General features: G+C 70.6%; 40 protein-coding genes. 14 read left to right on the top strand and 26 right to left on the bottom strand.

Annotated elements, in window-relative coordinates:
* Positions 1-124: 124 nt before the first annotated feature.
* Positions 125-883: an LOG family protein gene (locus ABD236_RS10555; RefSeq protein ID WP_344072809.1), complete on the bottom strand. Its 759-nt coding sequence runs from the start codon at positions 881-883 to the stop codon at positions 125-127.
* Positions 884-961: 78 nt separating this feature from the next.
* Complete coding sequence (gene dapE / locus ABD236_RS10550) at positions 962-2041, bottom strand: succinyl-diaminopimelate desuccinylase (protein WP_344072807.1); 1080 nt, start codon at positions 2039-2041, stop codon at positions 962-964.
* Between the two features lie 87 nt (positions 2042-2128).
* Between dapE and ABD236_RS10545 the strand changes: the two genes are divergently transcribed.
* Together ABD236_RS10545 and ABD236_RS10540 are read left to right on the top strand one after the other, a co-directional pair.
* Positions 2129-3115 carry a VldE C-terminal domain-containing protein gene (locus tag ABD236_RS10545; RefSeq protein ID WP_425543851.1) on the top strand — a complete coding sequence of 329 codons (987 nt, stop codon included), beginning with the start codon at positions 2129-2131 and terminating at the stop codon, positions 3113-3115.
* A 289-nt stretch (positions 3116-3404) separates the two neighbouring features.
* A complete protein-coding gene (locus ABD236_RS10540) occupies positions 3405-3854 on the top strand; it encodes an ATP-binding protein (RefSeq protein WP_344072802.1) in 450 nt (149 codons plus the stop codon).
* Between the two features lie 137 nt (positions 3855-3991).
* On the opposite strand, the gene ABD236_RS10535 is transcribed toward ABD236_RS10540, so the two are convergent.
* Positions 3992-5089, bottom strand: a complete 1098-nt coding sequence (locus ABD236_RS10535; protein ID WP_344072800.1) for a bifunctional succinyldiaminopimelate transaminase/glutamate-prephenate aminotransferase — start codon at positions 5087-5089, stop codon at positions 3992-3994.
* Between the two features lie 103 nt (positions 5090-5192).
* Positions 5193-5528, bottom strand: a complete 336-nt coding sequence (fdxA, locus tag ABD236_RS10530; RefSeq protein ID WP_067163693.1) for a ferredoxin — start codon at positions 5526-5528, stop codon at positions 5193-5195.
* Between the two features lie 141 nt (positions 5529-5669).
* Between fdxA and ABD236_RS10525 the strand changes: the two genes are divergently transcribed.
* Entirely contained in the window at positions 5670-6668 is a 999-nt protein-coding gene (locus tag ABD236_RS10525; protein WP_344072796.1) for a GNAT family N-acetyltransferase, read from the top strand.
* A gap of 42 nt (positions 6669-6710) precedes the next feature.
* Complete coding sequence (locus ABD236_RS10520; RefSeq protein WP_344072793.1) at positions 6711-7550, top strand: transglutaminase-like domain-containing protein; 840 nt, start codon at positions 6711-6713, stop codon at positions 7548-7550.
* A gap of 13 nt (positions 7551-7563) precedes the next feature.
* On the opposite strand, the gene ABD236_RS10515 is transcribed toward ABD236_RS10520, so the two are convergent.
* From ABD236_RS10515 to ABD236_RS10480, 8 genes are all read right to left on the bottom strand, one after another.
* Complete coding sequence (locus tag ABD236_RS10515; protein ID WP_344072791.1) at positions 7564-8169, bottom strand: response regulator; 606 nt, start codon at positions 8167-8169, stop codon at positions 7564-7566.
* Between the two features lie 190 nt (positions 8170-8359).
* A complete protein-coding gene (locus ABD236_RS10510; RefSeq protein ID WP_425543852.1) occupies positions 8360-9517 on the bottom strand; it encodes a sensor histidine kinase in 1158 nt (385 codons plus the stop codon).
* A gap of 5 nt (positions 9518-9522) precedes the next feature.
* Complete coding sequence (locus ABD236_RS10505) at positions 9523-10281, bottom strand: ABC transporter permease (protein ID WP_344072789.1); 759 nt, start codon at positions 10279-10281, stop codon at positions 9523-9525.
* On the bottom strand, positions 10275-11201 hold the full coding sequence (locus ABD236_RS10500) for an ABC transporter ATP-binding protein (RefSeq protein ID WP_344072787.1): 927 nt from the start codon (positions 11199-11201) through the stop codon (positions 10275-10277). The genes ABD236_RS10505 and ABD236_RS10500 overlap by 7 nt, the downstream gene beginning before the upstream one ends.
* Positions 11202-11383: 182 nt before the next feature.
* Positions 11384-13540: a peptidoglycan binding domain-containing protein gene (locus ABD236_RS10495; protein WP_344072784.1), complete on the bottom strand. Its 2157-nt coding sequence runs from the start codon at positions 13538-13540 to the stop codon at positions 11384-11386.
* A 165-nt stretch (positions 13541-13705) separates the two neighbouring features.
* Positions 13706-14128, bottom strand: a complete 423-nt coding sequence (locus ABD236_RS10490) for a DUF6113 family protein (RefSeq protein WP_344072782.1) — start codon at positions 14126-14128, stop codon at positions 13706-13708.
* Positions 14128-15015 carry an N-acetyl-1-D-myo-inositol-2-amino-2-deoxy-alpha-D-glucopyranoside deacetylase gene (gene mshB, locus ABD236_RS10485; protein ID WP_344072780.1) on the bottom strand — a complete coding sequence of 296 codons (888 nt, stop codon included), beginning with the start codon at positions 15013-15015 and terminating at the stop codon, positions 14128-14130. Before mshB ends, ABD236_RS10490 begins: the two co-directional genes overlap by 1 nt.
* A 76-nt stretch (positions 15016-15091) precedes the next feature.
* A complete protein-coding gene (locus ABD236_RS10480; RefSeq protein ID WP_101389912.1) occupies positions 15092-15286 on the bottom strand; it encodes an SH2 domain-containing protein in 195 nt (64 codons plus the stop codon).
* 202 nt (positions 15287-15488) lie between these two features.
* On the opposite strand from ABD236_RS10480, the gene ABD236_RS10475 reads away from it, so the two are divergent.
* Positions 15489-17618: a S9 family peptidase gene (locus ABD236_RS10475; protein WP_344072777.1), complete on the top strand. Its 2130-nt coding sequence runs from the start codon at positions 15489-15491 to the stop codon at positions 17616-17618.
* 26 nt (positions 17619-17644) lie between these two features.
* On the opposite strand, the gene ABD236_RS10470 is transcribed toward ABD236_RS10475, so the two are convergent.
* On the bottom strand, positions 17645-18715 hold the full coding sequence (locus tag ABD236_RS10470; RefSeq protein ID WP_344072775.1) for a hypothetical protein: 1071 nt from the start codon (positions 18713-18715) through the stop codon (positions 17645-17647).
* A gap of 445 nt (positions 18716-19160) precedes the next feature.
* Between ABD236_RS10470 and ABD236_RS10465 the strand changes: the two genes are divergently transcribed.
* From ABD236_RS10465 to ABD236_RS10445, 5 genes are all read left to right on the top strand, one after another.
* A complete protein-coding gene (locus ABD236_RS10465) occupies positions 19161-20189 on the top strand; it encodes an ABC transporter permease (RefSeq protein ID WP_344072773.1) in 1029 nt (342 codons plus the stop codon).
* A 29-nt stretch (positions 20190-20218) separates the two neighbouring features.
* Positions 20219-22000, top strand: a complete 1782-nt coding sequence (locus ABD236_RS10460) for an ABC transporter substrate-binding protein (RefSeq protein ID WP_344072771.1) — start codon at positions 20219-20221, stop codon at positions 21998-22000.
* 64 nt (positions 22001-22064) lie between these two features.
* Positions 22065-23042, top strand: coding sequence for an ABC transporter permease (locus ABD236_RS10455; RefSeq protein WP_344072769.1), 978 nt, complete (start codon positions 22065-22067; stop codon positions 23040-23042).
* 64 nt (positions 23043-23106) lie between these two features.
* The gene (locus ABD236_RS10450) at positions 23107-24174 is read left to right on the top strand and encodes an ABC transporter ATP-binding protein (RefSeq protein WP_344072767.1); all 1068 of its coding nucleotides are present in this window, start codon (positions 23107-23109) and stop codon (positions 24172-24174) included.
* A gap of 26 nt (positions 24175-24200) precedes the next feature.
* Entirely contained in the window at positions 24201-25331 is a 1131-nt protein-coding gene (locus ABD236_RS10445; protein ID WP_344072765.1) for an ABC transporter ATP-binding protein, read from the top strand.
* A 297-nt stretch (positions 25332-25628) separates the two neighbouring features.
* Here the strand turns inward: ABD236_RS10445 and ABD236_RS10440 are convergent, their stop codons facing one another.
* From ABD236_RS10440 to ABD236_RS10380, 13 genes are all read right to left on the bottom strand, one after another.
* Positions 25629-26657 (bottom strand): ABC transporter ATP-binding protein, encoded by a 1029-nt coding sequence (locus ABD236_RS10440; protein ID WP_344072763.1) that lies wholly within the window; start codon positions 26655-26657, stop codon positions 25629-25631.
* Positions 26650-27624 carry an ABC transporter ATP-binding protein gene (locus ABD236_RS10435; protein ID WP_344072761.1) on the bottom strand — a complete coding sequence of 325 codons (975 nt, stop codon included), beginning with the start codon at positions 27622-27624 and terminating at the stop codon, positions 26650-26652. The genes ABD236_RS10440 and ABD236_RS10435 overlap by 8 nt, the downstream gene beginning before the upstream one ends.
* Positions 27625-27637: 13 nt before the next feature.
* A complete protein-coding gene (locus ABD236_RS10430) occupies positions 27638-28657 on the bottom strand; it encodes an ABC transporter permease (RefSeq protein WP_344072759.1) in 1020 nt (339 codons plus the stop codon).
* Positions 28650-29573 carry an ABC transporter permease gene (locus ABD236_RS10425; protein ID WP_344072757.1) on the bottom strand — a complete coding sequence of 308 codons (924 nt, stop codon included), beginning with the start codon at positions 29571-29573 and terminating at the stop codon, positions 28650-28652. Before ABD236_RS10425 ends, ABD236_RS10430 begins: the two co-directional genes overlap by 8 nt.
* 72 nt (positions 29574-29645) lie before the next feature.
* Positions 29646-31274 carry a peptide ABC transporter substrate-binding protein gene (locus ABD236_RS10420; protein WP_344072755.1) on the bottom strand — a complete coding sequence of 543 codons (1629 nt, stop codon included), beginning with the start codon at positions 31272-31274 and terminating at the stop codon, positions 29646-29648.
* Positions 31275-31370: 96 nt separating this feature from the next.
* A complete protein-coding gene (locus tag ABD236_RS10415; RefSeq protein ID WP_344072753.1) occupies positions 31371-32294 on the bottom strand; it encodes a GNAT family N-acetyltransferase in 924 nt (307 codons plus the stop codon).
* 130 nt (positions 32295-32424) lie between these two features.
* Positions 32425-33573, bottom strand: a complete 1149-nt coding sequence (locus tag ABD236_RS10410) for an ABC transporter ATP-binding protein (protein ID WP_344072751.1) — start codon at positions 33571-33573, stop codon at positions 32425-32427.
* Positions 33566-34621 carry an ABC transporter ATP-binding protein gene (locus ABD236_RS10405; RefSeq protein ID WP_344072749.1) on the bottom strand — a complete coding sequence of 352 codons (1056 nt, stop codon included), beginning with the start codon at positions 34619-34621 and terminating at the stop codon, positions 33566-33568. Before ABD236_RS10405 ends, ABD236_RS10410 begins: the two co-directional genes overlap by 8 nt.
* Before the next feature lie 14 nt (positions 34622-34635).
* Entirely contained in the window at positions 34636-35577 is a 942-nt protein-coding gene (locus tag ABD236_RS10400; protein ID WP_344072747.1) for an ABC transporter permease, read from the bottom strand.
* Complete coding sequence (locus ABD236_RS10395) at positions 35570-36496, bottom strand: ABC transporter permease (RefSeq protein ID WP_344072745.1); 927 nt, start codon at positions 36494-36496, stop codon at positions 35570-35572. The genes ABD236_RS10400 and ABD236_RS10395 overlap by 8 nt, the downstream gene beginning before the upstream one ends.
* A 153-nt stretch (positions 36497-36649) precedes the next feature.
* Entirely contained in the window at positions 36650-38272 is a 1623-nt protein-coding gene (locus tag ABD236_RS10390; protein WP_344072742.1) for a peptide ABC transporter substrate-binding protein, read from the bottom strand.
* 456 nt (positions 38273-38728) lie between these two features.
* Positions 38729-40636, bottom strand: coding sequence for a translational GTPase TypA (typA, locus tag ABD236_RS10385; RefSeq protein ID WP_344072740.1), 1908 nt, complete (start codon positions 40634-40636; stop codon positions 38729-38731).
* Positions 40637-40943: 307 nt separating this feature from the next.
* Positions 40944-43433, bottom strand: coding sequence for an ABC transporter family substrate-binding protein (locus ABD236_RS10380; RefSeq protein ID WP_344072738.1), 2490 nt, complete (start codon positions 43431-43433; stop codon positions 40944-40946).
* A gap of 311 nt (positions 43434-43744) precedes the next feature.
* On the opposite strand from ABD236_RS10380, the gene ABD236_RS10375 reads away from it, so the two are divergent.
* The 4 genes from ABD236_RS10375 to ABD236_RS10360 are packed head-to-tail and all read left to right on the top strand — an operon-like array spanning position 43745 to position 47576.
* Complete coding sequence (locus ABD236_RS10375; protein WP_344072736.1) at positions 43745-44032, top strand: hypothetical protein; 288 nt, start codon at positions 43745-43747, stop codon at positions 44030-44032.
* Between the two features lie 21 nt (positions 44033-44053).
* Entirely contained in the window at positions 44054-44872 is an 819-nt protein-coding gene (locus tag ABD236_RS10370; protein ID WP_344072734.1) for a hypothetical protein, read from the top strand.
* A complete protein-coding gene (locus tag ABD236_RS10365; RefSeq protein WP_344072732.1) occupies positions 44872-46806 on the top strand; it encodes a fumarate reductase/succinate dehydrogenase flavoprotein subunit in 1935 nt (644 codons plus the stop codon). The genes ABD236_RS10370 and ABD236_RS10365 overlap by 1 nt, the downstream gene beginning before the upstream one ends.
* Positions 46803-47576: a succinate dehydrogenase/fumarate reductase iron-sulfur subunit gene (locus ABD236_RS10360; RefSeq protein WP_344072730.1), complete on the top strand. Its 774-nt coding sequence runs from the start codon at positions 46803-46805 to the stop codon at positions 47574-47576. The genes ABD236_RS10365 and ABD236_RS10360 overlap by 4 nt, the downstream gene beginning before the upstream one ends.
* The last annotated feature ends 55 nt before the right edge of the window (positions 47577-47631 follow it).

The following is a 47631-nucleotide window of genomic DNA, read 5'->3' as shown; positions in this document are numbered from 1 at the left end:
TTAGGGGCGCGGGGAACTGCGCGACCAGCCCACCACCGGCCCGCACCCGAAGAACCGAGCCGTCCGGCAAAGGACTTTCGGGAAGGGGCGGGGCGGGGGACGTTCCGGCTGCGGGCCGGCGGGCCTAACGGCCCACCTCCTTCGTCACCAAGGCCACCGCCTCCTCCACGCTGTCCGTGACGTGGAACAGCAGCAGGTCGCTCTCCGAGGCCTTGCCGCCCGCCACCACCGTGTCGCGGAGCCAGTCCACCAGGCCCGCCCAGTACGCCGAGCCGAACAGGACGATCGGGAAGCGGGTCACCTTGCCGGTCTGGACGAGGGTGAGGGCCTCGAAGAGTTCGTCCAGCGTGCCCAGCCCGCCGGGCAGGACGACGAAGCCCTGCGCGTACTTCACGAACATCGTCTTGCGGACGAAGAAGTAGCGGAAGTTGACGCCGATGTCGACGTGCGGGTTGAGCCCCTGCTCGAAGGGGAGCTCGATGCCGAGGCCGACCGACACGCCCCGCGCCTCCCGCGCACCCCGGTTGGCCGCCTCCATCGCCCCCGGCCCGCCGCCGGTGATCACCGCGAAGCCCGCCTCGACCAGCGCCTGGCCGATGCGCACCCCCGCCTCGTACTCCGTCGAGCCCACCGGCGTACGGGCGGAGCCGAAGACGCTGATGGCGCTGGGCAGTTCCGCGAGCGCGCCGAAGCCCTCCACGAACTCGGACTGGATGCGCATCACCCGCCAGGGGTCGGTGTGCACCCACTCCGAGTCGCCCTCGGTGTCCAGGAGCCGCTGGTCGGTGGTGCCGGGCTTGACCTGGTCGCGGCGGCGCAGCACCGGCCCGAGCCGCTGCTCCAGCCGCTGTTCGCCCGGAAACTCTCCCTCGGGATAGGCCATTGCGTGCTCCCTTCCGCTGACTGGGTCATATGACGCGTCCGGTAAGGGTAGGACGACTTACGTTACGAATGACGAAATTCAGGCAGTCAGCCAGGCGTGAAGTCGCCGCTCGCAGTGGGTGATCCGGTCGACCGCCACGTGCTCGTCCCGCTTGTGCGCGTACAGGGCGTCGCCCGGGCCGTAGTTGACGGCGGGCACGCCGAGGGCGCCGAAACGAGAGACGTCGGTCCAGCCGAACTTGGGCTGCGGGGTGCCGCCGACCGCCGCCATGAAGGCCGCGGCGGCCGGGTGCGAGAGCCCGGGCAGGGCGGCGCCCGAGTGGTCGTCGACGGTGAACTCGGTGATGCCGCAGTCCGCGAACACCTCCCGGACGTGGGCCAGCGCCTCCTCGGCGGTGCGGTCCGGGGCGTAGCGGTAGTTGACGGTGACCGCGCACGCGTCGGGGATGACGTTGTTGGCGACACCGCCCTCGATCCGTACCGCGTTCAGGCCCTCGTGGTACTCAAGCCCGTCGATCACCGGCCGGCGCGGCTCGTACGCGGCGAGCCTGGCCAGGATCGGGGCGGCGGCGTGGATGGCGTTGGACCCCATCCAGCTGCGCGCGGAGTGGGCCCGCTCGCCGGCGGTGTGCAGGATGACCCGCAGGGTGCCCTGGCAGCCGCCCTCGACCTGGGCGTCGGAGGGCTCCAGGAGGACCGCGAAGTCGCCCTCGATCCAGTCGGGGTGTGCGTCGGCCACCTGGCCGAGACCGTTGAGGTGGGCGGCGACCTCCTCGTTGTCGTAGAAGACGAAGGTGAGGTCGCGGTTGGGCTCGGGGACGGTCGCCGCGATGCGCAGCTGGACGGCCACGCCGGCCTTCATGTCCGAGGTGCCGCAGCCCCACAGCACGCCGTTCTCGTCGAGGCGGGAGGGCACGTTGCCGGCGATCGGGACGGTGTCGATGTGCCCGGCGAGGACGACGCGCTCGGCACGGCCGAGGTGGGTGCGGGCGACGACGTTGTTGCCGTGGCGGTCCACGGTGAGGTGCGGCAGCGTCCGCAGCGCCGCCTCGATCGCGTCCGCGAGCGGCTTCTCCGTTCCGCTCTCGGACGGGAAGTCGACGAGCCAGGCGGTGAGCGCGGGGCCGTCCAGGGTCAGGTCGAGTGCGGTGTCTGCCATGGCCCCGACCCTAGCGCGCAGGCCCCCAGCAGGGCCGGGGTGTCCACCGGGGCACAGCCGGGGGCAGCTGCCCTGCCCTCCAGTACGGTGGTCCCCGTGTCCCAGCCCGTCACCCCCAACCGACCCGTCAGGCGCGGCCGCCTCTTCCGTTTCGTGGCCGCGGCCGTCGTGCTGCTCGCCGTCGCCGGATACCTGGTGGTGCAGTACGTGAGCGGGGGGCCCGGGGCGCCGAGATGCACGGTGGGGTCCGGGGACGACACCTACCGGCTCAGCCCGGAGCAGGCCGAGAACGCGGCGACGATCTCCGCGGTCGGCACCTCGCGCGGGATGCCGGAGCGGGCGGTGACGATCGCGCTGGCCACCGCGCTCCAGGAGTCGGGCCTGCGCAACATCACGCACGGCGACCGCGACTCGGTCGGCCTCTTCCAGCAGCGGCCCTCACAGGGCTGGGGCACCATCCAGCAGATCATGGACCCGGTCTACTCGGCCGGGAAGTTCTACCAGCGCCTGGCCGAGGTGCCGGGCTACTCGCGGCTGCCGCTGACCGTGGCCGCGCAGCGGGTCCAGCGCAGCGGTTTCCCGCAGGCCTACGCCAAGCACGAGCCGGACGCGGCGCTGCTCACCGCCGCCCTCACCGGCCGCTCTCCCGCCTCGCTGACCTGCACGATCGCCAAGGACGCCCGCCCGGGCGACCCGGCCCGGGTGCGCGCCGAGCTGGCCCGCGCGTTCGGCGCGGGCACCGCCCCGGACAAGAGCGAGGGCCAGGAGGTCACCGTGCCCGTGCGCACCCCCGCGCGGGCCGGCGCCGAGGCCCGGGCCGGCGCCGAGCAGCGCGGCTGGGAGCTGGCCCACTGGGCGGTCGCGCACGCCGCCGCGTTCCGGGTGGAGCAGGTCTCGTACGCCGGGCGCACCTGGCGGGTGGACGGCTCCCGCAAGGGCTGGCACACGGACGACACGGAGGCGGCCGCGAGCGGCGCCACCAGCGCGGACGCGGCCCGCGACACCGACGGGAGCGGGGCCGGCGCACAGGGTTCCGGCGCGCTCGGACAGGTCCGGATCCGGCTCGCCGGATAGCGCGCGACAACCGTTCGGAAGGCCACTCGTGCGGGGCACAGATGGCTTTCGCGTACACCGTTTCGTACACCCACCCCCGCGTCTGCCGGAAGAATCGTCAATTCCCTTGGGAACAAAGGGATCCAGCGGCGTTCAGCGTATTGTCGCCACGGCTCTTTTGCCCGTTTTTATCCGAACCCGATAATGCGACGCATTGCGAACTCTTTACCTGGGCCCTCCGCAACCTCCGCCGCACCCCGAGGAGTTGTCACAGCGTCCGAACGCCGTTCCTCCCGTCTCAAGGAGCATCATGTCCCTCCCCCTGACCCGTCGGATCGCCCGTGCCGCACTGCTCATCGCGGCGGGTGCAGTTCCTGTGGTCGGCGCGGCCGGCGCGGCGAGCGCCGCGGCCCTTCCGGAGACCCCGAACCTGGGCGGCGTCACCGCCCTCGACGGCGCGAACCTCGGCAACACTGTCGACGGCGCCGCGCAGAAGGCCACCGGCCTGGCGGGCGACGCCGGCAGCAAGGCCGTCAAGCAGGCGGTCCCGGCCGCGGGCAAGACCGTCGGCAAGGCGGGGAAGACGGCGACCCCGGCGGCCCAGAAGACGGCGGGCGACGCCGCGGGCAACGCGGGCGACCTCCTCGGCTCCACCGCCAAGTCGGCCAGCCTGGACGGCCTCCCGGTCGGCGGCCAGCTGCCCACCGGCCAGCTGCCCGCCACCGACCAGCTGCCGCTCAAGGGCCTGCCCGTCGGCTGAGCCGCGCGGCCGCCCGGCGCGGCACACGGCCGAAGGGGCCCCGGGATCCTGTCCCCGGGGCCCCTTCTCGCGCCTGCGCTCCCGTGTCCGTGCGCCGCTGGGGGCCGCTGCGGGCCCCGCGGACGTACGGCAGGTGGTTACTGGCCCAGCCGCTTGACGGCCGCCTCGACGCGCTCGTCCGTCGCCGTGAAGGCCACCCGCACGAACCGCTCGCCCGCCGTGCCGTAGAAGTCGCCGGGCGCCACCAGGATGCCCAGCTCGGCGAGGTGGGCCACGGTCTCCCAGCAGCCCTCGTCGCGGGTCGCCCACAGATAGAGGCTGGCCTCGCTGTGCTCGATCCGGAAGCCGTGCTTGACCAGCGCCTCGCGCAGGGCGGCCCGGCGGGCCGCGTAGCGCGCCCGCTGCTCCTGGACGTGGACGTCGTCGCCGAGCGCCGCCACCGTGGCCGCCTGGACGGGCGCGGCCGTCATCATCCCGCCGTGCTTGCGGATCTGGAGCAGCTCGCCCAGGACCGCCTCGTCGCCCGCGAGGAACGCGGCGCGGTAGCCCGCCAGGTTGGACCGCTTGGAGAGCGAGTGGACGGCCACGACGCCCTCGAGAGCACCGCCGCAGACGTCCGGGTGCAGCACCGAGACCGGCTCGGCCTCCCAGCCCAGCTCCAGGTAGCACTCGTCGGAGAAGACGAGGACGCCGTGCTCGCGCGCCCAGGCGACGATCCGGACCAGCTCGTCCTTGGCGAGGACCCGGCCGGTCGGGTTGGAGGGCGAGTTCAGCCAGAGCAGCTTGAGACCGGTGGGGTCGAGCTCCGTGGGGTCGTCGTAGACGACGGGGGTCGCGCCGCAGAGCCGGGCGCCCACCTCGTACGTCGGGTAGGCGAGCCGCGGGTAGGCGACCTTGTCGCCCGGGCCGAGGCCCAGCTGGGTCGGCAGCCAGGCCACCAGCTCCTTGGACCCGACGACCGGCAGGACGTTGCGGTGGCCGACGCCGACCGCGCCGAGCCGGCGCCCGACCCAGCCGGTGAGCGCGTCGCGCAGCTCCGTGGTGCCCCACACCGTCGGATAGCCGGGCGAGTCCGCGGCCGCGATCAGCGCTTTGCGGATCAGCTCCGGGACCGGGTCGACCGGGGTGCCCACGGACAGGTCCACGATCCCGTCCGGGTGGGCCGCGGCCGTCGCCTTGTACGGCTCCAGCTTGTCCCAGGGGAAGACGGGCAGGCGTGCGGAGACTGCGCCCACGGAGGTGCTCACTTTCTCGTACCGGTTTCCGTAACGATGAAACGCCTCGGTCCCGTAGGGCGGTGGGCGCCGTACGGGACCGGAGGGACACACGGGGTCGGTGTCAGTGCTCGCTGTCGGCGTTGATGTCGGCGGGCAGCGCGGCGATGAAGGGGTGGTCGCGCTCGATCAGACCGAGCTTGGAGGCGCCACCGGGCGAACCGAGCTCGTCGAAGAACTCGACGTTCGCCTTGTAGTAGTCCTTCCACTCCTCCGGGGTGTCGTCCTCGTAGAAGATGGCCTCGACCGGGCAGACCGGCTCACAGGCACCGCAGTCGACACATTCGTCCGGGTGGATGTAGAGGGACCGCTTGCCCTCATAGATGCAGTCGACCGGGCACTCTTCGATGCATGCCTTGTCCTTAAGGTCGACACAAGGCTCCGCAATGACGTAGGTCACGCTGTCGTTCCTCCTCGATAGGGCGCGGCGGGCCGGTCTGCGGCTCCGTCCACGTGGCGCGCGGGAGCGCGGCGTCGTCGATGCCCACACCTAGTATCTCCGTTCCGGGGCGCGATCCGAACAGGAGGGGCGAAGAGAGCTGTGGAGTTCACCACCGGCGGACGGCTGGTCGTCAGAATCACGCCTGAAGATCAGGGCAAACGCGTATCAGTCAGACACCTGGCAGTGTCCGGGGAGCGGGGCGAGAAGTTCACCGACACGGTCGGCGTTCTCACATCATGGGATGCCGGAGTGCTGTCGATCGTACGGCGGAGCGGGGAGACGGTCCGGGTCCCGGAACGCGAGATGGTCGCGGGCAAGGTGATCCCTGCCGAGCCCGCACGGCGGCGCGGCCCGGCCGCCACCTTCCGGCAGTTGGCGCTGGTCAGCGCACGTGCCTGGCAGCCGGTGGAGAGCGAGGAGCTGGGCGGCTGGACGCTGCGGGCGGCCGGTGGATTCACCCGCCGGGCCAATTCGGTGCTGCCGCTGGGCGACCCCGGGATGCCGCTGGAGGAGGCACTGGCGTACGCGAAGGCCTGGTACACGGCCCGCGGTCTTCCCACGTACGTACAGACGTCCACCGGCGCCGAGGGCACCCAGGAGAGCCTGTGTGTCGATCTTGAAAAGTTTGGGTGGGTTCGCGAGGTAAGCGCCCAACTGCGGATCGCCGCACTTGCCCCGATCGGGGACCTGGACGCGGACGTCTCACGGGTTGAGCTGTCGCGTTCCGTCGGCTCCGGCTGGCTCGGCCGCTACCAGCGCACGGGCACGCCCGGACCCCATGTGCGCACGGTACTGGAGAGCGGCCCCTCCACCTGGTTCGCGACGGTGGCCGGCGAGGAGGGCGCGCCGCCCGCGGCGATCGGCCGGTGCGTGGTCGACGGCCGCTGGGCCGGGTTCATGGCGGTCGAGGTGGACCCGGGCCGGCGCCGCCGGGGGCTCGCCACCGCCGTCATGACCGCGCTGGCCCGCCAGGCCCTCGCGGAGGGGGCGTCGGCGGCATGGCTCCAGGTGGAGGCGGACAATGAAGGGGCCCGGGCCCTCTACGACGCCCAGGGCTTCGCCACCCACCACACCTACCACCACTTCCGGCAGCCCTAGGGCCCGGAACTTCCGATCTCCACGAACGGGTACGAGGCGGTTATGGACCCCGAAAGCCCCGGCGCCGAGGACTGGCGGCGGCAGTTCGCCGAGGAGGCCCGGTCCGAGCGGCCGGATCTGACGACGCTGTGCCTGCTGATCGGCGCGGTCGCCGATCCAGAGCTCGGGCAGGCCGGCCTTGACGCGGCGCAGATGGAGCTCGACCGGCTGGCCGGGCTGCTCCCCTACGGGGTCGCCGGGGGCCGCCCCTGGGCGCTGGCGCTGGCCGAACTGCTCGGGCGCGGCTGTGACTTCCGGGGCAGCCCGGCCGAGTACCAGCGGCTGGAGTCCTCACTGCTGCCGGAGGTGCTGCGGCGCCGCCGCGGCCTGCCGATCCTGCTGTCGGTGGTCTGGATGGAGGTGGCCCGCAGGGCCGGTGCCCCGGTGTACGGGGTGGCGCTGCCCGGCCACTTCGTGGTGGGCCTCGGCCGCCCCGAGGAGCGGGTGCTCGCGGATCCGTTCGACGGGGGGCGGCCGCTGACCGGAGCGGACGCGGAGCTCCTGGTGGCCGGGGCGACCGGCGGCCCGCTCGACCCGTCGATGCTCACCCCGGCCGACCCGCTGGCGATCGTGCTGCGCATCCTCAACAACATCCGCGCCTGGGCGGCGGCCCGCCCGGAGCACAGCGACGTGGCCCTGTGGGCGCTCGACCTCTCCCTGCTGCTGCCCACCCACCCGGCCCGGCTGCGCTACGACCGCGCCCAACTCCTGGTCCAGCGCGGCGACTTCCTGGCCGGCGCGGCGGAACTCGACCTGTACGCGGACGTGCTGGAGCCGGTGGAGCCCCGTACCGCCGAGACGGTCCGGGGGCGGGCCCGGGCGGCGCGGGCGATGCTGAACTGACGCGGCGCAGGCGTCAGAGCCAGCCCTTCTCGCGGGCGATGCCCACGGCCTCCGCCCTGTTGCGGGCCGCCAGCTTCTGGATCGCCATGGAGAGGTAGTTGCGGACCGTGCCCTGGGAGAGGCAGAGGGTGCGGGCGAGTTCGGCGTTGGTGGCGCCGCTCGCCGCCGCGCGCAGCACATCGCGCTCCCGGTCGGTCAGCGGGTTGGCGCCCTCCGCGAGCGCGGCGGCGGCCAGCGTCGGGTCGATCACCCGCTCCCCCGCGAGCACCTTGCGCACCGCGGCCGCGAGCTGGGCCGCCGGGGCGTCCTTCACCAGGAAGGCGTCGGCGCCCGACTCCATCGCGCTGCGCAGATAGCCGGGGCGCCCGAAGGTCGTGAGGATCACGATCTTCAGGTGCGGCAGCTCGCGGTGGAGGGCGGCGGCGGCCTCGATGCCGGTGCAGCCGGGCATCTCGATGTCGAGCAGCGCCACGTCGGGGGCGTGGGCGCGGGCCGCGCCCAGCACCTCGTCGCCCCTGGCCACCTGGGCGACCACTTCGAAGTCCGGCTCCAGGCCGAGCAGGGCGGCGAGCGCTTCGCGGACCATGGACTGGTCTTCGGCCAGGAGGAGGCGGGGCATGGGTCAGATTCTAAGCGGCGGGGGTGAGGGCCCGGTCTTCGTCTGCGGCCCGGTGGTGGGCTGGTCGCGCAGTTCCCCGCGCCCCTGGATGCGCCCCTGCGGGGCGCCCAGGGGATTGCCGCGGAGCGGCATTTTCAGGGGCGCGGGACCTGCGCGACCAGTTGGGGACGGCCCGCGGACGAACCCCGGGCTACAGAAACGGCACCCTCGCCGTCAGCGTGAAGCCCTTGCCCTTGTGGGCCGCGGGCTCCAGCTTGCCGTCCACCTCCGCCAGACGTTCCGCCAGGCCCGTCAGACCGTTGCCCGCCGTCACGGCGGCGTCTCCCCGGCCGTCGTCCGCGACCTTCAGCTCCAGGAAGCGGCCGTCCAGGGTCTGGCACTCCCGCAGGGTGATCTCACAGGAGCGTGCGCCGCTGTGCCGGACCACGTTGGTGACGGCCTCGCGGACCACCCAGGCCAGCGCCTCCCCCGCGCCCGGCGGCAGACCGGGCGGGAGCTCGGCCGTCCGAGGCAGGTCCGCGGCCACGCCCGCCGCCGTCAACGCGGTGCGCGCGCCCGCCAGTTCCCCGTCGAGGGTGGCCCTGCGGTAGCCGGTGACCGCTGCCCGTACGTCCACCAGGGCCTGGCGGCTGACCTGTTCGATGTCGGCGACCTGCTGGGCCGCCTGGTCGGGGTGGTCCGGGAGCATCCGGCCCGCCAGCTCGCTCTTGAGCGTGATCAGGGAGAGCGAGTGGCCGAGCAGGTCGTGCAGGTCGCGGGCGAGGCGCAGCCGCTCCTCGTTGGCCGCCAGCTGGGCGACGGTGGCCCTGGCCTGGCGCAGTTCCACGGTCGTACGGACGAGTTGGCGCACGCCCGTCATGGCGAAGCCGCCGAGCAGCGCCGGGATCGCCAGGGCCGGCACGAAGTCGCCCCAGTCGCCCTCGGTGGTCAGGCCGATCAGGGCCATCACGGCCGTGGTGCCCGGGATGGCCCAGCGCGCCGCCCGCAGCGGGAGCACCGCCCCGCAGCCGACCGACACGTACACGAAGAGGACCAGCCAGGGCGCGTCCAGCGTCAGCGAGGTGACCACCGCGATGCAGGACAGGAAGGCCACCATCGAGGCGACCGTGGCGCGGGCGAAGGGGCGGGCGGTGTGACGGAAGACCAGGGCGAGGTAGACCCCGACGAACGCCGTCAGGGCGAGCCAGCCGAGCGCGGTCGCCCACGCCGTGTGCTCCTCCTTGAGGAGGTCGGACACCGGGGCGCCGAGGAACGCCAGCCAGATGCCGATCCACAGCAGCTTGCGCAGCGCCTCCTGGCGGTCCCGGGGCGGGTGGCCGGGCATCGGGCCTCGGTGGTCTTCCCTCACGCTCGTCACGCCTTCAGGGTGTCCTTCCGGTACAGCCAGGCCGCGCCGCCCGCGAAGAGCAGGAAGTAGGCGACGAGGACGGCCACGTCCTTGGTCTCGGGGGCGTTGCCCGCCTCGATGGCCTGCCCGAGCGCAGCGTACGCGTGGGTGGGCAGCCAGGTGGCGAGGGTGCGCAGCCACGGCGCGAACGTCGTGGTGGGCATCCAGAGGCCGCCCAGGATGGAGAGGCCGAAGTAGATGATCATCGTGATCGGGCGGACCGCGTCACCGCTGGCGAGGTAGCCGATGGCCACGCCCAGCGCGGCGAAGCAGAGCGAGCCCGCCCAGATGGCGCCGGTCAGCGCCAGCCACTGCCAGGCCTGGAACCGTACGTCCTTGACCGTGGCAGCGGTCAGGAAGACCACCACGATGCACGGCAGGGTGACCACCGCGGCGCTGGCTATCTTCGCCAGCACATAGCCCCGGCCGGGCAGCGCGGTCAGCCGCAGCTGGCGCACCCAGCCCTTCTCGCGCTCCTTGGCGATCTTCTCGCTGTTGCCCATCAGCACGGCGGTGATCGCGCCGAACGAGGCCATCGAGACCATGAAGAAGGCGGGGAAGGTCAGATCGGTGTCGCCGATGGTGTCCGTGGTGTTCTGCGAGCCGGAGATCAGCAGATACAGCGCGGACGGGTAGATCACCGAGAAGAACATGAACTTCTTGTTCCGCAGGGTGCGGGCGATTTCCAGCTTGATGAGAGCCCCGGAAAAGAATTGATTCAGCATGCGGTCCTGGCCTCCTCGGCCTCGGTGATGGCGACGAAGGCCTGCTCCAGGCCGAGCCCGGCGACTTCGAGGTTGCGGGGGTAGAGACCGAGCCCGTAGACCGCGTGGACGGTGGCGTCGGCGTCGGTCGACTGGAGGCGGACGGTACGGCCGGAGATGTCCAGGCCCGCCAGGAACGGCAGTTCACGCAGGACCGACTCGTCGATCGCGCCCTCCAGGTCGAAGGCGATCCGGCGGGCACCGGCCTTCGCCTTGATCTCGGCGGCGGTGCCGTCGGCCAGCAGCCGGCCCTTGTGCAGGACCAGGACGCGGTCCGCGATCGCGTCCGCCTCCTCCAGGTAGTGGGTGGCGAACAGGACCGTACGGCCCTGCTGCGCCTGCTCGCGCATGGTCGCCCAGAAGGCCTGGCGGGCCGTGACGTCCATGCCCGTGGTCGGCTCGTCGAGGACGATCAGGTCGTTGGCCCCGGCGGTCGCGAGCGCGAAGCGGACGCGCTGCTCCTGGCCGCCGGAGAGCTTGTTGACCATCCGGTCGGCGATCTGCGCGATGCCCGCCCGGTCCAGGACCTCCTCGACGGGGTGCGGGCGCGGGTGCAGGGCGCAGGCGAGCTTCACCAGCTCGCGGACCTTGACCTCCTCCATCAGACCGCCGCTCTGGAGCATCGCGCCGACCCGGCCGTCCTTGATGGCCTGCTCGGGCGTGGTGCCGAAGAGGCGCACCGCGCCCGCGTCGGCCTTGCGCAGCCCGAGCAGCAGGTCGAGCGTGGACGACTTGCCGGCGCCGTTCGGCCCGAGCAGCGCGACCGTCTCACCGGGGTGCAGCTCCAGGGAGAGGTCCGCGACGGCCCGGACGTCGCCGTAGCTCTTGCTCACGTGCTCGAAGCTCACGACAGAGGCCGAGGACGAGGTGGTTGTGGTCATGCCCCAAGGTTCGCCCGCGGGCCCCGTACGGGGGCAGTGCCGCACGTCGTGACAAGCGGATGACAGATGTCATGCGGACGGCATGACAGGGCAGGTCAGGACAGGTCAGCACGACGGCCCCCGTACGCCGATCGCGTACGGGGGCCGTCGACGGGACGGGACCTGGGGCCTGGGGCCTCGGGTCAGCTCGGGTCGAGGTCGATCGTCACCACGCGCTGCGCCGGGGTCTTGCCGCGCAGCGCGCTCTGCATCGCCTGGGCCACGTCGTCGGACGTCAGCTGGTGCTTCTGCCCGTCGCCCTTGGTGATCATCACGCCGGTGAAGACGTTGCCCATGAGCTGGTCGATCGCCTTCTTGTCGTAGACCTCGACGAGCTTGCCCCCGACCGGCTTCATGGAAAGGATCTTCGGCAGCGACTTCACCGGGCCGAAGTCGATCTTCTTGCCACCGGCCTTGATGGTGATCAGACCGGACATCGCGGGCTTGGCGAACTCGTCCATCGCCCGGTCGATCTCGGCCTGGGTGATGGTCGGCTGGCGCCCGGCGACCGGCAGCCGCACCTCATTCGGCCTGCCGGTCTCGACCTGCGCCCGGTAGGCGTCCTTGACCGCGATCATCGAGCGGTTCACGTCGAGGCTCTTGCCCGCCTTGCCCGGTACGGCCACGGCCTTGCCCGGGACGAACTTGACCGTGCCCTCGACCGCCGAGCCCGAGGCGCCCGCCAGGTCGGTCAGCGCGACCCCCAGCTTCTCCTCGTCGACCGGCATGACCGGCTCGGCCACCCGCTTGCCGCCGAAGAGCGAGGAGATCACGGAGACGGGGTTGTAGTCGCTGCCCGACGCGGCCCGCACGGTCGCCTGGCTGTCCAGGACGAGGCCCGCCTTGTCCGGCGCGAGCGTCTCCTTCTTGCCGTCGACGTTGAGCCGCAGCGGCTGGGAGGCGCGCTTGCCGAGCGTGGCGTCGAGCTTGGCGACGGCCTGCTCCTTGCTGCCGCCGCCGATGTCGACGCCGAGGACCGTGGTGCCCTTGGGGACCTCGGAGTGGTTGAGCAGCAGTCCCGCGCCGTACGCGACGACGCCCGCGCCGACCGCCGCGACCGCGAGCAGGACCAGCTTGGAGCGGCCCTTCTTCTTGGGCGCGGGCGCGCTCGTACGGGCCGGGGCGGGCGGCTCCTCGCTCCGGCCAGGCCCGTCGGACAGCCGCGGGCCCAGGTCCGGGCCCCCGGCCGCGCCGGGCCCGAACGGGGAACGGTTCTCCTCCGGTACGACGGGGATCCCGCTGGTCAGCGTGTCCCCGGAGACATGCGCGGCCGAGGCGGCCGGGTTCGCCCCACCGCTCCCGGCACCCGGCACCGGAGCCGGGGCCTGCGGGGTGAGGATCGCGGTGTCGTCGGACATCCGGGGCACCGGCGGCGCCATCGGCCCGGGCCGCGCGCCCTGGCCGCCCACGACCGGGGTGCCGTGGCTGGGCGTGCCGCCGGGACCGGGCGCGCCCATGGCCGGGGTGCCGTGGCTCGGGGTGCCGGGGCCGGGGTCGCCGCCGAGCCGCTGCTGGCCCTTGCGGGCGCCGAGCGGGCGGCTGGGCAGCGCGGAGGTGCCGGTGACCGGGCCGGTGGTGGGGCCGGCGGGGCCGCCGTTCCCGCCCAGGGCGGCGCGGGCGGAGCCGTTGGCCGAGGCCGGGCCGGGGCGGAAGCCGCCCGCACCGGCCGGGCCGCCGGAGGCGAAGCCGTGGGAGCCGTCGTCGCCGTCCCCGGGACCGGCCGGGTCCGGGGCGAAGCCGTGGCCGTCGGTGCCACCGGACGCGAAACCGCTGCCGTCCGTGCCACCGCCCGGCGCGAAACCGCGCCCGTCCGTGCCCTCGCCCCCCGGCCGCGCGAAGGCGCCCGTGGCCGAGGCGTCGGCGGAACCGTTCTGCGGGGCGTCCGAGAAGTACGGGAGGGCGGAGCGCGGGGTGCCGGACGGCGGGGTGGCGCCGGAGCCGCTCTTGCGGGGCGCGAACCAGTCGCTGGCCGGCTTCTCCTCGGCGCCGGCGGCGGCCGCGGCCTCCTCGGCCTGTGCCGCGGCCCGGTCCCGCTCGCTCTCCGCGGCGGACGCCTTGTCGGCCCCGCTCACCGGCGTTCTCATCACGACCGGCGGGATGGGCCGGGACCCGGGGATGTTGATCCGGATCCGCGTCGTCAGCGTGGTCTCGGTCTTCGGTTCGTCCGGCTCGACGGCGGCGGCCTCCGGGGCGTCGTGCGCCGGAGAGTGCGGCGTTCCGTACGGCGGGGTACCCGACGGGTACGCAGCTCCGCCGCGCCCCTGGGGGCCGGAGGTCGAACTGTCAGTTTCACGACTCAAGGCAGGTTCTCTCCCGATCGGCTCCGCCACCCGCTCTTGTCTCGTGTTCCTGTGTGCGGGCGGCTCGGCGGCGCGCACCACCATACTGGCCGCTGCCGAAAAGCACCGGGCGGCCCGGTGAAGCAGGGCACCACACCCTGTACTGCGCCACCGGAACCGGGCTTGTCACTTCCCAAGTCGGACCGAATCCCCGGGCGGTTGCACGAGGTTGCCGACCGTGGCGCAGATCACAGCCGCGGCCATCCCGCCGAGCAGGAAGACATACGACCCCAGACCCGCGCCGAACACGAAGTCGCCCTCGGGCCGGGTGGCGGTGAGGAACAGCACCGCGACCAGCCAGCCGGCGCCCGAGGCACCGACCCCGGCGCGGCTGCCCGTCAGGGCCGTACCGGTCCAGAAGAGCCCGGCCGCGGCGGCCAGCGAGAGCAGCAACCCGCCGGGGAACCAGGCGGCTTGGACGAGCGCGCCCGCGGCGCCGGTGAGCGCGCCGAGCAGGAACAGGCCCAGGAAGGCGGCGATCCGCCCGGGGCGGGCGCCCGCCGTACGGGAGTTGACGGGCGGATGGGGCGTACGGGACGTAGTGCTCATCACACGTCCAGCCCGGCGAAGAGGTCGTCCTCGCGCTCGCCCGCCGGGGCGCCGGACTCGCCGTCGACCAACTCGTAGTACTCGACGGTGAAGAGCGGCTGGCCCAGGTCGTTGGAGAGCGCGAAGAACGGGCCGTCCACGGCGATCTGGGTGGCGTGCGCGCGCATCGCGGCCGCCTTGGCCCCGGCGTACGCGGTGCCGTCGATCTCGGCGGTGATCCGCTGGTCCTCGACGACGCCCGGGATGTCGGCGACGTCGGCGATGCCGGGGAAGGAGGCGCCGGAGGCCCGCAGCCGGGCGAAACCGGCCTCGGCCGCCGAGCGCGGGACCCGGTTCCAGTACACCTTGGCGACGGTGTGCGGCGCGCCGAGGTCGGCGCGGTAGGCGGGGTCGGCGGCGAGCTCGGCGGCGCGCATCGCCACCCGGTGGGCCTGGATGTGGTCGGGGTGGCCGTAGCCGCCGTCCGGGTCGTAGGTCACCAGGACCTGCGGGCGCACCTCGCGGATCACCTCGACCAGATGCGGGGCCGCGTCGTCGACGTCGGTGTTCCAGAACGCGCCCTCGCGGCGGTTCTGCGCCACGCCCATCATCCCGGAGTCGCGGAAGCGGCCGGGGCCGCCGAGGAAGCGGTGGTCGCCGACCCCCAGCTCCTTCATCGCGGCCGCCAGTTCCAGGATCCGGTGGGCGCCCAGGCGGTCCTCCCGGTCGGCGGCCAGGTGCGCGAGCTCGGCCGGGATGACCTCGCCCTCCTCGCCGAGGGTGCAGGTCACCAGCGTGACCAGGGCGCCTTCGGCGGCGTAGCGGGCCATGGTGGCGCCGTTGTTGATCGACTCGTCGTCGGGGTGGGCGTGCACCAGGAGCAGCCGGCGGGCGGGGAGATCCGTCATACGGGACAGCCTACGAGGCATGCCGCACCCCGGCATGCCTCGCATCCCCCGGCCGTGCCGGGCGGCGGCGCGGCCGTCAGAACTTGATGTCGCTGATCATGCCCGCCACGTTGTTGCTGAGGTCGTTGATGGTGGGCGCCATGGACGAACTGGCGAGGTAGAACCCGAGCAAGGTGCAGACCACCGCGTGTCCGGCCTTCAGTCCGGACTTCCTGACCAGCAGGAAGACGATGATCGCCAGCAGCACCACCGCCGAAATCGAGAGTGCCACGGCGGTTCACCTCCATCTGTCGGTCGGGCAGGGCCGGTCGGTAGGGGCAGAGCAGCGTGCCAGGGGGCATGCAGAGTCATACCCACCCCCCACTATGGATCATAACTATCCGGCGGAACGCATTGATCGGTGCACGGGCGCACAAGGGGCGCACACCCCCCACGTACGAGCAGGTGCGGACGGGTGCCGCTAGGTTCGCCCCATGACCTCAATTGCCCCCGGAAAGACCTCGTTTCCCCGTCAGTACGCCAGGACCCAGCGCTTCACGCTCGGTGCGCCCCGCGCCTTCACGGTGGCCCCCGACGGCAGCCGGGTGGCCTTTCTGAGGGCGCCTGGGGGTATGGATCCGGCCAACAGCCTCTGGGTGCTCGATCTGGCGGAGGGCGCGCGCGAGCGGCTCGCGGCAGACCCCCGGGCGCTCCTCGGCGGTGCCTCGGAGGAGCTGTCGGACGAGGAGCGGGCGCGGCGCGAGCGCAGCCGCGAGGGCGGGGCGGGCATCGTCGGATACGCGACGGACGCGGCGGTGGAGTTGGCCGCGTTCGCGCTCTCGGGCCGCCTCTTCACGGCCGAGCTGCGTGCCGGGACCACCCGTGAACTGCCCGTTCCCGGGCCGGTGATCGATCCGCGGCCGTCGCCGGACGGCCGGCTCGTCGCCTATGTGACGCGGGGCGCGCTGCGGGTGACCGGGGCCGGCGGCGAGGGCGACCGGGTGCTCGCGGAGCCGGAGGCGCCCGAGGTCACCTATGGTCTTGCGGAGTTCATCGCGGCCGAGGAGATGGGCCGCGCCCGGGGCTTCTGGTGGTCGCCGGAGTCCGACGCGCTCCTGGTGGCGCGGGCCGACGAGAGCCCGGTGCGGCGCTGGTGGATCTCCGACCCGGCCAACCCCGACCGTGAGCCGCAGCGGGTCGCCTATCCGGCGGCGGGCACGCCCAACGCCGAGGTGCGGCTGTTCCGGTACGGGCTCGACGGGTCCCGGACCGAGATCGTCTGGGACCGGGCGCGCTACCCCTATCTGGCGCGGGTGCACTGGTCGGCGGCGGGTGCCCCGCTGCTCCTGGTGCAGGCCCGGGACCAGCGCCTCCAGGTGCACCTGGCCGTGGACCCGGCCTCGGGGGCGACCCGGACCGTCCACGCGGACGAGGACGCGGTATGGCTGGATCTCTTCCCTGGTGTTCCGGCCTGGGCGCCGGACGGACGGCTGGTGCGGATCGCGGACGAGGGCGGGGCGCGCGTCCTCGCGGTGGGCGACCGTCCGCTGACCGGTGAGCAGCTGCAGATCCGGGCCGTGCTCGACATCGGGGCCGACGACATCCTGGTCTCGGCGTCGGCCGGCGAGGCGGCCCGTGCCCCCGAAACCGGGGAGCTCCATGTGTACCGGGTCAACGAGCTGGGTATCGAGCGGGTTTCGGAAGGCGCCGGGGTGCACTCGGCGGTCCGGGGCGGACCGGTGACGGTTCTCACTTCGGCCCGTCCGGACAGCCCGGGCACCACGGTGCGGGTGGAGCGGGACGGCAAGACGGTCGCGGTGGTCGACTCGTACGCGGAGACCCCGGTGCTCACGGCCCGGGTCCGGCTGACCGAGGGGGGCGCGCGGCGCATCCCATGCGCCGTACTGCTCCCCACCGACTACTCGGAATCGGACGGTCCGCTTCCCGTACTGATGGACCCGTACGGCGGGCCCCACGGCCCCCGGGTCCACGCCGCCCACAACGCCCATCTCACCTCGCAGTGGTTCGCGGACCAGGGGTTCGCGGTGATCGTGGCCGACGGGCGCGGCGCCCCCGGCCGCTCCCCCGGCTGGGAGAAGGCGATCCGGGACGACTTCACGCTCTCCCTCGACGACCAGATCGAGGCGCTGCACGGCCTGGCGGGCTCCTACCCGCTGGACCTGGGCCGGGTGGCGATGCGCGGCTGGTCCTACGGCGGCTATCTCTCCGCGCTCGCGGTGCTGCGCCGGCCCGATGTCTTCCACGCGGGCATCGCGGGCGCCCCGGTCACCGACTGGCGCCTCTACGACACCCACTACACCGAGCGCTATCTGGGCGACCCGCAGGGCAGCCCCTCGGTGTACGAGGCGAACTCGCTGGTCACCGACGCGGGTCTGTCCCAACCGGCCGATCAGCACCGGCCGTTGATGATCATCCACGGTCTGGCGGACGACAACGTGGTGGCCGCCCACACCCTCCGGCTCTCCTCGGCCCTGCTGGCGGCGGGCCGCCCCCACGAGGTGCTTCCCCTCACCGGGGTGACGCATATGACCCCGCAGGAACAGGTGGCGGAGAACCTGCTGCTGCTCCAAGTGGACTTCCTCAGGCGCTCGTTGGGGATCTGACCCCCGCTCCCTGCCGCCCGGCGCCGTCACCAGCCGGGCGGCGGGGAGGAGGGCGGCGGGGGCGGCCCGAAGCCCGGCGGCGGCGGACCGAAGCCCTGGCCGTGGCTGTCCTGCGGCGGCTGCGGCGAGTGGGGCGAGTACGGCGGGTACCGCGGGGCCCATGGATTGCCCGGCGCGCCCGCCGGGTCCTCGGGGCCGCGCCGGGCGAGCACCGGCACCAGGGCGAGCCCGGCCGCCAGCTGGAAGAACCAGGTGACCACCTGCAACTGGGCGGCCGTCTCCAGGTCCCCGAAGTGGTCGAGCAGCTCGAACCGTACGGCCAGGGCGATGCCGATGGCGCCGGACGAGACGAGCATGGCGGCCGCCACGAGCCCCAGCGGCCGTACGTGGACGGCCCGCGCCGGGCCGCCGCCCGCGGCCGTCAGCGCGACCACCGCGAGCACGAGGGCCGCCCAGCCGCCGGGTATCCACAGCAGCGGCAGATGCGCGCCGGTGAACCGCGCCCGGTACTGCTCACCGGAGAGCTCCACGGCCCAGTAGACCTCCCAGGCGACCATCACCAGACCGGCCGTGCCGAGCAGCAGCAGCGCGGCCGTCCCGGCGCCCGCGCCCGGCCGGGCGCCCCGGGGCCCGGGGCCGGGGGCGCCGTCCGGCCGGCGTCCGGCGGCGGCCGTGATCACCAGGGCGAGCCCGGCCGCCAGCGCCGCGAAGGTGCTCAGCAGCGCCCGCCGGTGCAGATCGTGCAGGGCGGTCGAGTCCGTCCAGTCGTCGTGGTGGAGCACCCACAGCGAGGAGACCCGCAGCGCCGCGGTGACGGCCCCGACACTGGCCAGCACGGCGGCCGCGGCCGGGGAGCGCGGCACGACCGCCGCCGCCACCGCGTAGACGACGAGGAGGACGGGGTCGAGGATGCCGGTGGTCAGCGGGCTGCCGCCGCGGTGCTTGGGCGCGCCGGACCAGAACCACCACAGGTCCGCCAGGCTGCGGGCGGCGTGGATGTCACGGGCCAGCCAGGCGGCCGTGACCAGCGCGAGGAAGGCGCACAGCAGGGCGCCGGTCAGCCGGGCCCCGGCCGTGAGTGTCTGTGGCTGCGTCATGCCCCTTGCCGTCCCCCCGGTTGGCGTGGCGAGCGCCTGCTCGGGCGAATCCTCCACCCGCGGTGCGCGGATGGACAAGAGGGGTGCGTGGCCCCGGTGTTGCGGCGACGGCCGGCCGGGTCGACATGGCCGCCCCGGCCGGCCTACGGCACCCGCACGGCCGTACGGTGTTCAGCGTGACGCGTTCGTATATCGGTGTTGCGTCAGTCAAGTTGCCTGCTTGTTAACGAAATTGATGGGCATTTATGGAGCCATGTCGCCCGCTCCGCCGCCCTGTCAAGCACGTGGTCGCCTCGATGTGCGAAATCTTGTGCCAAGTTCTCCCGTGATCACACACCAGCATGCTCAAACCTCTTGACGCACAAGGCCGGGCCCATGAATGTTCCGGTCAATCAATGACGCCTTCGGGCGCCGTTCGACTCTCTCGGTGCGGGGGCTATCCGCGATGACGAGTTCAACCCAGGCCGCCACTGAACCAACCGATCCCCTGCCGCCCGGCGGGGATTCGGGCACGGGCACGGGACTGACGGCGACCGAACTCGTCGGACGCTCTCCCGGCCGGCTCGCATGGGCGCGATTCAAACGCGACCGGGTCGGCATCGCCTGCGCCTTCACGGTGCTCGCCTTCATTCTCGTGGCCTTCGCGGCGCCCTTGATCGCGAAGCTGTACGGAAAAGATCCCTATCAGCTCTACGGCCAGGACCGCGGACTGCTGAACAGCTACGGCATTCCACTGAAGCCCAACGGCGGTGTGGACGGCGACTTCTGGTTCGGCGTCGAGCCGAACCTGGGCCGCGATGTGTTCACGCTGCTGATCTACGGGATCCGGACGTCGCTGTTCATCTCGCTGGCGGTCACCGTGGTCTCGGTGGCCACCGGAGTGCTGATCGGCCTGGTCCAGGGCTATATGCACGGCAAGGTCGACTACTTCCTCGGCCGGTTCTCGGACCTGATGCTGTCGTTCCCGCAGCAGCTGTTCTTCATCGCCTTCACCCCGGTGATCGTGGCGCTCTTCGTCTCGCCTCGCGACGAGGAACCCACCTATGTGCGGATCGTGGCGCTGATCCTGGTGCAGTTCCTGCTCGGGTGGATGGTGGTGGGCCGACTGGTCCGGGCCCAGGTGCTCTCGCTGCGCGAGCGCGAGTTCATCGAGGCGGCCCGGCTCAGCGGCGCCTCGAACTGGCGGATCATTCGAAAAGAGATCTTGCCGAACATCTGGTCGACCGTTCTCGTCCAGGCCACCCTCCTCCTTCCGGCCAATGTCACGGCGGAGGCGGGACTTTCCTTTCTGGGCGTCGGGATCCAGCCGCCGACCCCGGACTGGGGACTGCTTTTCCAGTCGGGCGCCTCGTACTTCGAGTCCGACGTCACCTTCATGTTCTTCCCCGGCATCGCGATGCTGATCTTCGTCGTCGCCTTCAACCTGCTCGGGGATTCGGTCCGGGACGCACTCGACCCCAAGACCGTCCGCTGAACCGTCCACATCCTGACAGGCAGGAATCCATGAGAATTCGCAAGGCGCGCTACGCCTCCGCGTTTCTGGCGGTAGGGGCTCTGACACTCTCCGCCGCGTGCAGCAGCGGTGGGGCCGACGACGGGAAGAAGCCTTCGGGCGACGAGAAGAAGGCGTCGGTGCAGAACTTCGGCATCGGCACCAAGGCCGACTCCACCGGCCCCGCGGTGCCCGTGGAGGGCGCCAAACCCGGGGGCACGGCCTACGACCTGGACCAGGCGGGCTTCGACTACCTCGACCCGGGCCAGCAGTACGTGAGCGACATGCTCTCGCTCCAGCTGCTCTACAACCGCTCGCTGACCGGCTACAAGATCGACGCCAAGACCGGCAAAACGATTCTGGTCGGCGATCTCGCCACCGACACCGGCACCTCCTCGGACGGCGCCAAGACCTGGACGTACACCCTCAAGGACAACCTGAAGTTCGAGGACGGCACGCCCATCACGTCCAAGGACGTCAAGTACGGCATCGAGCGGCTCTTCGCGGACTACCAGACGCAGGGCCCGCAGTACGTCCAGAAGTGGATGTTCGGCACCGACTACCGCAAGGCGTACAAGGGCCCGTACGAGGGCAAGGAGCTGCCGGACACCGTCCTGGCGACGCCCAACGACAAGACCCTCGTCTTCCACTTCAAGGACGCGCACGCGGACGCCCCGTACGCGATGTCCATGCCCAACGTCTCGCCGGTGCCCAAGGCCAAGGACGACAAGCAGAAGTACAACAATCACCCGGTCGCCTCCGGCCCGTACAAGATCGCCGACTACAAGCCGGGCAAGTCCCTGTCCTTCGTGCGCAACACCAACTGGGACCCCAAGAGCGACCCGATCCGCAACGCCTACCCCGACAAGTGGGAGTTCCAGCTCGGCATCGGCGAGCCCGGTCTCACCAACCGGATGGCCGCCCAGTCCGGGCCCGACAAGTACGCCGTGAACATGTCCGGCTCCGCGGACCCCTCGAAGATGCAGACGCTGACGACGGACTCGCAGTACAAGTCGCGGATCGTGAACGAGTACCAGCCGTACGTCGAGGTCCTCAACATCAACACCAAGCGGATCACCAACCCCAAGGTCCGCCAGGCGATCATGTACGCCTTCCCGATGCAGCAGGTCCAGCAGGCGTTCGGCGGCGGCGCGCAGGGTGAGCTCGGCACCACGCTGCTCAGCCCGACGGTGGCCGGCTGGCAGAAGTTCGACCCGTTCGGCAAGCTCGCCAAGCCCATGGGCGACCCGGAGAAGGCCAAGGCGCTCCTGAAGGAGGCGGGCGTCCCCACCCCGGTCAAGCTCTCCTACGCGTACGCCAACACCCCGCGCTGGCAGGCCGTCTCGCTGACGCTGCAGAAGGCGCTGGAGAAGGCCGGCTTCCAGGTGGAGCGCAAGGCCATCGACCCGACCTCGTACTACACGGTGGTCGGCAAGGTGAACACGCCGTACGACATCTACCGCACCGGCTGGGGCGCCGACTGGCCCAGCGCCTCGACCGTGGTGCCGCCGACCATGGACGGCCGCAACCTCCAGGACGGCACCAACAACTACGCGTTCCTGAACGACCCGAAGGTGAACTCCGAGATCGACCGGATCCTGGCGCTCACCGACATCAGCAAGCAGAACGACGAGTGGCGCAAGCTCTCCGAGTACGTGCTCCAGACCGACACGTCGCAGATCCCGTTCATCTACGACAAGTACTTCAACCTGCACGGCGACGGCCTCGGCGGCGTCACCTACAACCAGGTCTTCGGCACCATCAACCCGAGCACCATCTTCGTGAAGCAGTAGCCGTGGCGGCCCGGTCCCCGGCCCGCCTCACGGGCCGGGGACCGCATACAGACGGAAGAGTCCGATGCTCCGTTTCCTCGTGCGACGCCTGCTCGGCGCCGCGGTCATCCTGCTGCTGATCAGCGCCATCACCTATTTCCTCTTCTTCTTCCTGCCCTCCGACCCGGCGCTGCTGTCCTGCGGCAAGAACTGCGACCCGCAGAACGTCGCCCTGATCCGCAAGAACCTGGGGCTCGACCATCCGATCTGGGTGCAGTACTGGCACTTCATGGTGGGCATCTTCGCCGGGCGCGACATGCCCGTCGGCCACTGCCCGGCGCCCTGCTTCGGCTACTCCTTCGCCGACCAGCAGCTGGTGTGGAACACCATCTCCGACCGCTATCCCACGACGCTCTCGCTGGGCGTCGGCGGCGCCGCGATCTTCCTGACCGTCGGCGTCGGCCTCGGGCTCATCTCCGCCTGGCAGCAGGGCAGGCTCTTCGACCGGGTCGCCAGCGCCGCCTCGCTGCTCGGCCAGTCCGTGCAGATCTACTTCATCGGCCCGATCGCCATCCTGCTGCTCTCCACCAAGATGCATCTGCTCGACCGCGGCCACGACCCGAACTGGACCGGCGACCCGGGCGGCTCGGTGTCGGGGCTGCTGCTGCCCTGTCTGATCCTCTCGGTGATCTTCTGGTCCAACTACAGCCGGCAGACGCGCTCGCTGATGGTCGAGCAGATGTCGGAGGACCATATCCGCGCGGCCCGCGCCAAGGGCATGAGCGCGCGCTATGTCTTCCTGCGGTACGCGCTGCGCGGGGCGATGGCCACCGTCGTCACCATCTTCGGCGTCGACCTCAGCGCGGTGCTCGGCGGCGCGATCATCACCGAGGTCACCTTCGGTCTGCACGGCCTCGGCTCGCTCTCCGTGCAGGCGGTGCTCCGCAGCGATCTGCCGCTGGAGATGGCCGTGATGCTCATCGGCGCCACGATCATCGTCCTCTGCAACATCGTCGTCGACATGGCGTACGCCTTCATCGACCCGCGGATCCGGCTCTCCTGAGCACGCGCCGACCCTCACGGCCCCGGGGACCCGGGGCCCAGGAACCTCCGGAGGAGAACCGTCCGTGAGCACCCTCAGCCAGCCCGAGGCGCAGCCGGCCGCCGACGCGTCCCGCGGCTTCCTCTCGGTCCGTGACCTGTACGTCCACTTCGCCACCGAGGACGGCGTCGTCAAGGCCGTCGACGGGCTCTCCTTCGACCTGGCGCGCGGCTCGACGCTGGGCATCGTGGGCGAGTCGGGCTCCGGCAAGTCCGTCACCAACCTCGCCGTCCTCGGGCTGCACAACCCGCGCAACACCACGATCCGGGGCGAGATCCTGCTCGACGGCCAGGAGCTGACCGGCGCCTCGGAGCGCCGGCTCGCCCAGCTGCGCGGCAAGAAGATGGCGATGATCTTCCAGGACTCGCTGGCCGCGCTCTCGCCGTACTACACGGTGGGCCGGCAGATCGCCGAGCCGTACATGAAGCACATGGGCGCCTCCCGCAAGGAGGCGCGGGAGCGGGCGGTCCAGATGCTCGGCAAGGTCGGCATCCCGCAGCCCAGGCTGCGCGTCGACGACTATCCGCACCAGTTCTCCGGCGGAATGCGCCAGCGCGCGATGATCGCGATGGCGCTGGTCTGCGACCCGGAGCTGATCATCGCGGACGAGCCGACGACCGCGCTCGACGTGACCGTCCAGGCGCAGATCCTCGACCTGCTCAAGGACCTCCAGCAGGAGACCGGTTCGGCGATCATCATCATCACGCACGACCTGGGCGTGGTGGCGAAGACCGCGGACGACGTGATGGTGATGTACGCGGGCCGCTGTGTGGAGCGCGGCACGGTACGGGAGATCATGCGCAGCCCGCGCCACCCCTACAGCTGGGGGCTGCTCGGCTCGATCCCCCGGCTGGACTCGCCGGTCGACCTGCCGCTGGTGCCGATCCCGGGGACCCCGCCGAGTCTGCTGGCGCCGCCGCCGGGGTGTCCGTTCCATCCGCGGTGCGCCTTCCCGGACCAGGTGCCGGCCGGGGCGTGCGGCTCGGTGCGGCCGGTGATCCCGGAGGACGAGCGGCACGGGTCGGCCTGCCATCTGACGTCCGACCAGAAGTCCACGATCTTCGCCGAGCAGATCCGGCCGCGGCTGCGCTGACCCCGACCAGGAGTCGAGAACACATCATGAGCGAACAGCTGAACCTCACCAAGGTTCCGGGTCCGCGCGACGACGGCGGTCCGGGGCCGTCCGCGCCACTGCTCGAAGTGGCCGGTCTTGTCAAGTACTTCCCGATCACCAGCGGGCTCCTCCTCAAGCGCCACGTCGGCGACGTACGCGCGGTGGACGGGGTCGACTTCACCATCGGGCAGGCCGAGAGCCTGGGCCTGGTGGGCGAGTCCGGGTGCGGCAAGTCGACCACCGGGCGGCTGATCACCCGGCTCCTCGAACCGACCCGGGGCACCATCACCTACGACGGCCGGGACATCAGCCACGCCTCGCGCAAGGAGCTGGCGCCGATCCGGTCCGAGATCCAGATGATCTTCCAGGACCCGTTCGCCTCGCTCAACCCGCGCCAGACGGTGGGCGACATCATCTCCAATCCGATGGTCGTCAACGGCGTCAATCCGCCGGGAGGGCGCGAGAAGCGGGTACGTGAACTCCTGGAGATCGTGGGGCTGAACCCGGAGCACTACAACCGCTTCCCGCACGAGTTCAGCGGCGGCCAGCGCCAGCGCATCGGAGTGGCGCGGGCACTGGGCCTGCGCCCCCGCCTCATCGTCGCGGACGAACCGGTCTCCGCGCTGGACGTCTCGATCCAGGCGCAGGTGGTCAACCTGCTCCAGAACCTCCAGCGGGAGATGGGGATCGCGTTCCTGTTCGTGGCCCACGACCTGGCGATCGTGCGGCACTTCTCGCAGCGGGTGGCGGTGATGTACCTGGGCCGGATCGTGGAGATCGGGGACCGGGAGTCGATCTACGACCGGCCCCGGCACCCGTACACGCACGCGCTGCTGTCCGCGGTGCCGGAGGCGGTGGTGGACGACGAGGGGGAGGGCCGGGAGCGGATCCGGCTCGCCGGTGACGTGCCGTCGCCGATCGACCCGCCGTCCGGGTGCCGGTTCCGCACGCGGTGCTGGAAGGCGCGGGAGCGGTGCGCGTCCGAGACGCCGCCGCTGGTACGGCTGGAAGGAAACCGGGAGGGGCATCTGACCGCGTGCCACTTCCCCGAGGAACCGACGGTCGCGGCGCGGGGTGAGGATGTGGTGCTGGATCCCGCGCTGGCCGCGATCGAGGAGGCGGACACAGCCCATTGACCCGAGCTGCTGATGCCTCCGCATCGGGGGGAGCCCGCGCCCGCACACCCCGCTCCACGCCGGCCGCGGGCTCCCGCATGCCCGGCCTTCGTCTGCGGACCGGTGGCCGCTTCCCGCGCAGTTCCCCGCGCCCCTGAACGCCTCGGCTTCGCCCTCGCCGTCAGCCGGTACCCCCTAGGGGCGCGGGGAACTGCGCGGGCGACCGGCCACTCAGCCGCAGACGAAGACCGGGCCATGTAGGGGCGCGGGGAACTGCGCGAGCAACCGGCCACTCAGCCGCAGACGAAGGCCGGGTGCTCACTCCGGTGGGACCACCTGCTTCTCCTCCGCGAAGTGGCACGCCGACGGGTGTTGCGCCGGGCCCGGCGCGAGGCGGAACACGGCCGGGACCGCCAGCTCCGGCACCTCCAGCGCGCACCGCTCCCGCGCCTTCCAGCACCGCGTACGGAACCGGCACCCGGAGGGGATACTGGCCGGGGACGGCACATCCCCGGACAGGATGATCCGCTCCCGGCGCTCCCGCGCGGCGGGATCCGGCACCGGCACCGCCGACAGCAGCGCCTGCGTGTACGGATGCGTCGGATGGTCGTAGATCTCCTCGTCCCGCCCGATCTCCACGATCCGGCCGAGGTACATCACCCCGACCCGGTCGGAGATGTGCCGCACGATGGACAGGTCGTGCGCGATGAACACGTACGACAGCGAGAACTCGTTCTGGAGCCGCTCCAGCAGGTTCACCACCTGCGCCTGCACCGACACGTCCAGCGCGGAGACCGGCTCGTCCGCCACGATGACCTCGGGCCGCAGGGCCAGCCCCCGCGCGATCCCGATGCGCTGGCGCTGGCCGCCGCTGAACTGGTGCGGATACCGGTTGATGTACTCCGGGTTGAGCCCCACCACGTCCAGCAGGTCCTGCACCTTGCGGCGCCGGTCGCCCTTGGGCGCCACCTCGGGATGGATCTCGTACGGCTCCCCGATGATGTCCCCGACCGTCATCCGGGGGTTCAGGGACGTGTACGGGTCCTGGAAGACCATCTGGATGTTGCGGCGGACGGACCGGAGCGCGCGTCCGGACATCTTCGTGATGTCCTCGCCCTTGTACTTGATCTGCCCCGCCGTCGGCCGCTCCAGGTTCACCAGCATCTTGGCGACCGTCGACTTGCCGCACCCCGACTCCCCCACGATGCCCAGCGTCTCGCCGGCCGCCAGGTCGAAGGAGACCCCGTCGACGGCCTTCACCGCGCCGATCTGCTTCTTGAAGAGGATCCCCTGGGTCAGCGGGTAGTGCTTGACCAGGTCGCGCACTTCCAGAATCGCCTCAGCCATTCAGGCACTCCTTCCAGAAGTGGCACGCGCTCCTGCGGCCCTCGGAGACGTGTGCCAGCGGCGGCACGTCCGTACGGCACACGTCCCGCGCCATCGGGCAGCGCGGATGGAAGGCGCAGCCCGGCGGGATGTGCATCAGGTTCGGCGGCAGGCCCTTGATCGCGTACAGCTCCTGGCCCTTCTGGTCCAGGCGCGGGATCGATTCGAGCAGGCCCTTGGTGTACGGGTGCGCGGGCGCCTTGTAGATCTCGTGGACCGGGGCCTCCTCGACGATCCGGCCCGCGTACATCACGGCGATCCGGTCGGCGACGTCGGCGACCACCCCGAGGTCATGGGTGATCAGGATCAGACCCATGTTCATCTCGCGCTGGAGCTCCGCCAGCAGGTCCATGACCTGGGCCTGGACGGTCACGTCGAGCGCGGTGGTGGGCTCGTCCGCGATGATCAGCGCGGGCTCCAGCGCCATCGCCATGGCGATCATGATGCGTTGGCGCATCCCGCCGGAGAACTGGTGCGGATACTGCCCGACCCGCTCCTTGGCCGCCGGGATCCGCACCCGGTCCATCAGCTCGACGGCCTTGGCCCGGGCGTCCTTGCGGGACATCCCCCGGTGCACGGTGAACATCTCGCCGAGCTGCGCGCCCACGCTCAGCACCGGGTTCAGCGAGGACAGCGCGTCCTGGAAGATCATCGCCATTCCGGACCCGCGGACCTTGCGCCGCTCGTCCTCCTTGAGCTTCAGCAGGTCCTTGCCCTGGAAGACGATCTCGCCGCCGGTGATCCGGCCCGGCGGCATGTCCAGGATGCCCATCACGGCCTGCGCGGTCACCGACTTGCCGGAGCCGGACTCGCCGAGCACGGCCAGGGTCTCGCCGGCCGCGACCGAGTAGGTGACCCCGTTGACGGCCTTGGCGATCCCGTCCCGGGTCTTGAACTCGACCTGGAGGTCGCGCACTTCGAGCAGCATGGCGTCCAACTCCTCAGCGCAGCTTGGGGTCGAGGGCGTCGCGCACCGCGTCGCCGAGCATGATGAACGCCAGCACCGTGATCGCCAGCGCCCCGGCCGGCCACAGCAGCATGTGCGGGGCGTTGCGGATGTACTGGGAGGCGGCCGAGATGTCGATGCCCCAGGAGACGGACGGCGGCTTCAGCCCGACGCCGAGGTAGGAGAGCGTGGCCTCCAGGGAGATGTACGTACCGAGCGCGATGGTCGCCACGACGATCACCGGGGCCACCGCGTTGGGCGCGATGTGCCGCAGCAGCATCCGCGAGTTGGAGGCGCCCAGCGCCCGGGCCGCCTGGACGTAGTCGTTCTGTTTGGCGGTGATCACCGAGCCGCGCGCGATCCGGGCGATCTGCGGCCAGCCCAGCAGGATCATGAAGCCGATCACCGGCCAGACGGTGGAGGAGGTGACCACCGAAAGGAAGACCAGGCCGCCGAGGACGACGGGGATGCCGAAGAAGATGTCGGTGACGCGGGAGAGCAGCGCGTCCCAGCCGCCGCCGAAGAACCCGGCGAGCCCGCCGACCAGCGAACCGAACAGGGCGACGCCGAGCGTGGTGCAGACACCGACGGTGACCGAGGTGCGGGCGCCGTAGACGGTCCGGGTGTAGACGTCGCAGCCCTGGCCGTCGTAGCCGAAGGGGTGGCCGGGCCGGGAGCCCAGCTGGGCCTTGGAGAGGTCGCACTTGAGCGGGTTGCCGGAGGCGATCAGCGACGGCCACAGCGAGATGACGACCAGGAAGAGGATGATCAGCCCGGAGATGAGGAAGACCGGGTTGCGCCGCAGGTCCCGCCAGGCGTCGCCCCACAGGCTGCGCGGCTTCCCGGCGGGGCCGGCGCCGTCGGGCCCGCCCGCCGTCTTCTTCTCCAGGGCCGCGCCCTCGCTGAGGGCGAGGTCCATCGCGCCGCTGGTGCCGGTCGGGGCGATGGCTCCCTCGTCGACACCGCCGGCCCCGGTCGCGGCGACCGAGCGTTCGTCGAAGTCGGGCTCAGGCATAGCGGATCCTCGGGTCGAGTACGGCGTACAGGAGGTCGACGACGAGATTCGCCACCAGGAACACCAGCACGAGCACGGTCACGAAGCCGACGACGGTCTGGGTGCTCTGGCGCAGGATGCCCTGGTAGAGCTGGTAGCCGACGCCGTGGATATTGAAGATCCGCTCGGTCACGATCGCCCCGCCCATCAGGGCGCCCACGTCCGTACCGATGAAGGTGACCACCGGGATCAGCGAGTTGCGCAGCAGATGCCGGGTGATCACCCGGTGCCGGGGCAGGCCCTTGGCGACGGCGGTACGGACGTAGTCGGCGCGGGAGTTCTCCGCGATCGAGGTCCGGGTGAGCCGGGTGACGTACGCCAGTGAGACCGAGGCGAGGACCAGGCCGGGCAGCAGCAGCTCGTCGAACGGCGCCTCCGGGGAGACCGAGGGCTTGATCCACCCCCACTCGACGCCCAGCAGCAGCTGGAGCACCAGACCGGTGACGAAGGTCGGGATCGCGATGACCACCAGGGTCAGGACGAGCACCCCGGTGTCCACCGGGCGGCCGCGCCGCAGACCGGTGACCACGCCGAGGCTGATGCCGATCACGATCTCGAAGAGGATGGCGATGATCGTGAGCCGGATGGTCACGGGGAAGGCGGTCGACATCAGCTCGGTGACCTTCTGGCCGTTGAACGCGGTCCCGAAGTCACCGGTGAACACGTTCCCCATGTACGTCGTGTATTGCTGCCAGACCGGCTTGTCGAGGCCGAACTCCCGCTTGAGGCGGGTGGCGGTGGCCGGGTCGCAGGCCTTGTCGCCGCAGAGCCCCGCGATGGGGTCGCCCATCACGTTGACCATCAGGAAGATCAGCAGCGTGGCGCCGAAGAAGACCGGGATCATCTGCAGCAGCCGCCGGATCACATAACGTCCCATGAACCGCTCCGGGGGTCGGGGAAGGGGTTCAGCCCGGCGCGGGACGCGCGCCGGGCCGCACCTCCGCCGGCGTCAGCTGACCTTGATCTCGTTGTAGACGGGCACGCTGAACGGGTTCAGGGCGACGTGGGAGACCCGGGTCGAGTAGCCGGCGCTGCCGTTCTGGTACCAGAGCGGGATGGCGCCCATCTGGTCCCGCAGCACTTCCTCGGCCTTCTGGAAGAGCTCGACCGCCTTGGCCTTGTCCGACTCGGCGTTGGCCTCGTTGACCAGCTTGTCGAACTCGGCGTTGGTCCACTTGCCGTCGTTGGAGGAGGCGTTGGTGTAGTACAGCGGCTGGAGGAAGTTCTGGATCAGCGGGTAGTCCATCTGCCAGCCCGCCCGGAACGGCCCGGACATCTTGTTCTGGGTGATCTGGTTGCGGAAGTCGGCGAAGGTGCCGACCGGGTTGCCCACGCACGCCTTGTCGTTGCCCAGCGCGTTGTTGACGCTGTTGCAGATGGCGTCGACCCACTCCTTGTGCGAGCCGGTGTCCGCGTTGTACGAGATCTTCACCTGGCCGCCGGGGATCCCGCCGCCCTCCTCGACGAGCTTCTTCGCCCCCGCCGGGTCGTACGTGCAGGCGTCCCCGCAGAGCCCGGCCTTGTAGCCGCCGTCCGCGCCGAGCACCGGCGAGGTCCAGTCGGTGGCCGGGGTGCGGGTCTTCTGGAAGATGGTGTCGGTGATCTGCGCGCGGTTGATCGCCATCGACAGGCCCTTGCGGACCTTCGCCGCGCCGGGCGTGTTCCAGGCCTCGTCGTAGTACGGGAAGGCGAGCGTCTGGATGATGCCGGCCGGGGTGTTGATGTACCGGTCGCCCAGGTCCGCCTTGACGTTCTTGAGCTGGGAGGCGGGCACGTCGTCGACGAGGTCGAGGTTGCCGGCGGTCAGATCGGTGTAGGCGGTGTTGTTGTCGGTGTAGACCTTGAGGTCGACGCCGCCGTTCTGCGCCTTGTCCGGGCCCGGGTACCCCTCCCACTTGCGCATCTCCAGCTTGGAGCCCTTGGTGTACGAGTTCACCGTGTACGGGCCGTTGCCGACCGGCTTGGACAGCCAGGCCGCGTGGTTGTCGAAGAAGGCCTTGGGCAGCGGGGCGAAGGCGTTGTAGCCGAGGGTGTCGGGCCAGGTGGAGAACTTCTGGTTGAGCTTGACGGTGAAGGTGCGCTCCCCGGTCACCTTCAGCCCGGAGAGGGTCTCGGCGCTGGGCTCGCCCTTGTCGGGGTGCGTCTTGTCGTACCCCTCGATGTACCCGAAGAAGTACGCGTTCTTCTGGTTGTTCTTGAGGTTGGCGCCGTAGTTCCAGGCGTCCACGAAGGACTTCGCGGTGACCTTCTCGCCGTCGGAGAACGTCCAGCCGTCCTTGACGGTGATGTTGAAGGTGGTCGAGTCGGTGGTCTCGATCTTCTCGGCGAGCATGTCCTTGGCCTCGCCGGTCTTCGGGTCGTACCGCTTGAGCCCCCGGAAGAGCATGTCGAGGACCTTGCCGCCCTGCACCTCGTTGGTGTTGGCGGGCTCCAGCGGGTTCTGCGGATCACCCCAGGACGAACTCACGATGCCGGAGGCACCGCTGCCACCGCCGCTGTCTCCGCCGCCACAGCCCGTCGCGGCCAGGGCGACGACCACCGCACATGCGGCCCACTTGGCGTGCGTGGCTCCGCGCATGGAGTCCTCCTAGGGTCCCAAGTCTGACTTAGGCCCAAATATCACCCCTGGAGAGGACAGGGCGCACGTCCACCGCACCCGTTCGGGCGCGCGGCCTCACACCGCCAGCCGCGCCTCCCACGTGTCCACCGCGTAGTGCACCCCCATGCCGTGCGCCTCGTACAGCCGCAGGGCCCCCGTGACGTTCTCCGTGTCCACGCCCAGGCCGATCGTGTCGCGGCCGCGCCGGGCGTAGACCGCGAAGGCGTGGCGCAGGAGGTGGCTGGCGAGGCCGTTGCCCCGGGCCTGTTCGAGGACGCCAAGGGTGCGGATCCAGCCCATGCCCTCGCGGTCGTCGCGGGTGATCAGGACCGCCGCGTCGCCGAGCCCGTCCGTCTGCGCGATCCACACCAGGGACCAGTCCAGGCCGGCGGCGGGGGCGATCCGGCGCAGCCACTCCTCGTACCCCTGCGGGCGGAAGTCGAAGTGGCGGGCGAAGGTCTCCTGGTGGAGGCGGTGCGCGGTGCGGCGGTCGGCCTCGCTCACGCAGGGGCGCAGCCGGACCCCGGCGGGCGGCTCGGGGAGCGGGTCGGCTGCCGGGGCGATCGGGCGGGTCAGCACGTGGTGGCGGCGCACCGTGCGCCAGCCCCGGGCGGTGAGCAGCGCGGTGTCCATGGTGGGCGTCGCGTTGAGGTGGAGGTGGACCACCGCCTCGGCCGCGCCCGCCTCGGCGGCGAGCTCGCGCGAGCGCCCCTCGGCGAGCTCCAGCAGCACCAGGCCCGCGTCCTGGCGGTCGGGCAGTACGTAGTGGTCGATGTCGACGCCGCCTTCGGCGCCCGCGTCGAGGATTGCCGCGTACGCGACCGCGCGCCCGCCCTCGACGGCCACCCAGGCCTCGCGGGCCTTCGCCAGGTCCTCCTCGACCTCGCCCAGCGCCGTCTCGGGCGCCCCTATCTCGATCTCGTCGACGGCGTTCAGCAGCGCGCACACCGCTTCCGCGTCCTCGGTGGTGGCGGCCCTGACCGCGCTCCCGTTGTCCATCCGCCCACTGTCGGACCCGAGTCGCCCGCGCCGCAACGCAATTACCCGGGGCCCGCCGGACACACGGAAGGGGCGCCCGGAACCGAGTGGTTCCGGGCGCCCCTTCCGTCACGGTCCGGGCGGTACGCGGTCAGGCCGCGCCCACCACGTCCTTCTCCTCGGCGAAGTGGCACGCCGACTCGTGCGCGGCCGGGGTGTCCTGACCCAGGAAGCGCTCGGGCACCGCGAGCAGCGGGACCTCGGTGGAGCAGCGCTCCTCCGCCTTCCAGCAGCGGGTGCGGAAGCGGCAGCCCGACGGCGGGTTGGCCGGCGAGGGCACGTCACCGGTCAGGATGATCCGCTCCCGGTGCTCACGCGCCTCCGGGTCCGGCACCGGCACCGCGGAGAGCAGCGCCTGGGTGTACGGGTGCGTCGGGTGCTCGTAGATCTCCTCGTCGGAGCCGATCTCGGCGATCTTGCCGAGGTACATCACACCGACGCGGTCCGAGATGTGCCGGACGATCGACAGGTCGTGCGCGATGAAGATGTAGGAGAGGTTGAACTCGTCCTGCAGCTTCGCCATCAGGTTGATGACCTGCGCCTGGACCGACACGTCGAGCGCGGAGACCGGCTCGTCGCAGATGATGATCTCGGGGTTGAGCGCGAGGCCGCGGGCGATGCCGATGCGCTGGCGCTGACCGCCCGAGAACTGGTGCGGGTACCGGTTGATGTACTCCGGGTTGAGGCCCACCACGTCCAGGAGCTCCTGGACCTTGCGGCGCCGGTCGCCCTTGGGAGCCACCTCGGGGTGGATCTCGAAGGGCTCCCCGATGATGTCGCCGACCGTCATCCGGGGGTTCAGGGACGTGTAGGGGTCCTGGAACACCATCTGGATGTTGCGGCGGACGGCCTTCAGCGCGCGCCCGGACAGCTTGGTGATGTCCTGGCCCTTGTAGAAGACCTCGCCGGCGGTCGCCCGCTCCAGCGTCATCAGCAGCTTGGCGACGGTGGACTTGCCGCAGCCGGACTCGCCCACGATGCCGAGGGTCTCGCCCTGGTAGAGGTCGAAGGAGACCCCGTCCACGGCCTTGACCGCGCCGATCTGCTTGCGGAACAGGATGCCCTGGGTCAGCGGGAAGTGCTTGACCAGGTTGCGCACCTGGAGGATCGGCTCGCCGCGGTCGACCTTGACGTCGAGCAGAGCCTCGACCTCGGTCGTCGTCGAGGCGTCCTTCTTCACGACGTCGGTGACGCTGGGAGTCGCGTCCACGGCCTCGTCCTTCTTGGCCGGCTCAGCCATGGATCGTCTCCTTCCAGAAGTGGCAGGCGCTGCCACGGCCGGTCAGGACCGTGCCGTCGGCCTCGGTGACCTGGTGCAGCGGCGGCAGGTCCGTACGGCAGATGTCGTCGGCCTTGGGGCAGCGCGGGTTGAAGGCGCAGCCGGCCGGGACCTTCAGCAGGTTGGGCGGCAGGCCCTTGATCGCGTACAGCTCCTGGCCCTTCTGGTCCAGGCGCGGGATCGAGTCGAGCAGACCCCGGGTGTACGGGTGCGCCGGGCGCTTGTAGAGCTCGTGCACCGGTGCGGTCTCCACGATCCGGCCCGCGTACATCACGGCGATCTTGTCCGCGACGTCGGCGACCACGCCGAGGTCGTGGGTGATCAGGATCAGACCCATGTGGTACTCGCGCTGGAGCTCCGCGAGCAGGTCCATGACCTGCGCCTGGACCGTCACGTCGAGCGCGGTGGTCGGCTCGTCCGCGATGATCAGGTCGGGCTCCAGGGCGAGCGCCATCGCGATCATGATGCGCTGGCGCATACCGCCGGAGAACTGGTGCGGGTAGTCGTTCACCCGCGCGCTCGCCGCCGGGATCTTGACCTTGTCCATCAGCTCGATGGCCTTGGCCTTGGCCTCCTTGCGGGAGGCGCCCTGGTGGACCCGGAACATCTCGCCGAGCTGGTAGCCCACGGAGAGGACCGGGTTGAGGGAGGAGAGCGCGTCCTGGAAGATCATCGCGATCTTCTGGCCACGGATCTTCCGCCGCTCCTCGCCGGACATCTTCAGCATGTCCTTGCCGCGGAACAGGATCTCGCCCTGCGGGATGCGGCCCGGCGGCATGTCCAGGATGCCCATGATCGCCTGAGCGGTCACGGACTTGCCGGAGCCGGACTCACCGAGGACGGCGAGGGTCTCGCCGGCCGAGACGGTGTAGTTGACGCCGTTGACGGCCTTGGCGACGCCGTCCCGGGTGTGGAACTCGACGTGCAGGTCGCGGACTTCGAGGAGCGGCGCGGAGTCGCCCTCGGAACGCGGGGCGGGTACACCCGCCGTTTTCTCAATGGTGGTCATGGAGTACGCCCTCCCTAGCGCATCTTCGGGTCGAAGGCGTCGCGGACCACGTCGCCGAGCATGATGAACGCCAGCACGGTGATGCTGAGCACGGCGGCGGGGAAGAGCAGGGCGTGCGGGGAGGTCAGGAACCGGTCCGTCGCGTCACTGATCATCAGGCCCCACGAGATGTTGGGGTGCTGGATGCCGATACCGAGGTACGACAGCGCCGCCTCGGCGGAGATGTAGACACCGAGGTTCATCGTCGTGACGACGATGACCGGGGCCAGCGTGTTCGGCAGGATGTGCCGGAACGCGATCCGGGTGGTGTCCGCGCCGAGCGCCTTCGCCGCCATCACGTAGTCGTTGTGCTTGTTGGCGATGACCTCACCGCGCATGATGCGGAAGACCTGCGGCCAGCCGAGCACGGCCATGATCAGCGACACCGACCAGGCGTCGCCGCCGCCGACGATCGACATGATCAGCAGGGCGCCGACGATCAGCGGCAGCGCGAAGAACACCTCGGTCACCCGCGACAGGATGGTGTCGACCCAGCCGCCGCGCAGACCCGCGATGATGCCCAGCAGACCGCCGATGGCGGTCGTCGCCAGTGCGGTGACCACACCGACGATGATCGAATTGCGGGTGCCGAAGACGGACCGCGTGTAGATGTCGCAGCCCTGGACGTCGTAGCCGAACATATGGCCGGACGTCGGCGGGTTGAGCGAGTTCTGGAGCTGGCAGAAACCGTCGCTGAACGGGCTGCGCGAGGTGAACAGGCCGGGTGCGATCGCCAGCGCCAGCAGGATCACGATGACGAAGGCGGAGATGTAGAACATCGGCCGCTTGCGCAGGATCTCCCAGCCGTCGCGGAGCAGGCTGGCCTGACGGGCCGCCGCCTTCTCCTCGGCCTCCAGGGCCTTCTCGCTCACCGGGCCGTCGGCCGGCGCGGTCTTCTCCATGGTCTTCTCACTCATAGCGGATCCTCGGGTCGAGCACGGCGTAGAGCAGGTCTACGACGAGGTTGGCCACCAGGTAGATCAGGACGAGCAGGGTGACCAGACCGACCACCACGGGCCGCTCGCGCAGGTAGACGGACTTGGCGAGCTGGCCGCCGATGCCGGGCAGGTTGAACAGCCGCTCCGTGATGATCGCGCCGCCCATCAGCGCACCGAGGTCCATGCCCAGGAAGGTGACCACGGGGATGAGGGAGTTGCGCAGCGTGTGGATGCCGATCACACGGCGCCGGGGCAGGCCCTTGGCGATCGCGGTGCGCACATAGTCGGCGCGGATCGACTCCATCATGCTCGCCCGGGTCAGTCGCGCGATGTACGCCATCGACGTGGAGGCGAGCACGAACGCCGGAAGGATGTAGCTGGTGGGCCAGCCGTCGTCGATGCCGGCGACCGGGGTGATGTCCAGCTTCACACCGAGCTCCAGCTGGAGCACGCTGCCGAGGACGAACACCGGGATCGAGATGAGCACCAGGGTGCTGATCAGGACCAGGTTGTCGACGAACTTGCCCTTCTTCAGCGCGGCAAAGATGCCGGCCGTGATGCCGATGACGGCCTCGATGCCGAAGGCGGTGAGGGCGAGCTTGAGGGTGACCGGGAAGCGCTCGCTGACGATCTCCGAGATCGGGCGACCGGTGTACGTGGTACCGAGGTCACCGGTGAAGACACCGCTGATGTAGTGCCAGTACTGCACGATCTTCGGGTCGTTGAGGTGGTACTGCTCGCGCAGCATCGCCGCGACGTTGGGGTCGGCGCGCTTCTCGCCGGCCAGTGCCTGGATCGGATCGCCCTTGAGTGCGAAGACCAGGTAGAAGATGAGGAACGTAACGCCTATCAGTACAGGGATCGCCTGCAGGATACGGCGCACGACGAATCGGCCCATCGGTTCTCCAGAGGGGTGCTGACTCGCCCGGTGCCGGTGAGGGGTGGCAGAACGGACAAGGCGGACGGCAGACAGGGTGGGCAGGGAGAGACCCGGACCGGACTCCCCCTGCCCACCCTCGGCCCGCAACTACTTCACGGGACTTGGTCTAGCTCAGCCGAGCTTGACGGTGTCCCACAGGACGTTGTGACCGGCGACGCTGATGCTCTTGATCTTCGAGCTGAAACCGGCGTTGAGCTTGTAGAAGTAGACCGGGATGTACGGCATGTCCTTGGTCAGGATGTCGTCCGCGGCCTGGTACTTCTTGATGGCCTCGTCCTTGGACGGGGCCTTGTCGCCCTCGACGAGGAGCTTCTCGAAGTCCTCGTTCACATAGCCCGCGTAGTTGGAGCCGTTCTCGATGGCGTCCTTGGAGAAGATCGGGCGGAGGTAGTTCTCCATGTTCGGGTAGTCCATGTTCCACGCCATGCGGAACCCACCCTGGTACTTCTTGGCGTCGAGGTCGTTCAGGATCGCCTGGAACTTCTCGAACGGCTTGGCGGTGACCTTGATGCCCAGGTTCTGCTGGAGCATGTTGGCGACGGCCTCGACCCACGCCTTGTGGCCGCCGTCGGCGTTGTAGCCGATCTCCAGCGTGTTGTTCGGCAGACCGCCGGCCTGCTGGAACAGCGCCTTCGCCTTGGCCGGGTCGAAGGTGCACGCCTCGCCGCAGGCGCCCTTGCGGTAGCCCTCGATGATCGGGCTGATGAAGTCGTCGGCCGGGGTGCGGGCACCCTGGAAGATCTTCTCGGAGATCGTCTTCCGGTCGATCGCCATCGAGAGCGCCTTGCGCAGCTCGGGCTTCTTGAAGGCGTCGTTGTACTTCAGCGGGAAGCCGATGAAGCCGACACTGGAGTCCGGCGTGTCGATGACACGGTTGTCCAGGTCCTTCTTGTACGTCGCGAGCGCCGAGTCCGGGATCGCGATGTGGAAGTCGATGTTGCCCGCGAGGAGGTCCTTGTAGGCGGTGTCCAGGTTCGAGTAGATCTTGAAGTTGACGCCCTTGACCTCGATCTTCGAGGCCTCCGGGTACTTGTCGTACTTCACGACGCTGATCTTCTCGTCGTGCTGGAACTTGCCCGACATCTTGAACGGGCCGTTGCCGATCGGGGCCTCGCCGAAGCCCTTGGGGTCGTTGAAGAAGACCTTCGGCAGCGGCGAGAACGCCGAGAAGGAGAGCTGGGCCGGGAACGCCGAGAACGGCGCGTCCAGGGTCACCTGGAGGGTGTTGTCGTCGACGGCCTTGAGGCCGGACAGCTCCTTGGTGGCGACCTTCTTCTTCGGTCCGGGGTTGAGGTCCTTGTAACCCTGGATGTGCGAGAAGAGGGGGTTCGTCTGCTGGGCGTTGTCCTGGTTGGCGCCGTAGTTCCAGGCGTCGATGAAGGACTTCGCCGTGACGGCCTCACCGTTGTGGAAGGTGTAGCCGGGCTTCAGCTTGATCGTCCAGACCTTGGAGTCCTTGGTCTCGACGGACTGCGCCAGGTCGTTGACGACCTCGCTCTTCTCGTTCAACTTGGTGAGCCCGGTGAACAGGGCGTGGATGACCTGCCCGCCCTCGGTCTCGTAGGTGTTCGAGGGCACCAGGAGGTTCTGGGGCTCGCCGATCTCCATGGAGATCACGCCGCCCGAACCACCCTCCTTGCCCTTGCTGTCACCGTCGCCGCCACCACAGGCAGTCGCAGCCAGGGCGACGACCGCCGCACCCGCGACCCACTTGGCGCTCTTGGCACCACGCATGGGTTCCTCCTCATGAGTCCACTTGTCACAACAAGAGGGGCACAAAAAGATCGCCGACACCCCTGACGGCGATCGTTGAAGCGCCCCGAGTGTGCTCGTGAGTCGGCACTCCCCACAGTGCGTGACCCATTGACCCGAGCTCAATGGAGCCAACTATTAAGTACGGCCGGGCTGTAAACCACACTTAAAGGGTCTCGTTTTGACAACATCAGGTCAGGCCAACAGTCCGAAATCCGGACAAACAGAGCACAGACAGACACCCCCGAAACGGACCGTTAACACATCTTCCGGAGAGCGACGCTCGATATCCGAACAGGGTGTAGAGGAAAACGACTTGACCGCATGACCTGCGGAAGGCAGGGTCCGCGACCGCGCGCGGACCCACCGTACGGCAGCGGCCCGGCTCTCCGCGAAGATCGCGGAGAGCCGGGCCGCAGTGGCTCAACCGGCCGTGGCTCAGCCGTGCTTGGCGCGCGAGGCCGTGCGGCCGCGCTCCTTCTGGTCCAGGACGACCTTCCGGATACGGACGGCCTCCGGGGTCACCTCGACGCACTCGTCGTCGCGGCAGAACTCCAGGGACTGCTCCAGCGACAGCTTGCGCGGCGGGACGATCGCCTCGAAGGAGTCGGCGGAGGAGGAGCGCATGTTGGTGAGCTTCTTCTCCTTGGTGATGTTGACGTCCATGTCGTCGGCGCGCGAGTTCTCGCCGACGATCATGCCCTCGTACACCTCGGTGCCCGGGTCGGTGAAGAGCACACCGCGCTCCTGGAGGTTCGTCATCGCGAAGGCGGTGACGGCACCGGCGCGGTCGGCGACCAGCGAGCCGTTGTTACGGGTCGTCAGGGTGCCGAACCACGGCTCGTGCCCCTCGTGGATCGAGTGGGCGATACCGGTGCCGCGCGTACCGGTGAGGAACTCCGTACGGAAGCCGATGAGGCCGCGGGACGGGACGACGAACTCCATGCGGACCCAGCCGGAGCCGTGGTTGGACATGTTGTCCATGCGGCCCTTGCGGACGCCCATGAGCTGCGTGACCGCGCCCATGTGCTCCTCGGGCACGTCGACGGTGAGGCGCTCGACCGGCTCGTGGACCTTGCCGTCGACGAGCTTGGTGACGACCTGCGGCTTGCCGATGGTCAGCTCGAAGCCCTCGCGGCGCATCTGCTCGACCAGGATGGCGAGCGCCAGCTCACCACGGCCCTGCACCTCCCAGGCGTCCGGGCGCTCGGTGTCCAGCACGCGCAGCGAGACGTTACCGATCAGCTCGCGGTCCAGGCGGTCCTTCACCTGGCGGGCGGTGACCTTGCGGTCCTTGACGGCCGCCTTGGCCGAGGCGCCCTTGCCGGTGCCGCCGCGGCCGACCAGCGGCGAGGTGTTGGTGCCGATGACCATGGAGATCGCGGGCTCGTCCACCGTGATCAGCGGGAGGGCGATCGGGTTCTCGGGGTCGGCCAGGGTCTCGCCGATCATGATGTCCGGGATACCGGCGACGGCGCAGATGTCACCGGGGCCCGCAACCTCGGCGGGCTTGCGGGTGAGCGCCTCGGTCATCATCAGCTCGGTGATGCGGACGTTGGAGATCGAGCCATCGCGCTTGATCCAGGCCACGGTCTGGCCCTTGCGCAGCTCGCCCTGCTCGACGCGGAGCAGCGCGATGCGGCCGAGGAAGTTGTCGGCGTCGAGGTTGGTGACGTGGGCCTGGAGCGGCGCGTCCTCCTCGTACGTCGGGGCCGGGACGTGCTCCAGGATGGTGGAGAAGAACGGCTCCAGGTTGGTGGAGTCGGCCGGGACCGTGCCGTTCTCCGGCTTGGTCAGCGAGGCGATGCCGTCGCGGCCGCAGGCGTAGACGATCGGGAACTCGATCTGGTCCTCGTCCGCGTCCAGGTCCAGGAACAGGTCGTACGTCTCGTTGACGACCTCGTCGATCCGGGAGTCGGGGCGGTCCGTCTTGTTGATGCAGAGGATGACGGGCAGCCGCTGCTGGAGCGCCTTGCGCAGCACGAAGCGGGTCTGCGGGAGCGGGCCCTCGGAGGCGTCCACCAGCAGCACGACGGCGTCCACCATCGACAGACCGCGCTCGACCTCACCACCGAAGTCGGCGTGGCCGGGGGTGTCGATGATGTTGATCGTGATCGGGGCCCCGCCGTCCTTGGGGTGGTACTTCACCGCCGTGTTCTTGGCGAGGATCGTGATGCCCTTCTCACGCTCCAGGTCGTTCGAGTCCATCATGCGGTCGTCGAGGGACTCGGCGGCGTGCGCGGCGAAGGAGCCGGCCTGCTTGAGCATGGCGTCGACGATGGTCGTCTTGCCGTGGTCGACGTGGGCGACGATGGCGACATTGCGGATGTCGTGGCGCGTGGGCATGCTGGCTGGCGCTTCTCTCGATCGGGAATCAGGCGTCTGACGGTCGAAGCCTCGTCCGCCCGCCGGGCGCGAACACGCCACGGCTAGTCCTATGGTACGGGGCCGACGCGCCGGGGGCCTCCCGGGCCGAACCTATGATCGTTTCGCGGGGTGCGAGGTGCTGGCGAGGAGCCCTGGTCGAGGCAGCCTCGAGGCCGGGTCAAGGGCAGGTACGACCTTGCCCGCCGACGGGTCGGCGGGCAAGGGACTTGAGCCAGTTCTGAGGTTCTGACCTGCTACTTCTCAGTACGGTCGACGACCGCCCGGGTTACTTCCGCGGCCCCTTCGGGGCACTTTCCGCCTTCTTGAAACCGATGTCCTGGAAGAGCGGGGCGGCGAATCCGAACGCCCCCGCGTTGGCCACGTTGGGCTTCACCGCGACCAGCTGGGGGCGCTGGTAGAGGGGGATGGATCCGGCCGCCGCCCAGATCCGGGCGTCCGCCTTGCGCACCAGATCGCGGGCCTCGTCCTCGTCGAGCTCCCCGACCGCCTGGTCGAACAGCTGGTCGATGTGGTCGGTGCCGACCCGGGTGTAGTTCTGCTCGACCACCAGCGAGCCGTCCGAGGCGGGCTCCGGCTTGGCGAAGACCGGCCGGTCGTCGGTGGCCGGGTAGGCGGTGCCGGGCCAGGAGTAGAGCGCCAGGTCGAAGTCGCCCGAGGCGATGTGGTCCTTGAAGTAGCTGTCGTCGGCCACCTTGGAGATCTCGGTGCTGATCCCCACGGCCTTCAGCATCTGGGCGATCCGCTCGCCCACCGCCCGCAGCGACTCGGAGCCGGAGCCCGAGGGCAGGACGAAGCGCAGGGTCAGCGGCTTGCCGTCCTTGCCCAGCGGCCCGCCGGCCGCCGGGGCCGCGGTGCCCTTGGGCGCGTACGCGCCGGGGGCGCCGCCCTTGTGCTGGGCCTCGGCGCGGTGGGCGTCCTGCCGTCTGCCGTGCTCCTTCTTCCCGCCGGCCTCGTCCTGGCCGGGGTGGCCGTGGCCCGCGTCGTCCAGCGCGTCCGCCTGACGCATCAGGGCGATCTCCTGGACCGCGGCGGCGCGGGCCGGGGCGAGCACATGGGTGTCGGCGGCGCCGGAGCCGCCGGGCCGGTTGTCACCGGGCCGGTCGTCGCCCCCGGAGCCGGTCGGGGCGCCGGGCCGCTCCTCGTCCGCGTAGTAGGGGCCCTCGCCGACCTTGGCGCCGCCGAGCGAGTACACGTTCGGGCCCGAGCGGACCCGGTGGCCCTTGTCGTCGCCCACGATGTAGGTGCCGTCGTCCCCGGCGCCCTCCCGCTTGGCGTCGTCGTCCGCGTTCGCGCCGGACGCCTTGCTGCCCGCCTTGGTCGTGCCGGGCTTCTGCCGGGCGCCGCCCGGGGTCCAGCCCGCGTCCGCGAGCAGGGCCTGCGCCTCGTGGGTGTCCTGGCCGCCGAGCGCGTCGCTGTTGTCGGCGTACGCGGGCTGGCCCGCCAGGGCCAGATGGCTGCCGGGTGGCTGGACGGGCAGGCCGAGCGGCTTGAGCACGATCTCCGCGAGCTCCTGGCGGTCCAGCGCCCTCGCCACCGCCCGGCGCACCCGCTCGTCGGCGAGCGGGCCGGTGCTGCCGTTCAGGGCGAGCTGGGTGTAGGCGGGCTCCAGGGACTTGCGGATGGTGAGCCCCGCAAGTCCCGTCTGCTCCCGCGCGTACCGTTCGACGGCCTCGCGGGTCTGCTTGCGCGCCCGGATCTCGGCCTCGGCGCGCTCCTCGTCGGAGCCGTGCGCGATCGCCCAGGAGCGCAGCGCCAGGGCCGGGGTGACGGCGGCGCCGGGGCCGTGGGTGAGCCCGGGGCCGTCGGCGCCGCGGCCGGCGCCCTTGTCGCGCTCGGCCAGGGTGATGCGGTCGGCGGCGGACCGGTCGATCTCGGCCACGTCCAGGCTGCCGTCGGCGAGGGCGCCGACCCGCTTGTCGCGCGGCACGGCCCGGAAGACCAGCTCGTCGAGCTTGCTGGGGCGGCCCCACCAGCGCGGGTTGCGGGCCAGCGTGACGGTGCCCCTGTCGCGGTCCGAGGCCTTCAGGAGAAACGGTCCTGCGGTGGCCTTCAGCTTGCCGCGGGCGCCGTCGTTGAAGGCGTCCGGGGTGCCGGTGACGTCCTTGGGGTAGAGCGGGCTGAACAGGGCCCGCCAGTCCGCGTACGGCTTGGCGAAGGTGACCTTGACCTCCAGGTCGTTGGCGCCCTTCTCGATCTTCTCGATCCGCTCGTACCCGGCGTTGCGCGCGGTCCAGTACGCCGTGTCGCGCCCGCTCAGCGCGCGCCACTGGGCCACGAAGTCGGGTGCGCCGATCTCCCGCCCGTCGCTCCACACCGCCTTCTGGTTCAGCTTGTAGAGCACCACCTGCTTGGGCTCGCGCTGCACGATCTCGGCGCGCTCCAGATAGTCCGGGTTGCGCTGCGGGCGCCCGCGCTCGTCCAGGGTGAACAGGGACGGCAGCACCGCGCCGGTGATCCGGGCGGTGGCGGCGTCGGCGTCCGCCTGGAAGGCGTTGAGCGTCTGGGGCAGCGCGTCGACGGCCCAGCGCAGGGTGCCCCCGTCGGCCACCTGGGGCCGGGCCGCCGCGCCGATGTCCTGGGGGGCCACGACCGCGGCGGCCTCGTCGTCGCCCGAGGAGCAGCCGGTCAGTGCGGGGAGCGCCAGCACACCGGAGGTGAGGAGCGCGACGGACCGGAGCGACGCGACGGTGCGGATCGCGGCGACGGTGCGGATCGCCCGGGATGCCCTCCCGCGCTGGACGCCGACGTGGGGCATGTTTGTACCTCTTCGTCAGTTTTTATTTGCTTGGTGGCATTTCGCGATGATCACACGTATTGCCCACCCACTGAAGAGGACGCCGTCCCCGCCCGTACGGCGACACGGCGCGGCGGCGGCCGGATCCCACCCGTGCGGCTCAATGACGGCGCGTACGGCTCGGCGCACGCCCCCACAACCCGGTGCACACACCTTCACAACCACGGAAGTGACGCGCGACACTCTCAGGCGCATGACCTTTCGGGGGGATCCGGAGGTCGCCCTCCGGAATGACCGGTCACCGCCCGCCACTGCGGAAGGTAGGGCACGTCATGTCCCTGCAGGACGAGTTGACGGCAGTTCAGCGCTGCCTCGACGACCTGGTCAGGTCGGTGGGACGGCTGGAGAAGCAGGTCGGCGACGACGGCCTGGACATCCGCCGGATACGGACCGACACCGACCATCTGCGCGAGAGCGTCGCGCTGCTGCGCCAGACCGCCGCCCCGCCCGTCGGGCCCCGCCCCGACCTGGTCACCATCCCGGACACGCCGTACGACACCTCGCTGTGGACGGACTCGGACGACGAAGGTCTGGGCGCCCGCGACCGGCGCGCCCCCTGACTCACGCGACTGGAGCCACTGTTGGCCACAGGCACCGAACCCCAACCGCTCACCGGCGTTCACGACGCCTCGCGCGCCGCCATCGCGCCCCGCCATCTGCGCACCGACCGCTGGTGGCTGGCGCCGGCCGTGACCGCCGCCGGACTGCTCGCCTTCGTCGTCTACTCGACCTGGCGGGCCTTCGTGAACGACGACTACTACGCCGCGCCCTACGTCTCGCCCTTCTACTCCCCGTGCGTCGCCGACAACTGCGTCCCGATGCGCGGCGGCCCGAACGCGGATCTCTTCGGCAGCTGGTGGGGCCTGTCCCCCGCGCTGCTGATCCTGATCTTCCCGCTGGCCTTCCGGGGCACCTGCTACTACTACCGCAAGGCCTACTACCGGGGCTTCTGGGCCTCGCCCCCGGCCTGCGCGGTGGCCGAGCCGCACAAGAGGTACTCGGGCGAGACCCGCTTCCCGCTGATCATCCAGAACATCCACCGGTACACGTTCTACTTCGCGCTGCCGGTCGCCGCGTTCCTCACGTACGACACGGTGCTCGCCTACCGCGACGAGCACTACCGCTGGGGCCATATGGGCCTCGGCACCCTGGTCTTCACCCTCAACATCGTGCTGATCTGGGCGTACACCCTCTCCTGCCACTCCTGCCGGCACATCGTCGGCGGCCGGCTGCGGCACTTCTCCAAGCACCCGGTCCGCTATCGGATGTGGAGCTGGGCCGGAAAGCTCAACCGCCACCACATGCTGCTCGCCTGGGCCTCGTTGATCAGTGTCTCGCTGGCCGACCTGTATGTGTACTTCCTCGCCACCGGGGCCTTCGACGATCCGAGGTTCTTCTGATGACGCAAGTGGAACGGCAGCAGTGGGACGTCGTCGTGGTGGGTGCGGGCGGCGCCGGTCTGCGGGCCGCCATCGAGGCCCGCGAGCAGGGCGCCCGTACGGCCGTGATCTGCAAGTCCCTCTTCGGCAAGGCCCACACGGTGATGGCCGAGGGCGGGATCGCCGCCTCCATGGGCAATGTGAACTCCGGCGACAACTGGCAGGTCCACTTCCGCGACACCATGCGCGGCGGCAAGTTCCTCAACCAGTGGCGGATGGCCGAGCTCCACGCGCGCGAGGCGCCCGACCGGGTGTGGGAGCTGGAGACCTGGGGCGCCCTCTTCGACCGTACGCCGGACGGCCGGATCTCCCAGCGCAACTTCGGCGGCCACGAGTACCCGCGCCTCGCCCACGTCGGCGACCGCACCGGACTGGAGCTCATCCGCACCCTCCAGCAGAAGATCGTCTCGCTCCAGCAGGACGACAAGCGCGAGTTCGGCGACTACGAGGCCCGGCTCAAGGTCTTCCAGGAGTGCACGGTCACGCGCGTACTGAAAGACGACGACCGGGTCAGCGGCGCCTTCTGCTACGAGCGCGAGTCCGGCCGCTTCTTCGTCCTGGAGGCCCCGGCCGTCGTCCTGGCCACCGGAGGCATCGGCAAGTCCTTCAAGGTGACCTCCAACTCCTGGGAGTACACCGGCGACGGCCACGCGCTCGCGCTGCTCGCCGGGGCGCCGCTGCTCAACATGGAGTTCGTGCAGTTCCACCCGACCGGCATGGTCTGGCCCCCGTCGGTGAAGGGCATCCTGGTCACCGAGTCGGTGCGCGGCGACGGCGGGGTGCTGCGCAACTCCGAGGGCAAGCGCTTCATGTTCGACTACGTGCCGGACGTCTTCAAGGAGAAGTACGCGGAGTCCGAGGCCGAGGGCGACCGCTGGTACGAGGACCCGGACCACAACCGCCGCCCGCCCGAGCTGCTGCCGCGCGACGAGGTGGCCCGCGCCATCAACTCCGAGGTGAAGGCGGGCCGGGGCTCCCCGCACGGCGGTGTCTTCCTGGATGTCTCCACCCGGATGCCCGCCGAGGTCATCCGGCGCCGGCTGCCCTCCATGCACCACCAGTTCAAGGAGCTGGCCGACGTCGACATCACGGCCGAGCCCATGGAGGTCGGCCCGACCTGCCACTACGTGATGGGCGGCATCGCCGTCGACTCGGACACCGCCGCCGCGCGCGGGGTGCCCGGCCTCTTCGCGGCGGGCGAGGTGGCCGGCGGGATGCACGGCTCCAACCGGCTCGGCGGCAACTCCCTCTCCGACCTGCTGGTCTTCGGCCGCCGCGCCGGGCTGCACGCCGCCGAGTACGCCTCGGCGCTCGCCGGTGCCCGCCCTGGCGTCGACGACGCCCAGGTGGACCTGGCGGCGGCCGAGGCGCTGCGGCCGTTCAGCGCGGAGCCCGCCGACGCCACGGCCGCCGCGCCGGAGAACCCGTACACCCTCCACCAGGAGCTCCAGCAGGCCATGAACGACCTGGTCGGCATCATCCGCCGGGACGCGGAGATGCGGCAGGCCCTGGAGAAACTGGGTGAGCTGCGCGTACGGGCCCGGCGGGCCGGGGTGGAGGGGCACCGCCAGTTCAACCCCGGCTGGCACCTCGCCCTCGATCTGCGGAACATGCTCCTGGTCAGCGAGTGCGTGGCGCGCGCGGCCCTGGAGCGCACCGAGAGCCGGGGCGGCCACACCCGCGAGGACTGGCCCGCGATGGACCGTAGCTGGCGGCGGGCCAACCTGCTGTGCCGGCTGGCCGACCCCACCGAAGGCCTGGCGGCCACCGACCCGGTGCGCGGCCAGATCCGGCTGACCCGCGAAGAGACCGAACCCATCCGTGCCGACCTGCTCGCCCTCTTCGAGAAGGAGGAGCTGGTCAAGTACCTCGCCGAAGAGGAGCTCCACGAGTGACCACGTATGACGCGAGCTTCCGGGTCTGGCGGGGCGACACCGGCGGCGGTGCCCTGAGGGACTTCACGGTGGAGGTGAACGAGGGCGAGGTCGTCCTCGACATCATCCACCGCCTCCAGGCCACCCAGGCGCCGGACCTGGCGGTGCGCTGGAACTGCAAGGCGGGCAAGTGCGGTTCCTGCTCGGCGGAGATCAACGGGCGGCCCCGGCTCATGTGCATGACCCGGATGTCGGTCTTCGCGCGCGAGGAGACCGTCACGGTCACCCCGCTGCGGGCGTTCCCGGTCGTCCGCGACCTGGTGACCGACGTCTCCTTCAACTATGAGAAGGCGCGGGAAGTTCCCGCCTTCGTCCCTCCGAAGGGGGTCGCGGCGGGCGAGTACCGGATGCGGCAGATCGACGTGGAGCGCTCGCAGGAGTTCCGCAAGTGCATCGAGTGCTTCCTGTGCCAGGACACCTGCCATGTGGTGCGCGACCACGAGGAGAACAAGGCCGCCTTCGCGGGCCCGCGCTTCCTGATGCGGGTGGCCGAGCTGGACATGCACCCCCTGGACGCGGCCGACGAGACGGGCCTGGACCGCAGGGCCGGTGCCCAGGACGAGCACGGCCTCGGCTACTGCAACATCACCAAGTGCTGCACGGAGGTCTGCCCCGAGCACATCAAGATCACCGACAATGCGCTGATCCCGCTGAAGGAGCGGGTGGTGGACCGCAAGTACGACCCGCTGGTCTGGCTGGGCAACAAGATCGGCCGCCGGCCCGGGAGCTAGGCCGGGTACGACCCGGTACGGCGGCGGGGCCCGGCATCCGTGGATGCCGGGCCCC

Origin of the sequence: Streptomyces crystallinus, assembly GCF_039521265.1 — a bacterium.
Taxonomy (GTDB): domain Bacteria; phylum Actinomycetota; class Actinomycetes; order Streptomycetales; family Streptomycetaceae; genus Streptomyces; species Streptomyces crystallinus.
The sequence above is the reverse complement of the archived record's forward strand: the minus strand, read 5'-3'. Positions and strand labels throughout refer to the sequence as shown.

What these genes read in the sequence shown, in the direction of transcription:
- ABD236_RS10555 (WP_344072809.1), bottom strand. Translation starts at nt 883, where the DNA reads ATGGCCTATCCCGAGGGAGAGTTTCCGGGCGAACAGCGGCTGGAGCAG.
- dapE (WP_344072807.1), bottom strand. Translation starts at nt 2,041, where the DNA reads ATGGCAGACACCGCACTCGACCTGACCCTGGACGGCCCCGCGCTCACC.
- ABD236_RS10540 (WP_344072802.1), top strand. Translation starts at nt 3,405, where the DNA reads ATGTCCCTCCCCCTGACCCGTCGGATCGCCCGTGCCGCACTGCTCATC.
- ABD236_RS10520 (WP_344072793.1), top strand. Translation starts at nt 6,711, where the DNA reads ATGGACCCCGAAAGCCCCGGCGCCGAGGACTGGCGGCGGCAGTTCGCC.
- ABD236_RS10515 (WP_344072791.1), bottom strand. Translation starts at nt 8,169, where the DNA reads ATGCCCCGCCTCCTCCTGGCCGAAGACCAGTCCATGGTCCGCGAAGCG.
- ABD236_RS10505 (WP_344072789.1), bottom strand. Translation starts at nt 10,281, where the DNA reads ATGCTGAATCAATTCTTTTCCGGGGCTCTCATCAAGCTGGAAATCGCC.
- ABD236_RS10500 (WP_344072787.1), bottom strand. Translation starts at nt 11,201, where the DNA reads ATGACCACAACCACCTCGTCCTCGGCCTCTGTCGTGAGCTTCGAGCAC.
- ABD236_RS10490 (WP_344072782.1), bottom strand. Translation starts at nt 14,128, where the DNA reads ATGAGCACTACGTCCCGTACGCCCCATCCGCCCGTCAACTCCCGTACG.
- mshB (WP_344072780.1), bottom strand. Translation starts at nt 15,015, where the DNA reads ATGACGGATCTCCCCGCCCGCCGGCTGCTCCTGGTGCACGCCCACCCC.
- ABD236_RS10475 (WP_344072777.1), top strand. Translation starts at nt 15,489, where the DNA reads ATGACCTCAATTGCCCCCGGAAAGACCTCGTTTCCCCGTCAGTACGCC.
- ABD236_RS10470 (WP_344072775.1), bottom strand. Translation starts at nt 18,715, where the DNA reads ATGACGCAGCCACAGACACTCACGGCCGGGGCCCGGCTGACCGGCGCC.
- ABD236_RS10465 (WP_344072773.1), top strand. Translation starts at nt 19,161, where the DNA reads ATGACGAGTTCAACCCAGGCCGCCACTGAACCAACCGATCCCCTGCCG.
- ABD236_RS10460 (WP_344072771.1), top strand. Translation starts at nt 20,219, where the DNA reads ATGAGAATTCGCAAGGCGCGCTACGCCTCCGCGTTTCTGGCGGTAGGG.
- ABD236_RS10455 (WP_344072769.1), top strand. Translation starts at nt 22,065, where the DNA reads ATGCTCCGTTTCCTCGTGCGACGCCTGCTCGGCGCCGCGGTCATCCTG.
- ABD236_RS10445 (WP_344072765.1), top strand. Translation starts at nt 24,201, where the DNA reads ATGAGCGAACAGCTGAACCTCACCAAGGTTCCGGGTCCGCGCGACGAC.
- ABD236_RS10440 (WP_344072763.1), bottom strand. Translation starts at nt 26,657, where the DNA reads ATGGCTGAGGCGATTCTGGAAGTGCGCGACCTGGTCAAGCACTACCCG.
- ABD236_RS10435 (WP_344072761.1), bottom strand. Translation starts at nt 27,624, where the DNA reads ATGCTGCTCGAAGTGCGCGACCTCCAGGTCGAGTTCAAGACCCGGGAC.
- ABD236_RS10430 (WP_344072759.1), bottom strand. Translation starts at nt 28,657, where the DNA reads ATGCCTGAGCCCGACTTCGACGAACGCTCGGTCGCCGCGACCGGGGCC.
- ABD236_RS10425 (WP_344072757.1), bottom strand. Translation starts at nt 29,573, where the DNA reads ATGGGACGTTATGTGATCCGGCGGCTGCTGCAGATGATCCCGGTCTTC.
- ABD236_RS10420 (WP_344072755.1), bottom strand. Translation starts at nt 31,274, where the DNA reads ATGCGCGGAGCCACGCACGCCAAGTGGGCCGCATGTGCGGTGGTCGTC.
- ABD236_RS10415 (WP_344072753.1), bottom strand. Translation starts at nt 32,294, where the DNA reads ATGGACAACGGGAGCGCGGTCAGGGCCGCCACCACCGAGGACGCGGAA.
- ABD236_RS10410 (WP_344072751.1), bottom strand. Translation starts at nt 33,573, where the DNA reads ATGGCTGAGCCGGCCAAGAAGGACGAGGCCGTGGACGCGACTCCCAGC.
- ABD236_RS10405 (WP_344072749.1), bottom strand. Translation starts at nt 34,621, where the DNA reads ATGACCACCATTGAGAAAACGGCGGGTGTACCCGCCCCGCGTTCCGAG.
- ABD236_RS10400 (WP_344072747.1), bottom strand. Translation starts at nt 35,577, where the DNA reads ATGAGTGAGAAGACCATGGAGAAGACCGCGCCGGCCGACGGCCCGGTG.
- ABD236_RS10395 (WP_344072745.1), bottom strand. Translation starts at nt 36,496, where the DNA reads ATGGGCCGATTCGTCGTGCGCCGTATCCTGCAGGCGATCCCTGTACTG.
- ABD236_RS10390 (WP_344072742.1), bottom strand. Translation starts at nt 38,272, where the DNA reads ATGCGTGGTGCCAAGAGCGCCAAGTGGGTCGCGGGTGCGGCGGTCGTC.
- typA (WP_344072740.1), bottom strand. Translation starts at nt 40,636, where the DNA reads ATGCCCACGCGCCACGACATCCGCAATGTCGCCATCGTCGCCCACGTC.
- ABD236_RS10380 (WP_344072738.1), bottom strand. Translation starts at nt 43,433, where the DNA reads ATGCCCCACGTCGGCGTCCAGCGCGGGAGGGCATCCCGGGCGATCCGC.
- ABD236_RS10375 (WP_344072736.1), top strand. Translation starts at nt 43,745, where the DNA reads ATGTCCCTGCAGGACGAGTTGACGGCAGTTCAGCGCTGCCTCGACGAC.
- ABD236_RS10365 (WP_344072732.1), top strand. Translation starts at nt 44,872, where the DNA reads ATGACGCAAGTGGAACGGCAGCAGTGGGACGTCGTCGTGGTGGGTGCG.